We start from the raw sequence: 42,365 nt of genomic DNA on the forward strand, positions 1-42,365 counted from the left end.
ATGATCAGGTTACCGAGGTCGTCATTACCAGGATAGCCAAATACAAAGCTGACGCTGACTTCTTGGGGAACCTCAGCAGGATTGGTGATGTAGATGGAAGCAATTCCGTTATCATCCAAAAAAACGGAAGTAGGGGCAATGGAAATCTGGGAAAAAGCAGGAAAGGTCATTCCCAGCATCATCACGGCCAACAGGTTTTTAATGTGCTTTTTCATTGATCGAAGAGTTTTGATTGAAGGAGAAATAGGCCGACTGGAAATCCGTCGGCCTTAGGTTTTTGATGATTAGTTGTATTCAGCGCTGATATTGAAAGTACCGATATAAGTACCTACAGGCTGTGAAGTCAACTGAGGAATGGTACCACCTACCCAAAGGAAAAAGGCGTTGGAAGCCAAGGTTACAGTTGAACCGCTTGCTACCGGAGCAGCGATAGCCCTGTTTGCAGTAGATACGTTACCCACGACCAACGGCGTCATTACAAAGTTGTTTGCACCTGCAGTCATCGTAACAGATGCGTCATAGAATACCGTTACTCCACCGTTTGCACCACTCAGGTCAAATCTTGCTACATTGGTAACTGAACCTGTGTTGGCATCGTTTGCGCTTGTGTTTGGATCCAATCTGATAATCCCGGGAGTACTGGAAGATACACGACCAAAGTTGATAGCGTTCAAAGTTCCATCCAAAGTGATGGTCAAGTCCTGAAGGACTTCAGCGGTTGCAGTAGCAGATGAAGCTTTCTGAGCAGATGCTACTTGCGACAAGCCTACCATAAAGAAGGCCAAAGCGAGAATTTTTACTGTTGTTTTCATAATTTGTGTTGTTTTTAATTGTTTAGATTTTGTTTAGAATTTGTACTTGTTTGTTGTTTGCTTGAATTGTTTTTGAGAATAAACACTTTACTGAATTTGAGATAATTGGTGATCTTTTGATGTTTCATAAGCATTTGATTGAAGGGTGATTTTATCGTTTGATTAGAAATATTCAATTGTTGTGATCGTTCCGTTTTTTGCGGGTACACCTATCCAGGTACTTACTTGGTTGATTTTGGGCCTTATGTTGTGTACCAAAGTTCCATGTCGCATCATTGTGGTACTGACATAGCCTCTTGTAAACTGGTCGGCATTGGCAAAATCAGCGCTGCCGTCGTTTAGTATGTAAATCGGGTTCTTGGAAAAACTCCCCAACTCATCCCGCAGCGATACAAAGAGTTGGATGTTCTCCCGCGTCACCATCTCGATCCACATATAGGCCTCAAACCCGTCCTTTTCCGCAGCCTTCAGCACCCGCGATCCCAAACTAGCGCCTGCAGGAATCTCAAGCCGAAATGACAAGGCCTGCGCATTAGCCTGCGAAAACCCGCAAACTCCCAATAGAACCGCTATCGTCATCGCCTTAATCATTGGTGGTGAAGGATACATTGATGTTGATTTCCGCTTCGTAGCGACCCGTTGGTACATTGCCAATTGGGCCCAAGGAACCATAGAAGTAGACAAAAGCCTTGGTCTTTGGTCTGGTAAATCCTCCGTACTCTGGACTAGGTGGTGCAGCAGGCAAACCGCTACTGTTGCGGCTGACTGGAAATGTGATGCTGTTGAAACCAATCGGCATTTCGACGGCTTGTAATTTTCCCGACACCGGATCGATAGGGCTTTGGTTGTTGTAGGCCATTCGCATTTGAAAAGGAATGGTCTCGCTCGGATTATCCAACAAAGTGAATGCGATCGGCGCGCTTACCTCAACAGTCAAATCGTACCCTTCCGGCGCCTCCAATTCGAAGATTACCGCCAGGTTATCGTTTAAGTCAATCGAAACCGCCTCTGAATTGGGCAAAATCACCCGCTTCTTTTGGCTGAAATCCAAAGCTGGAAGGACACCCTGCGGAGAAGTGATATTGATCTCGTCACTACCGGTCCAAGTACTGAATGTGATCCGCTGAGCCAAGCACCAGCCATGGGTCTGCAACATCATGACTGCGATGACAGTCAAGATTTTGCCTTTGAGACGATATGGATGCATACTTTTCATCGATCAGATATATTCCAGTTCGAGGATAAATTCAGACAAATACAAGCCAGGACTCGATTTGGACAAGTCAAGATTGGCACCCAGCCATACATAGAGAAAGCCATCCGGTCCAATCCTGAAAATGCCTTCACCAACATCCAGCAGCACACTTTGAAACTGCAGGTCTTCGAAACCCGCACTCAACACGTATTTGGCCTCGACTTCACCGTGACCTTCATAGATTTCGCGCAGGACCTCCGATTGCAGATAGGTAATCCTGATCCTTGAACCGGGATTTCCGACGATTTTGAACATGCCGGCATGTTCACTCGTGATCGGTGACACCACGATGGCATCATTCTGCACGGGCGGGTTGACCAAATCCACGTTTCTGATCGTCAGCATTTGGAGGTTGTCCGTGACGGTAGCTGTTGCCTTCACGTTCAGCGTGGCAATCCTGCCGTTCTTCTGCGCCAACGAGACTGTACTCCAAAAACAGCCGATCAATAGAATCAACAATACTCTTCTCATGGATTAGCTCTTTATCAGTTTTTGGGTGAATCGATAATTTCCCGCCGTCATGCTGACGACATATAGGCCCGATCTAAGGGAATTTCCTTCAGCAGACCATTGGATTTCATGTGTTCCCGTTGGGTAGGTTTTGGCCGGAAATGAAGCAGCTACCTTTCCCATCAGGTCATAGATATTGATTTCGACCAAGGTCGTTTCAGGTACAAAAAACTTAATCGACGCCTCATTCCTGAATGGATTCGGATAGGGTGCAAACAGCTTTGGCAAATCCGGAAGGTACTCTTGGGATTCCCCTTGTATCGCCTTGCCGATGTAGATCGTAAATGGACGCTGTGGCGCGTCAGGACTTTTTCTTGCAGCCGCATCACCCGTTGCGAACGGTGATTGGAAAATCGGGTTCCCGGGCGTCTTGAAGGAATCTGATCCCAAGCGTGTATTTTTCGCTGGCCGTTCGGGACCTTGGAAGGAAAACGCGTAAACCGATTCCTCCTGCATGTTGACTGCCTTCTGATGGATATGGTCCATCAGCGTGACGGTCTTTTCTGAGGGCCAGCCCAGGGGCAATTCCCAGCTGAGTAGGTAATCTCCTGACACTGGTTTTCCATCTTTGGAAGCCGCCAGGTGCAGTGGAATAATGCGATCCTCATCTCCCAATTCTGGCAAATGATTGATCACCAGAGGCATATCAGTCCGCAGTGAACTGTAGGAGTAAAGGAAAAGCCAGTCATTTCCCAATGATTCCAATTGATATGCGTCATAGGTATCCGGGCCCTCGACTCCACCACGACCAAAACTGATATAGGAAGCGGCCTGCATGGTTTCACCATTTACTCTTAACCTAATGGCAAAAGGATCTTCTTCTTTTTTCCTGCCAAAAAATTCCTTCGAAATGATTGTCTTCGCGTCGTTGTTGGTCAGTTGAAGAACCGGATTGGATCCGTTCGCCTTTACCCAAAACGCCTGGTAAGGTGCGATACGACCATTTTCCAATGTTCCCAAAACCCCGTTATGGGTCAGGAAAGCGTTGGTTTCAGGATCCCAAACATAAATCGTGTTGTCGATATTGGTCTTGGTCCAACCTGAAGGAGAAAAGAAATCGATGAAGGAAGCCGTTGGATTTGCGAGCAGATTAAAACCTTCGTCTGCCAAACTCACCTCCGCATAGTCATTGCCGTTTTGAACGAGTTGGGTATTTCTCGGTGTAAATGTGACACCAAAATTAAATTGCCCTGTGTTCAGGTTAGGTTCTGTACCAGTCACATCGGTAGTCAAAGGCAAGAGGTCGGAATAATTTCCACCACCCGGCTTTTGTGCTCCATCAAAAACGAAGAGGTAATGCCCGCGCCCGGTTGGAACCACATCCGCAATTTGCGCTGGGCTTCTCCATCCTTGAAGACTTGTCCCGTTGTCAGTTTCATCAAACCACAGCACATTTGGCTGGAGCGTTGGATTGGTCGAGCCTGGAAACCCTTGGCTTTCCACACTTGAAAGCAGATCAGCATACGTCGAACCAACCGGCGTTCCCATCATGCGCCAACCACGCGATCCGTTGAATTCCTGCCTTACCTCCAGCGTCGGATTGCTGGCGGACAAATTCAAGTATCTGGCGCTGGGTTGCAGTATAATCTTTGCAGAACCCGCAGTCGTGACACTGACGTTGGCTGGAACCTGCATCAGGGCATTGGACGCCAAGAGCAAAGACGATCCATCCAATAACTCAATTGGACTATCAACCACAAAACCTTCCGTAATTGTGGCTGGGGCGCTGAATGTCTTCAGTCCAGAACCCTGTACCACCAACTCTCTGAATTCACCGCCCGGTATATTCAGTGGAGTCAAAGAATTGATCACTACGCGACTGCCCGCACTTTGAAGTTGTCCTTCAAGGTTCCAAGCTTGTGCCTGAAGTGTGAACTGTTGGGTTTGAAAGACCGCATCCGGCCCGAGTGAAAATTCCCCTCCGATCGAGAGGTCGTTTCCCGCTACAGCCGTGACGGTACCGGTAAGTGCCAAGTCACCGCAAATAGAGGTAGTACCTCCTTGGAAGGTCTTGGTCCCAGAACCACTCAATATGATGTTGCCATAGTTCGCCCCGCTATTGAGATCTGCGATGCTTTGGTTAGTTCCTGTGTAGGCTACGGTCGCGTCGCATCCCATGGAGTGGGTTTGAAAATTGGCAGGAAAAGTATTGGTTCCCCCTATTCTCAAGGAGGCACCATCTGCCATCAGGATCTGTCCACCAAAAATCGACCGATTAGCCAAAAATGTACTGATGTCAAAAGTCCCATCGGAAATGCTCAAATCACCCGTGATACTGGTATTTTGTGCAAGGCTGACGACATTGCTGCCTTCAGCCCCTGAATTGGACACCGTGAGGTTATTCACCGTGACGGGCAATCCGTTTCCGACAGTTTGGTTGGTATTACCATTAAAAATATAATTCGCTGCGGTATTGTAAGTTCTTGTTCCCGTGACCCTCACCAAGCCTGTGGCGCCGGACGTGGTGATCCCTTGAGGGGACCTGATTCCGAGGGTGGCTCCAGCCGAAAGTGTAAAGGTTCCTCCACCCAAGAAGGCTGTATTTGCATCTGCCGCCTGTACGACTGCCCCTGAGGCAATCGTGTAATTGATCGTATTGGAAACAGTACCGCCGGAAGTGAATGTCTGTGTCTGCAAGCCGTTGCCATTGAAGGTAATTCTACCCGAACCCGAGCTTGTTTCTGTGATGGTACCCGCGGTGTGGGTGAAATTTCCCGCGACATTGATGTTACCGATTGCAGCGCTGCTGACACTCATCAACAAGGTACCGCCCGTCATATTGACGTTTCCAGCTACAGAAAGAGATCGGTTTGAGTTGGTTCCGTTGCCGATGGCATACCTCCCACCGAGCATTTCGAAATTGCCCCCAATCGCAATGTTGTTCACTGTTTGGCTGATTTGACCAGTCGTGTTGGCATTGTTCATGATCAGATTACCTGCGATGGACAATGGGCCAAAGGACATATTGACCGTTTGGGCAGGAGATTGGAAAATCACGTTTCCAAAATTCTGGTTGGTGGACCCAACAGTCGAAGAGGTGATCGCCGTAAATCTCACCGTCGATGTAGCATTCCAAGTTGCCACAGGCAAGGAGCTTCCATTTCGGGCGTGATTGTATTCTGCGCTGGGGCCAAAGCGCATTTTCGCCACAGTGGTCGAAGAAAACGAGCCGTTGATATTTGTCAACTTGCCATTCACTGAAAACAAGACTCCGGAACTAGCCAAGTTGATGTTTCCTAGGTTACCCAAAATCAATTCTCCATTGATTTCCGCGGTGGCACTTGCCGCCAAGGTAATTCGAGATTGGGTTGTTGTGCTTGTTAGCGTTAGGGAAGAGTTCCCATCCACCACCAAGTCGGTACCAGTACCATTGTTGATAGTAAGTGTTGTACTAGCGGAAGACGAAAGGGTGATTCTGGATCCGTTGGTGATTAAAAGTCCGCGGATTGTCTGGGAAGGCACGCCTGTTACGGTCAACGTTTGGCCAGATGTGAATTGGAGAATATCAGTAGTCGCTACCGGCGTTCGGGTTGGAGACCAGTTGGTAGCAGTTGCCCAAGAGCCGTTGTTGGGACCTATCCAGGTGTAAGTAACCTGCGCAATGCTAACAAACGGCAACAACAAAAGCATCCACACCAATACTGCCGTGGCAGCTGGAAACTTTGGAAGCGATATGTTGAATTGCCTTGTCATTTTTTGTTCAAAATATTTTCTTCAGGATTGGGCATAGATATTCCAGGGAAGGGACTCACGTTTTCCTGAACTATAATCACAGGAATTTGAGTATCCAAGCCGGAAGCCTAGGCTTCAGTCAAATCTGTTTGATGAAATCGGTTTTGTTTTTTAAAAAGGATGATCTCGGTTTTAGGCTTTTACAAAAGCTCGGTCTGCTTTTGGGAAAAGTCAAAATTCAATCGATCACTAGGGCGAAAGGGTAAAATCAAAAAAGGTGAATCAGCCAGTGAAGTTTTTGCGACTTCTGTAACTTGTTTTAAAATATCGGTCGGTTAAAACAAATCGGGTGACGCTGGTGAATACGCTCCGTTGATTTTTTCGAAATATCGAGAAAAAAAAATCTACCAAACAAATGCAAACCCCTCAGAAGCTGCCCAGCGGGGGGATTTGGCAAGGAAATCGAAAAACCCAATTTTTTACAAAATTTCTATTTTGCATTATCCCTTGGACATTTTGTTTTTCATGTGGCATTTTTTCATGCGTTTGACTTTTGTCAAAATAATAACAGGAATCAATTATTTTTTACCAAAAAAAGGGATTTTGATCACCGATCAGGGAATTAATTGAACATTTCCCAGTGAATGGTATAATTCAGGATCACGTTCACATGAATCATGTTGACCTTATTGTATATCCACTGTGGCTTCATTTCCCCTGATTTCATATTGAATTTGCCCATGACCAGCGCATGGATATCGAGACCTCTCAGAAAATCCTTGGGCGCGTATTTCCATCCCAGGTTTACCTGTGCATAGGACGGAAAGGCATATTTGTTCACTTCAAAATCAGTCGGATCGGGAAGTCTCACCAATCCCCCATGGATATAGACCTGACCCTGATTTTCGCCATAGGATCTTTGAAGCAATCCGGTAATTGATTGGGCATAGCCGTAGCCCTCGGTCCTTTCCCTCGGAATAAATGTAAAAAACGGCTCCCTACCCCATTCCCTGGGACTCAGAAAACGACCATTTCCACTGATATTGGTATAGGCAAGCACCACTTGGGTTTGGCGATCTTTCCATCCAAGTCGACCACCAACGATGTAATTGATATCATCAGGGTTCTTGTATCGCTTGGCTGGGTCATCATTTCCACCGTTTCCAAGGCCCTGCTGCACGATGACTTGAAGGCCTGAAAGGATTTTGGATTGGGTTCCATTTACGGACCAATCTTTGGTAAACTGGGAAAACACCGTGCTGGAGATGTTTTGGACCAGGGTGTGGTTGAGGTTAAGCTCGGTCGAGCTATCCAACTTCCATTTCCAATCCAAAGAATGGATGAAATTACTCTCGGTGACTCCAAAATAAGCTCCGGGCTTTCCTGATTCACCCAAACCCATGGGATAGAGCCCCATCGATTCGCCAACGCCAAACCAACCCGAGGTCGACCGCGGACTTATCCTTGTGATCAAATCCCAGGAAAATTGGTGCTTTGGATTTGGACGAAAGCCAACCTTCAATCCCTCTGCAAAGGTCGGCCCGAGCCTGCCGTCCTGCGGATTGATGAAAGGCGTATTGACAGACATTTTGCCAATGGTCGCGGAGAGTTTTTTACTTTGGTAGGAAATCTGCAGCTCCTCGACTTTTCCATAGGCCCGACTTTCGGGATTTGCGATATCAAATAAGCCAACTTCATAGCGGTTTCCCGCGCCGGTCCTCGGATCGGGAGCGAGCAGGTCAGAACTCAATACGCGCCCATAAGCACCGAATCGGGCCTTTGCCGAAAAACCTTTGAAACGCTTCGTTGCAAGTTGAACATAAGCCCCTTGTCCAAGGGCGTAGTCATTTTTGAAATCCTCCCAATAGTTGGTCGACATCCAAAATGTCCTCAATCCAACGGTCGCCGCAACCGGCGCTTGGGATGGCGTCTTGGTCTTGATGGTATCCTGCGCAAAACCCTGAAAAACTACGCCTATCGCGAATAACAAAACCAGCAAACCTCTCATTTAGCGGCTACCTGTCTTGCTTCCTTGATGAGTTTGAAAGGTCCAAACTTGTGCTGCTCCTCTGTGAAGCCATCAGAAAATGGCCCAAATGGATGATCTATTGGTTTTTTGGAAATATCAGGCCAATCAGCACTCAGGTCTTTTTTGGGCCTAGGGAGCGAATTGACATAGGCAGCCACGTCCCAAGCCTGCTCGTCGGTGAGTAAGGGTCTTTCGAAAGTAGCTCCCAGCGGCATGTTGGTTTTTACATAGCCTGCGAATCTTGACATCCTGAAAAGGCCGGCACCTTCATTGTAACTGTTTTCTCCCCAAAGCGGCGGATAGATGTAGCCAGTCTTGTCGGGTTTCATCATGCCTTGTCCATCTTCCATGTGGCAACTTTGGCAGAGTTGGGCATAGGCAGTCTTGCCTTTGATGGGGTCGGCGGGTCGATCCAAATAGGCCAATTCGTATATTCCAGCACCCTGCGGAGTTTCTCCCTTTGGAACGTCTTTGCCCAGCCATTCCATATAGGCAACCATCGCCTGCATCTCTCGGCTGTTCCGTTCAAGCGGTTTGCCATTGAGGCTTCGTTCGAAGCAATCATTGATACGTTTTGGGATATCCTCCATTTGGCCGGAGCGGGCACGGACCTTTGGATAAGTAGATGCGACAGCACCATAGTTGTTACCCAAAGGAGCGGTACCGGCATTCAGGTGACAGTTTTGGCAATTCATCCCGTTGCTCATTTTGCGGACTTTCCCTTGTGGACCGAGGTATTCGGAGGTATTTGCGACCAATTCTTTACCATATTTGATCAAATCCGCATTGGGCTCGGCATCAACCGTCGTCCATTCAGGAGCCTGCCACATCCCTTCTTTCGGAGCAACGCCCCGATAGATTTCCTTCTCAACTGGGGCTGCTGCTGATTGTACTGCGACCCCAGCATCCTTGGATGCTCCCAATATATTTGGATTATGTGCCAAAAAGACCGTACCAATGATGATCACGACCAAAAGCGTGACCCCGACCATCAATCCCAGTATCAGGGTGAGTAATTTGACAAAAGCCTCTGAATTGTTTTTCATAGGAAATAATGTAAGCAAACACAAATTTGCCACATAAGCATGCTTGCTTGCAGTGATTTAAATCACAGTTGGGCTTATTCGATAGCTGCCGCAAATATCCCTTTGCCTTCGTGCATCCCGGAGATAAAGGTTTGGTTTCCGACTTTTGTAGCTGCGATGTCGATTGCCTCGCCACAAAGAGCTTCCGCCAAGTAATTGATTCTAAGCGAACTCATTGAAAATTCATTGCTCAGTGCTACGTCTTCGATCCAGCGGATATAGCTCACGTTATTGACATGGTTGTTCATGTCCAAGTCGGAAGGTAAGACCTTGATTCTTGTGTGATGATCTTGGATAAGAGGGATTTCGACCCTGGCTGGCACAATATTCTCATCCGCAATGGGATCAAAAAGTTCACTTGGCAACACCGCCGCGGGGCGTTGGGGTCGTTTGGAGTTGATATCCAACAGTAGCCAAGCGGACATGGCCCAGGCAAGTTGGTTTCCCGATGCATCTGAGACAGAAAATTCACGTAAGGCAAACAACTTAGATACCCCGCGCCCCGCGGTTTCGACTCTTATTTTGTCTCCCCAGCGCGGCATTTTCTTGACTTCGATATGGAATCTTGAGAGCACCCAGACCAGTCCTTTGTCAAAAAGTGCCTGTCCAAAGTCCCGGCTGTCGGCATGCTTCCAGGCCACTTCCTGCAATAAGTCCCCCAATGAAGCCCAACGCAAGTTTCCCTTCGGATCTACTTGAAAGGACAAAACTTCAAATTCCTTGGAGTATTGGAAGGGCTGATTGATGGGCATAATGAATACAATTGGAGCAACGGAAGGTACGAAAAATTGAGAAATTGACCGACCTAACCTAAGCATTAGGTAGGCAAATGGCAGTCCTGCGTACGGGTCATTTTCGCGTTACCTCCATCGACTCAAACACTGCAAGCCTGATACTGGTCAACAGCGCGATGCCCAAGCCTGCAATCCCGACCAGAACAAAAGAAGCCTTCAAACTCAGCAAATCGGCAATAAAACCAATCATCGGTGGCCCCAACAAAAATCCGAAGAATGAAATCGTAGAAATCAAAGCCAAAGCCACTCCGGGGGAGTAAAGCTTGGATCGCCCTGCAATACTGTAAGAAACAGGGATAATCGCCGCGACGCCCAAACCAACCAACAAAAACCCTATCGTCGCCAATACGGGCGTTGGGAAGAGCACTGAAAGCAACAAACCCGAAAAAATCAAAATGCCGGAAATCCTTAGGATCAAAATCCTTCCGAATCGATTGTTCAAACTGTCCGAGGCAAACCTTCCCGTCGCCATAGCTCCCATAAAAGAAACGTAACCCAAGGCCACCAAACCGGGGTCGATCTGCACCACTTTCTTGAAATACACCCCACTCCAGTCAAACATACAGCCTTCGCTCAACATGCCCAAAAAGGCAATAGCTCCAATCCGCAGCAACAAATCATCGGGTTTTCGCAGCACCAAGCCACCGCCGCCGCCATGGCTTTTCTCCTTGATGAGGTAAGATTGGGATAAAAGCAACATGAGCAATACGAGACCGGAGACAATCAGAAAGTGATACCTAGGCATCATGTCCAAATAAATCATCACCGCGCCAATCCCAGCACCGGTGAAACCCGCCAAACTCCAAAGCCCATGAAAAGAAGCCAAAATACTTCTGCCGTAGCTATCCTCGAGTGCCAAAGCTTGGGTGTTAAGGGATATGTTCATCATATTTCCCAACATGCCAAAAACCACCAGGACAGGTACCAGCATCCAAATCGACGTACTCCATCCGATCAAACTCAGAAAGCTCAGATAACAGAACGCACTGATGATAATCACGATCTTGCTGCCAAACCTATGTACGGCCCAACCCGCCAAGGGAAGCGCCACCAAAGAACCTAACGGTAATCCAAGTAGGAGGCTGCCTAATTGGGACTCCGAAAGGTTGAATCGAAGCTGGATATCCGGAATGCGGGAAGCCCAGGAAGAAAAACAAAGCCCCGCCAAAAAAAACAGGCTGCCGAGAGCGATTCTCCTTTTCTGCAACAAGGTCATGAAGTTCAATAGGTTTTGGCGCGCAAGTTAACTCAGAATGAGCCAATATTTTGACCGGTGGGAAAAAAATCGAGTTCGGACAAACCTATTCCCGCGGGCGTTGTTATTTCGGAAACATTGCACATGGAATTCGTCATCGTCGGCACCATCATCGTCGCCATCATCTTGATGATCAGGTTTATTTACAAGCGGGTATTTGAATAAAAAGGAAAAACCATCCAGCAATGGATGGTCCCGTTCTTTGTTCAACTTTGAAATGTATCATGTCAATTCGGCAGCCTGTCCGAAAACTTGCCATACACCCAAGTTCCCGCAATCGCGCTCAACAGCGTGACTGCTACCACCGTGAATCCACTTCCGATCTGTGCGAAAATTGGTCCCGGACAGGCACCCGTCAGCGCCCAACCCAATCCAAAGATGAATCCTCCAATGATTTGGCCTTTTCTGAATTCTTTTTTCTGAAAGTTGACCTTCTCGCCCTGGATAGTTTTGATGTTAAATTTTTTGATCAAAAACACTGAAATCATCCCCACGACGACAGCCGAACCAATCACACCATACATGAAGAATGATTGTAGTCTGAACATCTCCTGAATCCTAAACCAGGAAACGATCTCGGCCTTGACGAATACAATGCCGAAAATGATCCCAACGACGAGGTATTTCAACAATGCTGCACCACGTTCTTCTGATTTTTGAAGGTTAGGTGCCTCGCACTCGATGGGTTGACCATTGAGGGAGATATTTTTTTCGATTTCTTTAACTGCGCTCATGTTCCTGTTTATTTTAGAATCCTACCAATTTGACCAAAGGCTCAAAAAACACATGGGTCATCAGGAAACCACCGACCATAAAGAAGATGGTGGCTACAAGTGATGGCCACTGAAGCGTGCTAAGTCCCATGATCGCATGCCCTGACGTACAACCTCCGGCATATCTGGTTCCGAATCCGATCAAGAATCCACCAACCACAAAGAAGAGAAGTCCTTTTGCCGTAAAGACGTTTTCCCAAGTGAAGATATCTGATGGCATCAAGCTCGAGTAATCCGTAATCCCTAAGGCAGCCAAATCACGCTGCGTGCTCTCCGCAATCACAATCGCGTCTGGATTTGCAAGAAAAAACGTAGCGATCACGCCACCGATCAAGACACCCAATACAAACACCAGATTCCACAATTCCTTTTTCCAATTGTAGGTGAAGAAAGGGATCCCGGCAGGCATACATGCGGCACAGATGTGGCGGAGTGATGATGAAATCCCGAAGGATTTATTGCCCAATAGCAACAGCGCGGGCACCGTCAGACCAATGATTGGCCCTGCGACCCACCAAGGCCACGGCTGAGAAACCAATTCGATGAATTTTTCCATGTAATTTGATTTAGAATGATTTAGCGAAATCTATAACATTTGATAAACACAAAATTGTTCACAAATGTCAGGTTTGGCAGTGACATTTATCACGTTTTTGGCAGGAAATCAAAAGCCCATTCACAGGACTCTCGAATAATAAAAAAACAGGACCTTGGTCCTGTTTTTGGGGTAATGCAAACAACGTTGTTCTACCTAATTCTTACAATAGCGTCGTCGGGCACACATACTCGCTCACTGGGAACAGTCCGGAAGACTTCAGCGCGGTAAAGCCACCTTTTACGTCGATCAGGTTGTCATAGCCTCTGGCTTTGAGAATAGAAGCAAAGACCATGGATCTGTAACCACCCGCGCAATGCACATAGTAGGTCTTATTCTTGTCCACTTTGGTCATACTGTCATTGATATAATCCAAAGGTGCATTTTCTGCATCCATCACGTGTTCGCTCAGATACTCACTGTTTTTACGCACGTCCAGGATATTCACTTTTCCTTTTTCCTCGATGATTTCGGCCAATTGCTCGGCGGAAACTGACTCGATATGGTCAACTTCCCTTCCATCGGCCTTCCAAGCAGCAAAACCTCCCTTGAGGTACCCGATGCAGTAATCATAGCCTACCCTGGCCAATCTGGTAATTACCTCTTCTTCCCTTCCTTCTTCTGCCACTACCAATATCTCCTGTTTTAGATCAGGGATTAAAGCGCCTACCCACACAGCGAAGCTGCCATCGATGCCGATGTTGATTGAGTTAGGAATGAAACCTTTTGCAAATGTCTGAGCATCCCGCGTATCCAGGACAACCGCTCCAGTCTCATTTGCCGCAGCCTCAAATGCCGCAGGACTCAATGGATTGATGCCTCTGTGCAAAACCTCGTCGATTGAATCATATCCTTGGATATTCATCATCACATTTTGCGGAAAATAGGATGGCGGAGGTGTCAAACCTGTAGTCACTTCCTTGATAAATTGCTCCTTGGTCATGTCTTGGAGCGCATAGTTTGTCTTCTTTTGGTTACCCAAAGTATCGGAAGTCTCTTTACTCATGTTTTTGCCGCATGCACTGCCCGCACCATGTGCAGGGTAAACGATGATATCGTCGGCCAAAGGCATAATTTTATTTCGCAAAGAATCATAAAGATGTCCAGCCAATTTATCCTGGGTCAAATCCTTCACGACTTTTTGCGCCAAGTCAGGTCTACCGACATCACCGATAAACAAAGTGTCTCCGGTAAACAATGCTTCCTCTTTTCCTTCCTCGTTGATGAGCAAGTAGCAAGTACTTTCCATGGTATGTCCCGGAGTGTGAATGACCCTGATCTTTGCCTTTCCGATTGGGAATTCCTGGCCATCGGTAGCGACAATCGCATCAAAACCCATCTTCATGGAAGTAGGTCCAAACACGATGGGGGCGCCGGTTTTTGCGGAGAGATCCTTGTGACCGGACACGAAATCAGCGTGAAAGTGCGTCTCAAACACATATTTGATTTTGGCATTTCTTCTTTCGGCCTTTTCGATGTAAGGTTGTACTTCCCTCAATGGGTCAATGATAGCTGCTTCTCCATTAGATTCGATGTAGTAGGCACCTTGTGCAAGACATCCAGTGTATATTTGTTCTATCAACATATTTTTTAGATTTTCTAGTTTTTCCAAATTTATTGGTGACCAGTTTGGCACCAAATGACTTTTGTCACAATTTGAATTTACACGTTTTCGGTCACATTGTCCTCCACGACTTTGACCAAATGATGTGCAGGGACCACTCCGGATTGTCTCCAAAGTACCTTACCATTTTGGAACAAAATCAAGGTCGGAACGCCACGCACTTGGAATTTGCTGGCGGCCAAGGGGTTTTTGTCCACGTCGACTTTGATGATCTTGATCTTGTTACCTAGCTGCTGGGCAGTATCCTGGAGGATTGGCTGCATCATTTGACAAGGACCGCACCAAGTGGCGAAGAAATCCACCAATACGGCTTGGTCTGAATTGATCAACTCGCTGAATGTTTTTGGTTGTGCACTCATGGTTGTTTTGATTTTAATTTGTTTCAAAATTAACTGAATCCCTTCCGGTCAACAGTAATTTTTATCACAATGCCTTAAATGAGGTTAAATCCACCGTCATTCAGGATTAATTCTTTATTTTCGCCCGTCATTATTTCTTCAAAAACAATGCTTGAATATAGAAAAGTCAATAACCTGACAGGTTGGCTGGTATTCTTGGTTTCCACCATTGCCTACGTGCTTACCGTAGAAGAAACCGCCAGTTTCTGGGATCCGGGGGAATTTATAGCGGTATCCTATAAGTTGCAGGTGCCACATCCTCCAGGAGCTCCTTTTTTCCTGTTGATATACCGGATGTTTGGCTTTCTGGCTTTTGGCGACGGGCTTTCGGTAGCCTATTGGATGAACATCGGTAGTGCGCTGTTTTCAGGGTTTACCATCTTGTTTTTGTTTTGGACAATCACCCTATTTGGCAGAAAGCTGATGGGAATCGAATGGGGAAAAGAAACCAAAGGCCAAATCCTGACCCTGATGGGTGCAGGATTGGTCGGTTCACTAGCTTATGCCTTCACGGATAGTTTTTGGTTTTCCGCAGTAGAAGCAGAAGTATACGCCATGTCCTCATTCTTCACAGCGATTGTGATTTGGGCATTTTTGAAATGGGACGTAATCCAAAACCCAAGGGAGGAAAACCGCTGGATGATTTTCATCGCGTACCTGGTCGGACTTAGTATCGGCGTCCACTTGTTGAATTTGGTCACTTTGCCGGCTTTGGCTTTGATTTATTATTTTAAAAAATACCCAAACCCCAACATCAAAGGAGGAATCATCGCCTTGGCTTTGGGCGGTGTAGCATTGATTGTGATCAACAACATCATCATTCCAGGATTGCCGAGCATCGCCGGTTCGATGGAAATTTTCTTTGTCAATAACATCGGCCTGCCATTTGGATCGGGAATCGTCGTCTTCATTGCGCTATTCTTGGCTGTTCTGACATATTCAATCAGGTATTCGATCAAGCATCAGAAGGTGGTACTGAATACAATTTTGGTCTCTTTGATCTTCATTCTGATCGGATATGCCTCCTATACCTTGATCATTATCCGCTCCAACCAAGACCCCGTCATCAACGAAAATGCCCCTAAGGACATTATCAGCTACGTATCTTACCTGAAGCGGGAGCAATATGGCTACAGGCCATTGCTTCATGGACAATACTTCGATGCCGAACTGGTGGACCAAAAGGAAGGCGCGCCAATCTATCTCAAAGGGAAAGACAAATATGAGATAGTCGATTACGCGACTGTCAATGTCTATGACCCCGAGCGGACAACCATCCTTCCGAGGATCTATTCGACCCAAGATCGCCACAAGCAGATTTACAAATCCAAACTCGGCCTGCGGGAAAACCAAAAGCCGAAGTTCGGCGACAACTTGGCCTTTATGTTTTCGCACCAGCTTGGCCATATGTACTGGCGTTATTTCATGTGGAATTTCTCCGGTCGGGAAAGTGACTTCATGGATGCACCTTGGATGGGTATCACTGATTTCTTCTCAGACATTTATCCGGACTATATCAAATCCAACAAGGCGCACAACAACTACCTGATGCTCCCACTGCTGCTGGGGATCATCGGATTGGTCTATCAGGCACGTAAGGACCAAAAATCCTTCATCGTCAATACCATGCTCTTCCTCATGATGGGCGTGGTCCTGGTACTTTACCTAAATTCACCGCCGGTTGAGCCGCGCGAACGGGACTACATCTATGTGGGTTCCTTTTATGCCTTTGCCGTTTGGATGGGCTTGGGTGTGATCGCGTTGGCCAGTTGGATTGCAAGATTGACCAAAAATACGGTGACGGCCGGCGTGCTTGCAACGGCACTGACACTTGCCGTCCCAGGTATCCTTGTAGCCCAAAACTGGGACGACCACAACAGACAGGGTAGATTTTTCTCTGTCGATTCAGCAAGAAACTTCCTCGCCTCCTGCGCTCCAAACGCTATTTTGTTTACGGGCGGAGACAATGACACTTTCCCGCTTTGGTATGTCCAGGAAGTGGAAGGATTCAGGACGGATGTACGGGTAGTTGTGCTGAGCTATTTCGACACGGACTGGTACGTGGAGCAAATGACCAAAAAAGTCAATGATTCAGATCCGCTGCCTTTTTCCCTGGATTATGACAATTACAAGAAGGGCACCAACGACGTGCTCTATGTGATGGAGCGGGAAAACCTAAATGCGATTTCTTCCAGGGAATACCTGAAACTCCTGAAAAGTGGAAGTGACCTGCTGAAGCTGAATTCCTCAGGAAGAATGCGGTACAATATGGTACCCTCCAGAAACCTGATCTTGGACGTGGACATCCAAAAAGTCTATGACCAAGGTCTGATTCCTGCAGGAATGGAAAGCCTGATGACCGAGCAAATGAACCTCCGCATCAAGGGCAACTACCTGACAAAAGGCAACCTGATGTTGATCGACCTGATCACTTCCAACAATTGGGAGCGGCCGATCTATTTCAACAACACATCCATGGCAACGATTAGTCTGGATTTGGAAGAATACGTGGTCATGGAGGGATTGACTTATCGATTGCTTCCCGTGCGTAAACCACAAGGCATGCGCTCTGAACTGGTCAATAGCGACTTGGCATTTGAAAACATGAAGGAAAAATTCGCCTACCGTGGCATGGATGATCCGAGCAACTACTTCGACGACGAGTTCCGAAGGTTTACTTCCAACCACAGGTCCGCGATCAATTCCGTAGCAATCGCCCTTTTGGACGAAGACAAAATGGACAAGGCCGCAGAACTACTCAAGCACGGCCTCGAGGTAATGCCTGACAAAGCCGTAGCCTACGATCTTGCGAGTGGGCAATCCGTTCCTTTGTTGTTTGAGGTAGGTGAAGATGAATTGGCCCTGGATATTGTGGAAAAAATCTCCCACAAATCCGTGCAAATGCTGGATTTTTATTCAAAAACAAACCGGCCTTATGATCGGGAAGCGATGATTTCTGCAGAGATGCTGAAGTTTTTCGTGCCATTACTGGAGGAACGCGGATACGATGAACTTGCTTCCAAGTTGAAAAAAGATCTGGACAGAACCCTTGGGCCGGGCGCAAGCAGAGGCAGTCTTTTGGATCCGAGATAAAGAAAAAACCGGGAAACTAAGCCCGGTTTTTTTTATAAAGTATGAAGAACAAATCCAGTCCTTCTTCTGGATTATCCACCACCAAATAATCCTCATGGCTGATCGCCGTTACCGATTCGGCGTCTTGTTGATGGAGTTTGTTCCTGTTGATCCGGTTGAGAATTTCATAAGGCAAGCGGAGTACGGCGGCTGGAAGCCGATGCTGCAGATCCAGGATATCAAAGCGCATGATCTTATGGACGGATTTCCGATTGGCTGCATGGTAAGCCCAAACTTTGTCGTTTCCTCCAATGCCCTTGGCCTCGACAATATCAAATATCCGCCCGCAGATTGATTTCAATTCACCAGGCTTATATTCCCGGATATGCCAGGGATTGCGTGACAGCGTATGGTTGATATTTGGCGTTGATATGATAGCCTTTCCTCCGGGTTTCAAAACCCTGTAGATTTCCTCCAGAAACAGGCGGTCATTTTCGATATGCTCGATGACCTGAAGGCTAACCACGGTGTCGAAAGTATTGTCCTTCAAATTCGAAAACGGTGGTATGATTGCCTTTTCAAAAGACACAGCCGGATATTTTGCTTGCAGTTTCTCTACAACTTCGCCGATCTTATCTATTCCGAGATAGCTCGTCGCATGCTCCAACAAAACCTCCACGCCACGCCCTTCCCCACAGCCCACTTCCAACACATCTCCTCCCACAAGTGGCTTGGCGGCAATGTAGGCTTTCAGCAGCCGCATGTGGATAGGATTGTCAGAAACCAACTTGTCCGAAGCTATTTCCGTTGTATAGGTAGCCATTTAAAATTTCATTAATTTGGGCAAAATTAAGCTTAATTTTTAAAACCAAATGTTCAGAAAAAAAATCAACCCGGTGCGAATTTTCATCGCCATACTTTGTTTGACATTTTTCGCAACGCTGAATTTTTCTTTTGCACAGCAAACCTTGGAAACGATCAACCAAGCACTGCGGTATTCCCGATACGCAAGGGTGTCCCCAAAAATCATCCCCAGGCTGGAGTCCGAACGGACCTTCCTGCTGCAAATGCCGGTAGAAAAAATCGAGCCTGAAATCGAATTTGAGACCTATCAGTTTGCCTATGCGGTCCTCTCCAGTTTTAGCGAACCGATTTCCGCCCAGAACCTAGTCAATCTGGAAAAAAGCGATGTCATCCGGGAGACAGATTATCATTATTACTTTGAAAAAAGAGTTACAATACCTGAGGGACAGGAAATGGCCTTTGCCCTGATACAGGTAACTGACACAAGGCAGGGTGATGTTTACTATTTTCACGTCGATCTACTGAGTCCATACATCTTTGGGCATACGAGCTATTGGGCATATTATGCGGATGGGATACCTTTTGACCAGAGTTTCCTGAGCATCAAGGAACCACTTGAGTTCAAGGGCCGCTCGGTTTTTACCCTACATAGCTTTCATTATCCGGCCACTTTTGAGCCGCCTTTACCGCCGATGGAAATTCGTCCACCAGCGGTCCCAAAGGAAATCCAAGTCAATTATGAGGGTGGTTTTCTGCTCAATATCCCTAAGTCCTTTGACCAAGATGGTTATTATTTCATCCAATCGGATACCACATCGGCCGTAGGGATGATGGTCAAAACGGTGCACGAAGCTTTTCCTCGAATCAAAGACTACGACGAAATGGTAGACATGGTGGTGTATATTTCAACTAGAAAGGAACACGAAACCTTGATGGCTGCTGAAAACAAAAAGATCGCTTTGGATCAGTATTGGTACGGCTTGACCAAAGACGAGGAACTTGCGAAAAAAGTCATCAGGGAATATTTCAAGCAGATTGAGTTTGCCAATATCCTGTTCACGGACTTTAAAGAAGGCTGGAAGACCGACCGTGGCATGGTCTTCACCGTGATGGGACCTCCAAATGAAGTCGTCTTCCGGCTCAACGCCGAGATTTGGTCATATGTCAGCCCGGATGCCAATTCGAAAATTACCTTTACCTTTACGCGCGTCAAAAACATTTTGACCAATAGCTACTACACACTCAACCGATCCCGGGCCCTCCAGCCTGATTGGTTCAAAAGCATCACGACATGGAGAAACGGACAGATGGATTTCTGATCAACAAAGGCGCACAGGACAAGGACTTTATTTTTGGAACACGGGCCGTCATGGAAGCCATCCATGCTGGCAAGGAGATTGACAAAATCCTCGTTGAGAAAGAGACCGACAATGAGTTGATCAAGGAATTGCTGCATCTGGCCAAAACCGAAAGGATCCCCGTGGTCCGTGTGCCGGAAGCCAAACTCAACCGGATCACCCGTAAAAACCACCAGGGCGTGGTTGCCCATATGTCGGCGATAGAATACGCCTCCCTGGACAACGTCGTGGATGAATGCTATTCCAAGGGAGTTGCTCCATTGATCTTGGTTTTGGATAGAATCACCGATGTGCGCAACTTTGGGGCGATCGCCCGTACGGCCGAGTGTGCAGGAGTCCACGCGATTGTCATTCCTGAAAAAGGAAGTGCCCAAATCAACTCCGATGCAGTCAAAACTTCTGCCGGAGCCTTGAATCACTTGCCGGTGGCTAGGGTCAAAAACCTCTATTACATTGTCAAAGACTTAAAGAAAATGGGCCTCAACGTCGTAGCCGTGACCGAAAAAACAGAAAAGCTCATGTACGATACCGACTTCACAAGTCCGACCGTCTTGATTTTGGGATCGGAGGAAGATGGCATTTCGCCAGAACTCATGGGACTGAGTGACGAATCCATCAAGATTCCAATGGCCGGAAACATCGAAAGCCTCAACGTCTCGGTTTCGGCTGGAGTGGTGATCTATGAAGCCATTCGTCAAAGGAAATAAATCCGATTATTTATAGCCCGCCTGCATCAAGACGATCAACAATGCCTGTTGGGCTGCTTTGTATCCTTCCCTGTTGACAAACCATTCGTCCAGACTGTGGGCGCCGCCTCCTTCTCCCCCGCGGCCGATCGTCACAGCAGGTATCCCCATCGATAATGGGACATTGCTGTTGGTTGAAGCGGCGCTGAGCTCAGGGTTTTTTCCACCTGTCATAAAGTCTGCTGCAGCTATCACTTGCTGAATCAGCGGCGAGTCCGGAGATGCAAGGCCACTTGGCCTGTCACCTACTTTGTCTATTGACACTGTCAGTGGGTTTCCGCTTCTAACAATGCTGTTTTCTTTTCTCAGTCCCTCCTCTACAGATTCCAAAAAGAGCTTATTGATACCTTGAAGTCTTTCTTGGCTTTCGGAGCGCATATCTACCAGCATCCAAGATTCGAATGGGATAGAATTGACAGAGGTACCGCCGCCGAGAACAGACACGCTGTAGGTGGTTTTGGGGCCCTCTTTGGTGAATGCGTCAGCTTTTGGAATAAACGCGGCAACTGCTTGCGCCAAAGCGTTATGCGGATTACCGATTCCGAACGCGCCATAAGAATGTCCCCCAGGCCCATGAAATGTGATTTTGTAGCGCAGCGAACCTATGCCACCGTTGACAATGTCCTCTAATCCACCTCCATCGATCGCGATAAATGCATCGATTCCTTTTCCTCCGTCCCGGAAAAGATGCTTCATCCCCTTCAAGTCTCCCAAACCTTCCTCGCCGACCGTTCCGGTAAACCAAATATCCTTATCGGTACGGATGTTATTTTTATGCAGCGTTTTCACCAAAGCGACTACAAGGGAAAGCGAGCGATTGGCATCCGTAATTCCCGGAGCGAATAGGGTATCCCCACGCTGTTTGACGGTCACATCGGTCTCGAGTGGAAACACAGTATCCAGATGCGCATCGACGATGATTTTGCCTCCTTTGCTTTTTCCTTTTCTGAGCGCAATCACGTTGCCGACCTCATCCATCCAGACAGAATCCGCTCCAGCAGCCCGCAACATGTCGGCGTATACCTTGGCTTTATTGGCTTCCAAAAAAGTCGGAGCCGGAATCTCCGTCAGCATAATCATATCCCGAATCGTCTCGGAGTCGATAGTTTCGATGTAGTGAAATGCCTTTCTGATCTCAGGCTTTTGGGAAAGGGTACTGACTTGGGCCTTATAGGTGGGCTGGATGGACTGGGAAAGTGCAGCAAACTGAAAACCGAATGCAAGTGCTAACGTGAGGAGAAATCTCATTTTTTACTTTTTGCATGAAAATTGGACAAAACGTGACTATTTGGCAACACCGCCGGTAAATTAAAATTCCTGAAACAAAACCAGAGGATCTTGCCGAAGTAAAACGGCCAATGTCTCATAAAGATCCTTCCGTGCAGATTTCAGTTCGGCCGGCCTTTCAAAAAAGACTTCCACTGCCACAGCAAAGAACTCGTGGAGGTTTCTGGTGGCGGAATTCCTGAAAATCGATTCTCCGCCCTTGTCAATCAACGCTATTTCTTGATTTGCAAGGTCCTCAAAAGCCTTCCAAGTCCGAGGATTGAAAAAATTGCTCTCGTTGTTGTAATGGATCAGGTTTTCGAGCTTCAGCGCATGGGCCATCTCGTGAATACCGAGATTGATGCCGTCTTGGGCATGCCCCAGCCCGTGGACAAAATTGGACCAGGAAACCACAATAATCCCCAACTTCGGATTGACCTCGCCCTTGTGGTACTGTTTGGTGATGGTCGAATAGTAATTATCGGGATACACAAGGATTTTCTTGAAGTGCAGAAAATTGACCGAATCAAATCCATAAGCAACCATCACAGCCGTTGCACTGATCAAAACGATCATCTCCCTTGTGACACTTTCCAAGCCACCCCGAGGAATGAACTTCTTGATGGAAATAAAATAAGCAAGCTTCTTCCTGAACTCTTTCTGATTTTTTGGGGAGAGTTTGACGTAGTAAGGGAAATGCTTTGAGAGGATCTCAATGTCCTTGGAGGGCATCAATCTCTCCAGGAGGGAGTAGCGGATTTGCCTGTATTTCTGGTAAAGGATTTCACCAATCTCGAAAAAAGCTTCCTGACTCATTGGGTGATGGGTGGATTAAAAAAAATTCCGGGCCAAGCCGACCCGGAATTCGAATTGATTATTTCAAATTATTTTGCATAGCTGACTGCGCGCATCTCCCGAATGACGGTGATTTTGATCTGTCCGGGATACTGCATTTCCTTTTCAATTTTTTGGGAAATATCGAAAGAAAGCTTGTTGGCAGTTTGATCGTCCACGTTTTCGGCATCAACCATGACCCTCAGCTCACGTCCTGCCTGCATCGCAAAGCATTTGTTGACACCGTCGAAGCTCAAAGCCAAGTCCTCCAACTCTTTCAGCCGCTTGATGTAGCTGTCCATGATTTCACGTCTTGCGCCAGGCCTAGAGCCAGAAACGGCATCACAGGCTTGCACGATTGGGGAAATCATGGAAGTCATCTCGATCTCGTCATGGTGTGCACCGATGGCGTTGCAGACCTCGGGATGCTCTTTGTATTTTTTGGCGAGCTCCATGCCCAAGACCGCGTGTGGAAGCTCAGCTTCCTCGGGCCATACTTTTCCGATATCGTGAAGCAATCCGGCACGCTTGGCAAGCTTGGCGTTGAGTCCCATTTCAGCGGCCATTGTGGCGCACAGCTTGGCAACTTCCCGCGAGTGCTGCAAGAGGTTTTGACCGTAAGAAGACCTGAACCTCATCCTTCCGACCATTTTGATCAGCTCTGGGTGGAGTCCATGGATTCCCAAGTCGATGCAGGTACGCTCTCCGATTTCCACGATTTCCTCATCGATATTCTTTTCGGTCTTGGCAACCACCTCTTCGATACGGGCAGGGTGAATCCTACCGTCTTGGACCAATCTGTGGAGCGAAAGCCGCGCTATCTCTCTTCTTACAGGATCAAAACCAGATATGATGATGGCTTCGGGTGTATCGTCCACAATGATCTCCACACCTGTCGCCGCCTCCAGCGCACGGATATTACGTCCTTCGCGACCGATAATTTTCCCTTTCACATCATCCGATTCGATATTGAAGACAGAAACACAGTTTTCGATAGCGTGTTCTGTCGCGGTACGCTGGATTGTATCGAGAACGATTTTCTTGGCTTGCTTCGTCGCCGTCAATTTCGCCTGGTCAAGGATATCCTTGATTTGGGAGGATGCTTTTGTTTGGGCTTCGTCTTTGAGCATTTCCACCAACTGTTCCTTGGCTTCATCCTTTGTTAGACCCGCAATCTTTTCAAGATCCGCGATACGTTGATTGGTAACCCGATCGAGTTCTTCCTTCTTGACCTGAACTGAATGCAACTGGGCAGTGAGGTTCTCTTTCTTACTGTCGAGTTCTGCTTCTTTTCTCTTGATTTGCTCCAATTCCTTGGAAAGCACCTGCTCCCTTTGCTTCAGCTTGTTTTCATTGGTGATGATGATGGCCTTCTTTTTGTTGACATCCTCCTCAAACTCTGCCTTAAGTTTTAGATACTTTTCCTTTGCTTCAAGGATTCTGTCTTTTTTCAGGGCCTCTGCATTAATCTCAGCCTCACGTATGATACTTTTTGCTTTTTCTTTAGCTTCTTCCTCAAGCTTTTTGGCGTTGTTTTTCAGAAATAGGCTGGCAATAAAGCCGCCCAACCCTAGACCGACTAGGGCTGCGATGATAATATATGTTGTTCCCATAGGTATAAAATATGTAGTTTACCTACCGGGATCAGAAAAAAATCCACGAAAAAAGAGATTACTCTGGGTTATAAAAGGGAACTCAATTGGTCATTGACCTTGGACAGACTCGCTTCGATAAGTTGGCTGTCATCTGAATTGACCATATCCTGGTTCATGGACTCCACCATGCTATCAAACGCCACCATGGCCAGCAAATCCTGTCTATCATCGAGGCCAAATTCCTCTCGATACCTTTTGATTTTATCATTGATCAGTTTTCCTGCGTGCCTGATTTTGGCCTCATCCTCCGCCTTCACTTTCATGGGATATTCCCGATCACCGATTTTCAACCTGATTGAAAGTGTCTCCATAGTTACTCAGACAAGTAGGCAATGATATTATCGATTTCCTTTATATAATGATTGATCTTTTCTCTCAATTCGGCAGATTCCATTTCCTCCACCGGTATGCTATTCACAAGTTTAGCTATTTTAATTTGATTTTTAAAATCCTCCAACGCCAGTTCCCTTTCCTCGAGCTTTCTTCGGGTAGCCTGAATCTCTTCCCGAAGGGACTGATTGTCCTGCTCGAGTTGGGTTAATTTCCTACCGACCTGCAGGGTCAGTTTTTCCAATCGTTGAAGTTCTTCTTGAATCATTTTCTATTTTCTGATAAAGGCTCCTACCTCATTTTCAAAGCTTTGGATCAATCTGGACATGGTCCGCTCGATCACTTGGTCTGTCAAGGTCTGCTCGGAATCCTGCAGGAAAAAGCACAAAGCGTAGGCCTTTTTGCCTGCCTCAATCTTGTCTCCTTGATACACGTCAAAAACCCCGATACGCTGAAGCAATTTACCTCCGGCTTTGACCGCGACTTTCTTGATTTTGTCAAAACTCACCTGACGGTCGATTACCAAAGACAAATCCCTCCTAACCTCCGGGAATTTGGATATTTCCTGGTACTTTTTCAAGCCTTTGGCTTTTTTCGTCAACAAATCCCAACTCAGCTCTGCAAAAAACACCTCCTGCTTAACTTCCCCCAGCTTACATATCTCCTCTTGCAGCAAGCCGACAGTGCCCAGAACCTTGGTACCCAATGTCAACTTGAGCGCGTAATCATAGGGCGCTTCGTGGATGATTTCGACTTCCGCCCCTTCAGATCCAAGCTTTTCCAGGATCAAATCCACCACGCTGTACAAATCTGCAAAACCGACAGGCACAGATGGCATTTGCCAAGACTCGATATGCTTGTCACCTGTCAGGAAAATACCCAGTCGCTTCTCCTCTTGGTATCCATTTTCGGTTTTGGCATACACCGTACCAAACTCAAACATCTTGAGATCCGTCTGCCGACGGTTGATGTTGTATGCCAAGACCTCCAAACCTGAAAACAACAAACTCTGCCGCATCACTCCCAAGTCTTCGCTGAGTTTATTGAGTATCTCGACATTCCGTTCAGGATTCAGAAAGCCGGATTTTTCCGCATAAACAGGCTTGGTCAGGGAATTGGTAATGATCTCGTAAAAGCCGATCCCGGACAATATCTCGCTGAGTCTGTACTGAAGTTTGTTGAAGTCCTTAGCTGGATGTTCGGCCAAAGAATCCGCTTTCAGTGTCTCGGACAAAGGCACATTGTCAAACCCGTGGATTCTCAGGATTTCTTCTATGACATCGGCCTCGCGGGTCACATCGACGCGGTACGGTGGCACTGAAACTTTGAAACCATTTTCCTGCTCATCAAAAACCCGAATATCCAAAAGACCCAAAGTGGTCCTGATTTCGCTTTTCTCCGATTCCTTTCCAATGAGCCTGTTGATGTTTCGATAGGAAACTTCTATCTCAAGATTTTGGATTGGATTCGGATACACATCCACTACTTCTGAAGAAATCTCCCCTCCTGCGATCTCTTTGATCAAGAGCGCAGCGCGTTTCAATGCGTAGATAGGCATATTTGGATCGGTGCCCCTTTCAAATCGGAAGGAAGCATCGGTCTTCAATCCGTGATATTGGGACCCTCTCCTAATCACGTCTGGTGAGAAATAAGCAGATTCCAGGAAAATGTTTTGGGTCGTGTCGGAGACGCCGGAGCCTTTCCCTCCAAATATCCCGGCTATGCAAAGACCTCCTTTTTCATCACAAATCATCAATTCCCCTCCTGAAAGCTTTCTTTCCTTATCATCCAAAGTGACAAAAGTGGTGCCTTGCGGCAGTTTCTTCACGATGATTTTTCCGCCCTGAATTTTGTCTGCATCAAACGCATGCAACGGCTGACCCAAATCATGGAGAATAAAATTGGTCACGTCCACGATATTGTTGATGGGCTCGAGGTCCAAGGTACGAAGATAATTCTGCAGCCAAGCCGGAGAAGGTCCAACCTCTACATTTGAAATGGTCAAGCCTGAATATCTTGGGCAATCCGCCGCGTTTTCTACCACGACACTGATCGGTCGCTGATTGCTGTCCGACTGGAATGCATCCACGGAGGGAATGCAAATTTCCCTTTTCAAAAGCGCCTTGAGATCCCTAGCCACTCCCAAATGTGAAGCAGCATCGGACCTATTCGGCGTCAGGCCTATTTCCAGTACATGGTCTTTACTCACTTTGAAGTACTCGGCGGCGGGAGTCCCATTTGGCAAATCCGTATCCAAGACCATGATGCCGGCATGGCTTTCACCGATACCAACCTCATCCTCGGCACAGATCATACCTTGGGAAACCTCTCCCCGGATTTTTGCTTTCTTGATTTCAAAAGGTTCGCCCGAAATGGGGTAAAGCGTGCTACCTTCCGTGGCCACGACGACCTTCTGCCCTGCGGCGACATTGGGCGCACCGCAAACGATCGGCACAATGGCAGTCCCGATATCGACGGTGGTCACGCTCAGCTTGTCTGCATTGGGATGCTTGGCGCAAGTCATGACCTGTCCGATTACCACTCCATCCAGGCCGCCTTTGATAGATTCAAAGACCTCGATTCCTTCCACTTCCAATCCTGAACCCGTCAACAAAGCTGCTATTTCTTCCGGACTTTGATCCAGGGCAATGAAATCCTTTAATCTATTGATCGATATCTTCATGAAAATCCGCTTTTTTCAGAGCAAGGCACAAATTTAAGAGAATTGGTGGAGGGGGGAACCCCTTGCCAAAAAATTGTCCCAGCAATCTTGGCATTTACTTCTTGTAATCCTTCTCCCCTGCCAGGATACCCACTTCCATAATATTCTCCTTTGGCGGAAGCGGGCATGCAAAGTCCGGATTATAGGCACAGTAGGGGTTGTAAGCTAAGTTGAAATCAATCGTGATACTGTTTTTTCCATCTTGCCTGAGGTTCAGGTAGCGCCCACCGCCATAGGTCTCACTACCGCTCGTCGCATCAGCAAAGGCCAAAAAGAAATTCCGCTTGTCCTGCTCCTTTGCTGCTTGCAGCAGCAGCAAACGGACAGTTTTTCCTTCCCATTCGAATTCGGCCCAGGAATGCTTCAAATATTTTTCAATTGAACCGTCTGTCATCGGCAATTCCAGCATTCTGCGGTCCTCCACCGGCACCATCTTAGCCCTCACCTTGTATTTGGGGTCAATTGGATAATGTTCCAAAGCCCTCAACTCCTTTTTTTGTAACTCGGTCAGCGGGGATTCAATGTTGTATTTGAGGTACTTGAATTGGCGCTCACGCTCTTTTTCGACCTTTTCAAGGTAGGCTTCAGGAGACTCAGTGGCGGTCAGCGTGTAGCCGACAGCGATAGCAATCACGGCAAGAACGCCCAAAATCAGGATATTTCTACTTTTCATAATTCACATCAAACCTTCATCGGCGAAGCTAAAATAGCCAACATCCGTGAAAATGAGATGGTCGACGACGGGAACATCGAGATTTTTCCCGACCTCCTTGAGCTTTGTCGTCAGGCGGCGGTCTTGTTCGGAAGGCTTGGCACTGCCTGATGGGTGATTGTGGACCAGGATGATCGAATTGGCGAGGCTGTCCAAAGCATATCTGAAGATTATTTTGGGATCCGCCACCGTGCCGCTGGTGCCTCCTGAGCTTATCAACTGTTTTCTGATCACATAATTGGTCCGGTTGAGCAGCACGATATAAAAATGCTCTACAGGTTCGTCCAAAAGTTCTGTTTTCATCAGATTATATACATCCGCAGAGGATGTGATTTTTGGGCGCTTGGGGGAATCGGTGATCAATTTCCGCCTGCGGCCTAGTTCCAAAGCCGCCACGATACTTATCGCCTTGGCTTCGCCGATTCCTTTAAACTTTTGGAGGTCCGCCAGGCTCAACTTAGCCAATTCCGCCAAATCATAATTGACCTTGGAAAGGATATGCTTGGAAAGATCAACCGCGGAAAGGTTTTTGGACCCCGAGCCGATCAGGATCGCGATCAACTCCGCATCAGAAAGTGCCGCTTTTCCTTTTAATAAAAGTTTTTCCCTAGGTCTGTCCTCCTCCGCCAAAGCGGAAATCTTGATAGAATTGTATTCCTCCATAAAAATTCACCAATGATACTGTTGGAAAATTGTATCGACTAAAAATACCGAATGCACAAAAACAAAAAAAGCCCCAAGCTGCTGCAAGGGGCTATTTAAACGTTTAATTTCTTGTTTAGGAAAGCGAGCTAACGAATTTCGCCAATTTTGACTTCTTGTTAGCTGCGTTGTTTTTATGAATGATATTCTTCTTGGCGAGCTTATCAATCATAGAGGTAACTGTTTTGAACAGTTCGAGCGCTTCGACTTTATCGGTCACAGACTTCAACTTCTTGATAAAAGTCCTTGTCGTCTTGTGCTGATATTTGTTTCTCAAACGCTTGGCTTCGTTTGCACGGATTCTCTTAAGTGCCGATTTGTGATTTGCCATATCCTTAATTTACTTAATGTCGATTTACAACCCTTTTTCCCTAAAACGGAGTGCAAATGTAATTGATTAATTTTTAAACACAAAGGGAAATTCGAACAAAACCTGGTCAAGCCCGAAAATCAATGAATGTTGGTGATTACCGCCTACGGGCACAAAGGTAAATCAAAAAAAATTCAATTTTAATCACTAAAGAGTTATTTTTACACTATGCGACTGATCATCCTCTTTCTTTCCATTGTTATACTTTCTTCCCAAAAAAGCCAAGCCTGGGGATTCTATGCCCACCAGCGGATCAATCGGCTCTCAGTATTTTCCCTGCCGCCTGAAATGATCGGTTTTTTCAAATACCATATCGACTTTATGACCGAAAATGCCGTCAACCCCGACAAACGGCGCTACGCGGTCCTTGGCGAAGCCGAAAAGCACTTCATCGACCTGGACGCGTATGGGGATAGCGCAGTACACAAACTCCCACGCTATTGGCAGCAGGCCTTGGAACAATATTCCGAAGCCGAACTTCGCTCCAAAGGAATCGGCCCATGGAATGTCTACCATACCAAAATCCTGCTGACCGAGGCCATGAAGCGCAAAGACCCCAAAGCCATCCTTCGCCTCGCAGCGGATTTGGGACATTACATCGGCGACATGCATGTGCCCCTGCATACGACCAAAAACTACAACGGCCAACTGACCAACCAATACGGCATCCACGGTTTTTGGGAAAGCAGGATTCCGGAACTGCTATCGGAGGATTACGACTTCTTTGTGGGGAAAGCGGACTATCTCAGAAGCCCTCAAATCGAGATTTGGAACACGCTTGCGCATACACACGCGGCGCTGGATTCAGTACTTAGCTTTGAAAAAACCATCAGCACCCGCTTTCCCGAGGACAAAAAGTACACATTCGAAGAGCGCGGAGGCATCAATACACGACAGTACAGCCGTGAATTTACCTTGGCCTACCACCAAGCGCTCGGCGGACAGGTCGAGCGGCAAATGCGCAGGGCGGTCAAGATGGTGGCTGATTTCTGGTACACCGCTTGGATAGATGCAGGCCAACCCGATTTGGATGGTTTGATACAAAACAAGCTCGATTTCGATCCCGAAAAATTTGACCGGGACGAAAAGCTAAAAATCAGGGAACATGAGGATGGTACATTAGCCGAAGTATCAAACTTTTCAAAAAGGCAACGTTTATTGCGTATAGGCCACTATTTTGACTTTCGCTCGTTTGGGTTCTATTCCTCTTCTTCTATTGGTCTACCTGCGATTTCTCTAACTTTTGGATGCAGTATCCATAAACCAATCGGAAGGAAAACCAAAAGAAAAAATTCACCGGCGTAATCGGAAAACTTCGCTTCGCGATTCCTATCGGCTGATTTCAAAGTTTTGGCAGAAAAGTACAACATGTAGATATAAGCGAACAAAGCATACATGCCTGGAATTGCCCAAATTCCATTAAACGTTATGTCCACACCCCCGGACCATATCATTGCGAGCGCATAAAGAGTTATCCAGATAAATACGTTGACCAGGAAAAAAGAATGATACATTTCCACTTTTTTGGGTAGAGCATCCTGTAAAAAATGTCCGATACATATCGGATACAAGGAATATAATATCATTCCAAAAACCTTTGCCAACGCATTCATCATTGGCTCAGGAAGTGTAAATACTTGCAAAACGTAACCCGTAAGCACAATAAGAAAAATCTGCCACGGTTTTAACTTCATTAGCAATTTCATATCCGATCATTTTCGGAAAATTATCAAAAAAACACTTCACCCAAAACAATCGTCGGAATTTTTCTCTAATGGCAAAAAACGATCATTGAGGCTTTTGGAATGAAGACTATTTTGGCCATAAAATTCAATTCAAGCCAATTCCTTCTTGGTCGAATTCAAATAAGCTTGGATCGCCCTGCCCAATTTTTCGAAAGTCTGCCTGAACACGGCTTCGTCTTCTTCCAGAAGCGTCACGCGAAAGCCCCGCAAGTCTGAGCAAAAGGATGAAATCGGCACGACACAGATATTTGCCGAAGCCAATAGATAGTAGACAAACCGTTTGTCCAAAGGCATTTCCGGATCCTGTGCCAGCCAGCCGTCCAGCAGTTCCTTGAGCTTCGGATCTGTGATGGACAGAAATTGGTCTTTTTCCAAAAAGTTTTCATCGAAAACGACCGTATTGTAAAAGGCACCCTTGGTAGGGTTAAACTTTATCCCGGGAATATCGCCCAAAATCTCCGCCATGATACGGCTGCGTCTGCCAATCTTCTCGTTGGCGTCGGCACGATAGGCAGCGTATTGTGGATGGGACATGATCTTTGGAATGGAAAGCTGTGGCAGTATCGTCGAACAAACCTCGATCATTTTGGCATTTTCGAGCGTCTGGACTAGCTTGCTGAATTCCTTGGAAGCATTGCGGTTGTAAAACTCCATCCAGCCGCAGCGTGAACCCGGCCAGGGAAATTCCTTGGAAATTCCTTTCAGCGAAATCGCCGGCAGATCCCCAATCACTTCTGAAAGTGCGGTGGCCTTTACGCCGTTGTAAGTGATGTTTTGGTAGATCTCATCTGCTATCAGCAGCAAATTGAACTCCCGTGCAATGTCCACAAAGCCCTGCAGGACTTCCTTGGGATACACCATGCCCGTAGGATTGTCGGGGTTGATGATCAAAATGCCGACAATCGCTGGATTGTACTTGACCTTGTTGTACAGGTCCTGCATGTCGGGCAGCCATTGGTTGGCAGGGTCAAGGGTATAGGTGACCGGGGCGGTATTGGCATGCGCGGCCTCAGCGGAACTGTGTGTACTGTACGCAGGCGAAGGTCCGATAATGCGGGCAGTGGGTAACAAGAATTGATACAACTTGGCGATCGCATCGCCCAAACCATTGAAAAACAAAATATCCTCTGCAGAAATTTGGGCGCCACCTTTTTGGTTGTTGAGTCCCGCGAGGAATTTCCTTGTTTCCAATACGCCTTTGGAATCAGCATACCCATAGGAACGGTCTTCGTTGACAAGCTCAGAAACAATCTCTTTCATCCACGCCGGGACTTTGTTGTGTTTCTGGATTGGGTCGCCGATATTTTCCCAGGTAATCTCATAGCCCAAGGCCTCAATCTGACGGGCCTTTTTGACTATTCCCCTGATCTCGTAATTCAACTCCTCGGCGCCCGGCCGCAGCAAAATCGTCCTCATGGTGTGGGTATTTGGAAATTAGCAACAAATAAACAAAAAAGCGAAAGGAATATTCAAGATTCGACAGGAATTGTGGGGGAGCGATGCGAAATCGGCAACCCTAACCAGCGTTACCTAGAAAAAACGAACCAGAAAAATTTTCCTGAAATCAATCACATTTCCGGCGGCTAATGCGTCTAGGATTTTAAAAATAGAGGTAGCTTAACATCATGAAAAAGTACCCAAAAGTCAAAACCCTGATTCCTGTAGTTCTTCTGTTTGCTGTAGCCGGCATGATTGGCTGTTCCAAAGACTGCGAGCCCAACTTTGCAACTTGCAGCGAAGTCCCTCAGACCGGTGAAGACTGCTCAGCCTATTTCGAAAGGTGGTTTTACAACAAGCAGAAACTCAGGTGTGAGTTGGTCGGCCACAGCGGCTGCTCACCTAAAGGCTTCGAGACAGAGGAAGAATGTAAGGAATGCAAATGTTTGTGATTTGAGGTCCGTATTGCCCGGGAGGTTTGAAAAAAACTTCTACCGCACAACTCGATTCATACATGCTATAAGCAATCTGATGTTTTTGCCCAAAAGCGGATTGAGGTACCGCGATAGGCCTTTTTTGATGATTTTGCTCAGACATTCCCAAAACAGCGCTATTTTTATTTTTTTGGTAAATCCCTCAAAGGCATAAATCCCTATTTTTACAACAGACTGAAAAGCCGACCCAGACACCTTTCGACATCGGCTTTCTTCGAAAAAAATCCAAAATAACGAACCAACAGCCATGTCAGATAGCACCCGTTTTGCCGCATTTTTGTGGGAAGTTTTGAAGCAGCAAAGTGAAGCATCTTCAATGGATTGGCTGGGGCAACAAGGCGAAGAAATACAGAAAAGCCAAACTTCGATGAAGTTTTTCCTCGCCTTTGGCAAAGCCTCCCGGTACTTCAAGAAAGAACCTTTGATTCTCTCCGCCTCCAAAATCCATGAAGCAAAATCCCTTCGTCCGGGATTCATTCCCGAATCCTGGGACCAGTTGCAGGCGGCGCGGACTTATTTACTGTTGCAATACCCCAGCCCCGACGAAGCCGCTTGGATGAAAAGTGTGCGCCAGCTTTTCGAAACAGCCGACATGCATGAGTTGAAATCGCTTTATGCTGCCCTGCCGCTGATGCCGTTTCAGGAACACCTTGTGGCCAGGGCAGTAGAGGGCCTGCGGACAAATATTACGTTGGTGTTTGATGCTGTTGCGCTCAACAATCCCTTTCCGGCAGAGCATCTGGAAGAAGCTGCTTGGAACCAAATGGTTGTCAAAGCCATCTTCATGCAGCGTCCTTTGTTCCAAATCCTTGACTCAGACCGCCGCGCCAATGAAAACCTGGCGCATACCCTGGTCGATTTCGCCCACGAAAGATGGGCTGCGGGAAGGTCCGTGATGCCGGAAGCATGGCGGTTTGTGGCTCCGTTCCTGAATTCCCAGCGCTTGGGCGATATCCGGAAAGTGATTGCCACAAAAGACCCCTTGCAGGTAGAGGCAGCATTGTTGGCCTGTCACCAAAGTCCGCTGCCTGAGGCAAAAGTCTTGATGGACGAATTTCCAGAGCTCAAGAAAGAAATCGAAAGCGGTTCGATCAACTGGACCTCCATCGGGGAACGGTTCCGCGAGGCGAATCCATAATGCCCCAGAATCCTTGCCTGCATCCCAATTAACCGATTAAATTTACCATCCTTTAGATACCCTTACCCATGGAAATGTACATTGACCCACATATTCACGTCACTTCACGCACCACTGATGACTACGAAGCCATGCGCAAAGCAGGCGTAGTGGCCATCATCGAACCGGCATTTTGGCTGGGTCAGCCCCGCACAGAGGTGGGAACCTTCAAGGATTATTTCAGCAGCTTGGTAGGCTGGGAGAGGTTCCGCGCCAAAAACTTCGGGATCGTACACTACTGCACGATCGGCCTTAATTCCAAGGAAGCCAACAATGAAGCTTTGGCGGAGGAGGTGATGGAACTGCTGCCGCTTTTTGCAACCAAAGACGGCGTGGTGGCCGTCGGCGAAATCGGCTACGATGACCAAACGGCCGCGGAAGACAAGTATTACCGCCTGCAACTGGAGTTGGCAAAAGAAGTCGGATTGCCGGTTTTGATCCATACCCCACACAGGGACAAGAAGCGAGGTACTACCCGCAGCATGGACGTCAGCGACGAACATGGCCTCGATCCCAAAATGGTCATCGTCGACCACAACAATGAAGAAACAGTGAAAGAAGTCCTGGACAGGGGATTTTGGGCCGCGTTTACAATCTATCCCCATACCAAAATGGGCAGTGAGCGAATGGTGGAAATCGTCAAGCAATACGGACCCGAGCGCATCATTGTAGACTCTGCGGCTGATTGGGGCGTAAGCGATCCCTTGGCCGTGCCAAAAACAGCGGCGCTGATGCGCAAGCATGGAATCCCAGAGGAACACATTCGCATGACTTGTTACCAAAACGCCCTGATCGCCTACTCCCAAAGCGGACAAATGCACGAATCGGACTGGCTCAATGCCGCACCGATCGACCAAAGACAAAAACTATTTGGAAACACGGTCCTTCGTGGAGGGCAAGTGCCCCGCGTCGAAGGGCCTGCAGATAAAGTTGAGAATTAAACCATGACCTTGATTTCGAGATTCAAAGCTTACGCCCAGCTCCTCCGTCCTGCCAATATCGTGACCGCCATCGCGGACATATGGGCGGGATTTACCGTTTCCGGTGCGGCGGTTTTGCTTTTTCTCCCCCAAGTCCAAGATCCTAGCTATTGGTCAATTTTGGCCTGGTTGACGTTATCGACCATTGGTCTTTACGGTGGCGGAGTAGCCTTCAACGATATTTTTGATGCAAAGCTCGATGCTGTCGAAAGGCCAGAGCGGCCCATACCCAGCGGCCGAGCTTCCAAGTTGGGAGCGATATTCATGGCATCACTCTTTTTGATCGTGGGAATTTTGGCTGCTTTTCAGGTAGGAAAATTGAGCGGGTACATCGCCATGGCTGTGGCTGCCTGCGCCCTGCTTTATGACGCTTGGGGAAAGCACCAATCGATCTTTGGCCCAATCAATATGGGCCTTTGCAGGACAGGAAATTTGCTGCTTGGAATTTCTGCCATCCCTACCCAGGTGCCCGAATTATGGCCTTTGGGGCTGATTCCGCTAGCCTACGTATCCGGTATCACCATGGTCAGCCGCGGCGAAGTCCATGGGAAAAACAAAGGCGCCCTGTACGGGGGATTGGGCCTCTATGGTGGCATCATAGTGACTTTGGTGATTATCTCCTTCGGCAAAGGAAAAGCCGGCATACAGGCGTTTCCTTTCATTGGCCTTTTGGCCTACATGGTTTTTCCGCCATTGATCAAGGCGATTCAGAAACAAGAACCCAAATTGATTGGAAAATCTGTGAAAGCTGCCGTTATTTCCCTCATCATTCTCAATGCGTCCTTGGCAGCGGGTTTTGGGGGCTGGTTGTACGGTTTGGTGATCTTGTTGCTGTTGCCAATATCCCTCCGGTTAGCCAAGATTTTTGCTGTAACCTGAGGATTTTTTGGGAACGATGCGCCGATCATTTTGAAAAGAAGGTCCCATGAATACGATTTTGAAGCAAAGTTTTACAGTTCCTTATCAATACAATGTCTGTTTTTCGGAAGATATTTTCGATCCGAAAAACACTTTGCTGGCGGAAACCTTGGGAAAGGGAAAGGCTTCAAAAACATTTTTTGTCATCGACAGCGGCGTGGCGGGACACCATCCGAATTTGGTTGAGCAAGTAAAATCCTATGCGAAAGCACATTCAGACAAGCTGTTTCTCTGCGCTGAGCCTTTGATCGTACCGGGAGGTGAGTCGAGCAAAAACGACCGCGCCATCATGGAACAAATCATGGAAGCCACGCACCTTTATGGGATTGACCGACATTCGTACATCGTCGCGATTGGTGGCGGGGCGGTACTCGACATGTCGGGTTTTGCAGCCGCTATCTCCCATCGAGGCATCCGGCACATCCGTATCCCAACCACCGTGCTTTCCCAAAACGACTCGGGTGTGGGCGTCAAAAACGGCATCAATGCCTACGGCAAGAAAAACTACCTCGGCAGCTTTGCACCACCATTCGCAGTCATCAACGATTTCAATTTCCTCAAGACGCTCGACGACCGGGATTGGCGCTCGGGTTTGGCGGAAGCGATCAAGGTGGCTTTGATCAAGGACGGATCGTTTTTCGACTGGCTGGAGCGGCATGCCGCAGCACTTGCCAAGCGGGATATGGAACCGATGAAAACCTCCATCATCCGCTGCGCGCAGATGCACTTGGGCCATATTGCAGGCAAAGATCCCTTCGAAATGGGTTCATCGCGACCATTGGATTTTGGGCATTGGGCGGCACACAAATTGGAGCATTTGACCAATTATTCGATTCGCCATGGTGAAGCGGTCGCTATCGGCATCGCGCTCGACAGCACCTATTCGCACCTCAAGGGCTGGCTCAAGGCCGAAGAATTGCAACGGATTCTAGCGCTGATCTCAGCTTTGGGATTTGATCTTTTTGATCCTGCACTTACAGGAGAAAACCTCCTCAAAGGCCTCCAGGAGTTCCAAGAGCATCTTGGCGGCCAATTGACCATCATGCTGCTGCGCGGCATCGGCATTGGGGAAGAAGTGCACGAGATGGATGGGGATTTGGTCAGGAAAGCGGTAGCCTATCTGGAACAAATTTCCCTGAAAAAGGAACCAGTTTGACCATGTTGATCGCCAACCACCTCCTCACCTACTGCAGCAATATCCACCCCGGCGAAACCTGGCGGGACACGTTCAACAGCCTGAAAGTCCATATCCCCAATGTCAAAAAGGCTGTCAGTCCTACGCAATCATTCGGCATCGGCCTGCGACTTTCCAATCGGGCTAGTATCGAATTGGATCAGGGCAATAACTTGACGGAATTCAAGACTTGGCTCCAAAGTGAAAATTGCTACGTCTTTACGATGAACGGCTTTCCCTACGGTGATTTTCATGAGACGGTCGTCAAAGACCAGGTCCATAGCCCCGACTGGTCCACTGCCGAAAGACTTGACTATACACTCAGGCTTTTCAGGATTTTGGCGGAAATCATACCCAGCGGCATGGAAGGCGGGATTTCTACCTCACCGATTTCTTACCGCTTTTGGCAAAAGACTGCGGAAGAACGAAACAGAGTCTTGGAGCGCGCCGCGGTGAATCTAGCCGAAGTCGCTGCAAATCTGCACTTTCTTGAAAACCAGACCGGCAATTTCCTTCACCTCGATATCGAACCCGAACCGGATGGCATCTTGGAAAATTCAGACGAAACAATTGCCTTCTTCCAAGATTACTTGCTGCCTATCGGCACCAAATACCTGACTGAAAAACACCATATCCCAAGCGGAGATGCGACGCAAATCATCCTCAGGCATATCCAAGTCTGCTACGACGTTTGCCACTTTGCGATCGTGTACGAAAAGCCGACAGCTACCTTCGCCAAATTTGAAAAAGCGGGCATCAACATCGGCAAAATACAAATCAGCGCTGCGTTGAAAGTGGATGTTCCTGCTGCGCAGCAGGAACGGGACAAGCTCAAAGAAAAACTCAGCCAACTGTCTGAATCTACCTACCTCCACCAAGTAGTGGGAAAAACGGCTTCCGGGAATACGGAATCCTACCCCGACCTGCCCGAAGCGGTACGCTTACTTCCCAATTCGAAGGCGGAGGAATTCAGGATCCATTTCCACGTACCTTTGTTTCTCAAACACTACGGCTATTTCTCCTCGACCCAAGACGCGATTGTGGAGGTCCTCGATGCGATCGCGCACAAGCCCGTCTGCAAGCACCTGGAAGTGGAAACCTACACTTGGGGTGTACTCGAGCCAGCCTTGCGAATCGACCTTTCCCAGTCCATCATCCGAGAATTAGAATGGGTCATCCAACACATGAAAGCATGAAAAAAACCGTTGTCCTTGATGTCGTGGCCCTTTCTTCCCGCGTGATTGGGAAGCATACCCCATTTTTGAAACATTGGATCGAAAAACGCAGCAAAACCTTCATCCACCCGGTCCTTCCGGCAGTGACTTGCTCGGCACAATCGGTGTACCTGACGGGAAAATCCCCAGCAGAAAACGGCATCGTCGGCAACGGCTGGTATTTCAGGGACGAGTGTGAAGTGAAGCTTTGGCGCCAATCCAACAAACTCGTGCAGTCACCCAAAATCTGGGACAAACTCAAAGAACTGGACCCGAATTTCACCTGTGCCAATATGTTTTGGTGGTACAACATGTACTCCTCCGTCGATATTGCCGTGACACCGCGCCCGCTTTACCCAGCCGATGGCCGAAAACTCCCCGACATCCACAGCCAACCGATGGAACTTCGGGACCGGCTGCAGCAGGAACTCGGCCAATTTCCGCTGTTCTCCTTTTGGGGGCCAAATGCCAACATAGAATCCACCGCTTGGATCGCAAAAGCCGCCAAGAAAATCGATGAATGGTACAACCCAACCCTCAATTTGATCTATCTCCCCCACCTCGATTACGGACTGCAGCGCTATGGCCTCGATTTTTCCAAAATTGGAAAAGACTTGGAAGAGATCGATGCGGTTTGCAAGGACCTGATCGAGTATTTTGAGGCCCAAGGCACGGAAATCATCCTGCTCTCCGAGTACGGCATCACGACCGTCAACCGACCCGTGCACATCAATCGGATTCTCCGGGAAAAAGGCTATATCGCCGTAAAAAATGAATTGGGCCGGGAAACCCTTGATGCTGGAACCTGCCGGGCTTTCGCAGTTGCCGACCACCAATTGGCGCATGTGTACGTGGCAAATCCGACCGACATTCCTACCGTCAAAAAACTGCTCGAAAACACGCCAGGGATTGAGAAGGTGTTGGACAATGAAGGTAAAAAAGCGTATCAAATCGACCACGAACGGGCAGGGGAATTGGTGGCCGTAGCGGATAAGGACGCATGGTTTACCTACTATTTTTGGCTGGACGATGCCAAGGCGCCTGACTACGCCCGCTGTGTGGATATCCATAGAAAGCCGGGCTACGATCCCGTGGAAACCCTCGCCGACCCCAATATCAAGTTCCTCAAGGGTAAAATCGGCCTCAAACTCCTCAAAAAGAAACTCGGCTTCCGCTATCTGATGGACGTGATTTCCCTGGACGCCACGTTGGTCAAAGGCTCCCACGGCCGAATCCCCGAAGACAAGCAGGACTGGCCGATTCTGGTGACTAACAAGCAAGTGAAACCAAATGTCGAAGGAAAAGAAGTGTTTGATATCATCTTCGAAACGGTGGCCGGACATTAGGAAGCGCTCCTGTTTCCACAAACTTTCGAATTGAAATATCCCGCCGAAGGAAATCGATTTTTATCAATAGCCTCTTTATCAGATATTTGCAAAAGTTTGTATTATAAATACAAGATATTTTGTAGTCATAATACAAGGTTTATCAAGTTCATTGATAAACTATAAATGCACTATTTAGAAAATCGACGACCAATTGCTGCGAGCCAAATATTTTATTTTCCAAGTATCGCAGAATCTGGATCATTGGCAGTCCAATGGATATTTAGTGGGAATACAAGTTGGAGATCGGCCATAAAAAAACCCGGTCTCCCGGGTCTTTTTCTTTTCCAAGATGTCCTTATTTCGATATCCGCTTGGCGGTCGAGCTCATTTGGCCCATTACCATGCCCTGCAGGTTATCATTGTCCACTTTGGTGAGCTTCAGGTCGATATCGGTTCCTTCGGCATAAAAATAAATGGTGATGCTATCACCGTTTTCTTCGACACGGTCAATGGGGACTTTGCCGGGAGAAGGTTCCATGACAGGTTCCAAGTCGCCGGACAATTTGCCGTCTACACGCGACAGCTGGGCAATCATCTTGACATCGCCATAGGGGGTACCGAGGATCACTACTTCCCAAGAACCGACAAAGAAGTCTTCGGAAGGCTCAGACTGGGCAAAACCATTGGATACCAGCATCGTGGACACCAACAGCATGAGAAACAACACTTTTTTCATAAAGGGAATTGGTTAAGATGAATTAGAGGGATTATTGTAGGTTGAATTCAAAGGATTCTTTTTTCAAGCAAAAATGAGAAACGATACATCCGATTTGACCAAAAAAAGAAACCACTCGAATGCCGAAATATATACTTTTTCCTCCAATATCAATCAAGTCGTTCCTTGCAAATGAGCCTCGGGTTCGGGCTCCGAATTGAGGCCGGACGCCAGAATCTCCGCGAGGTTATAGAGCAGCATGGTAGAGATGAATATAACGTCCACTTAATCAGCGCTTGCGGTAGGATTACTACAATCTTCTTACAACATGTCTTTGATTCAAATCAAGGTCTTCACAAGATACTTACTACTAGAGGGGGATCAGTCCCCCTCAACCAATTCCCAACATTCACCGTCCGTTTTCTCATAACGAACCAACCCTTTCGACTTGCTCCAATACAAATTGGAAATAAATCTTTCTCGGTTGGAAAAGTACGGGTCGCTGGAGAATACCAAGACATCTTCATATTCTGCCTGTGTTGTAACTAATGTGATAAAGCCATCGGCTAAAAGATCCTCGATAAGAAGTTCATGACGATAGCCATAAAATGCTGCCTTCTTTGTCCTTAATTGAACATCAATCGATGTCTTATTCTGTTTATTTCTAAAAACCGAAAAAAATTCTCCAGTCAAGTATCTATGACCGCCCTTTATCGGACTTGTATGCCTACAATAAATTACCACGTGTTGTGTCACGATTCCATTGAACTTTTGTGCCTCCGGGTACCCAAAAATTGTATCCTTTTTCAAAAGAAATATGGTGTCAATTTCTCCAAAATTTGATTTGAATACGAGCGTCTGGTTTTCACCATATGGCATCCAAGCGTAATCCTCCGCAGTTAGCCTATTTACCCTATCGCAGGAAAAAGTGGCCAACAATAAAACTGAAACAATAAGTTTATTCTTCATGTACGATTCAATCCTCTAACGTTTCAAAGACGTTCACCTGTATCCCGAAGCTTCGCCAGTAACCAACCATATGATCCAACCAAGTGTCAACCATATGTCCGCCTAATCCCCCATCATATTTTTCTCTTTCAATCCCCCGAGTGTAGTATAGACTTCCGGTGGTGGCTGGGTGGATCCCGATATTCATCGTGGATGTAATTCCACCCTATTATCAACCCAATTTGTAATTGGAAATCAAAACCGAACAATACAGCTGAATATAGTTTGAGATCAGGTGAAAAACAAATCCCAGTGCTGGACGGGAGTAATTGCATCCGCCGCTGATAACCCAAAAAAAACAAAAAAGCAGGCCACCAGCCTGCTTTATATAATCAAGTGATCCCGCTGGGATTCGAACCCAGGACCCATACATTAAAAGTGTATTGCTCTACCAGCTGAGCTACGGAATCAAAACAAAAAGCGGAACTTGATTCCGCTTTGATACCCTAAGTGATCCTGTCAGGACTCGAACCTGAAACCTACTGCTTAGAAGGCAGTTGCTCTATCCAGTTGAGCTACAGGACCCGGATGACTATCACTAGTCAGATTAAGTCGGGGTGGCAGGATTCGAACCTACGACCTCCACATCCCAAATGTGGCGCGATACCGGGCTACGCTACACCCCGAAACTTTTTACTACATCTAGACTCCTTTTGAATCTATTTTGTGATCCCGCTGGGATTCGTCCCGATAGCCATCGTGGACCAGGCCCATACATTAAATCAACAAAACCATCCAAGTCAGATTCAAAATTTATCACCATAGCTTAGATTCCTTTTGAATCTATTTTGTGATCCCGCTG

Annotated in this window: 39 protein-coding genes and 3 tRNA genes (1 of these 42 only partly in view); 12 read left to right on the plus strand and 30 right to left on the minus strand. The window is 47.3% G+C overall.

Translation table 11 applies throughout. The features are described 5' to 3' along the window. The 10 genes from C943_RS16485 to C943_RS16550 form a co-directional block, all read right to left on the minus strand. Positions 1-215, minus strand: partial view of a fimbrial biogenesis chaperone gene (locus C943_RS16485; protein ID WP_008630085.1) — the beginning only. The gene continues 616 nt to the left of window position 1, outside the view; the window shows 215 of its 831 coding nt (coding positions 1-215); it begins with the start codon at positions 213-215; its stop codon lies off the left edge, out of view. Positions 216-284: 69 nt separating this feature from the next. Beyond that, complete coding sequence (locus C943_RS16490) at positions 285-812, minus strand: DUF4402 domain-containing protein (RefSeq protein ID WP_040481091.1); 528 nt, start codon at positions 810-812, stop codon at positions 285-287. Positions 813-974: 162 nt separating this feature from the next. Further along, positions 975-1,421, minus strand: a complete 447-nt coding sequence (locus tag C943_RS16495; RefSeq protein ID WP_169334633.1) for an ADP-ribosyltransferase family protein — start codon at positions 1,419-1,421, stop codon at positions 975-977. Continuing rightward, positions 1,396-2,019, minus strand: coding sequence for a hypothetical protein (locus C943_RS16500; protein ID WP_157198587.1), 624 nt, complete (start codon positions 2,017-2,019; stop codon positions 1,396-1,398). Before C943_RS16500 ends, C943_RS16495 begins: the two co-directional genes overlap by 26 nt. Positions 2,020-2,031: 12 nt before the next feature. Continuing rightward, positions 2,032-2,538 carry a hypothetical protein gene (locus tag C943_RS16505; protein ID WP_008630094.1) on the minus strand — a complete coding sequence of 169 codons (507 nt, stop codon included), beginning with the start codon at positions 2,536-2,538 and terminating at the stop codon, positions 2,032-2,034. A gap of 3 nt (positions 2,539-2,541) precedes the next feature. Then, positions 2,542-6,270 carry a T9SS type A sorting domain-containing protein gene (locus C943_RS16510; RefSeq protein ID WP_081610501.1) on the minus strand — a complete coding sequence of 1,243 codons (3,729 nt, stop codon included), beginning with the start codon at positions 6,268-6,270 and terminating at the stop codon, positions 2,542-2,544. Positions 6,271-6,871: 601 nt separating this feature from the next. After that, positions 6,872-8,257, minus strand: coding sequence for a hypothetical protein (locus C943_RS16535; RefSeq protein WP_008630102.1), 1,386 nt, complete (start codon positions 8,255-8,257; stop codon positions 6,872-6,874). Then, positions 8,254-9,324: a c-type cytochrome gene (locus tag C943_RS16540; protein WP_040481103.1), complete on the minus strand. Its 1,071-nt coding sequence runs from the start codon at positions 9,322-9,324 to the stop codon at positions 8,254-8,256. The genes C943_RS16535 and C943_RS16540 overlap by 4 nt, the downstream gene beginning before the upstream one ends. Positions 9,325-9,398: 74 nt before the next feature. Further along, positions 9,399-10,115 carry an acyl-[acyl-carrier-protein] thioesterase gene (locus C943_RS16545; protein WP_008630106.1) on the minus strand — a complete coding sequence of 239 codons (717 nt, stop codon included), beginning with the start codon at positions 10,113-10,115 and terminating at the stop codon, positions 9,399-9,401. A gap of 97 nt (positions 10,116-10,212) precedes the next feature. Continuing rightward, the gene (locus tag C943_RS16550) at positions 10,213-11,373 is read right to left on the minus strand and encodes an MFS transporter (RefSeq protein WP_040481105.1); all 1,161 of its coding nucleotides are present in this window, start codon (positions 11,371-11,373) and stop codon (positions 10,213-10,215) included. 57 nt (positions 11,374-11,430) lie between these two features. Between C943_RS16550 and C943_RS22105 the strand changes: the two genes are divergently transcribed. Continuing rightward, positions 11,431-11,577 (plus strand): hypothetical protein, encoded by a 147-nt coding sequence (locus C943_RS22105; RefSeq protein ID WP_008630112.1) that lies wholly within the window; start codon positions 11,431-11,433, stop codon positions 11,575-11,577. Positions 11,578-11,639: 62 nt separating this feature from the next. Here the strand turns inward: C943_RS22105 and C943_RS16555 are convergent, their stop codons facing one another. The 4 genes from C943_RS16555 to trxA all read right to left on the minus strand — a co-directional run bounded on the left by C943_RS16555 (position 11,640) and on the right by trxA (position 14,763). Next, positions 11,640-12,146 carry a YeeE/YedE family protein gene (locus C943_RS16555; RefSeq protein ID WP_008630114.1) on the minus strand — a complete coding sequence of 169 codons (507 nt, stop codon included), beginning with the start codon at positions 12,144-12,146 and terminating at the stop codon, positions 11,640-11,642. A gap of 13 nt (positions 12,147-12,159) precedes the next feature. Continuing rightward, positions 12,160-12,741 (minus strand): YeeE/YedE family protein, encoded by a 582-nt coding sequence (locus C943_RS16560; protein WP_008630116.1) that lies wholly within the window; start codon positions 12,739-12,741, stop codon positions 12,160-12,162. A 202-nt stretch (positions 12,742-12,943) separates the two neighbouring features. Further along, positions 12,944-14,365 (minus strand): MBL fold metallo-hydrolase, encoded by a 1,422-nt coding sequence (locus C943_RS16565; RefSeq protein ID WP_040481107.1) that lies wholly within the window; start codon positions 14,363-14,365, stop codon positions 12,944-12,946. Positions 14,366-14,442: 77 nt separating this feature from the next. Next, positions 14,443-14,763 (minus strand): thioredoxin, encoded by a 321-nt coding sequence (gene trxA / locus C943_RS16570; protein ID WP_008630120.1) that lies wholly within the window; start codon positions 14,761-14,763, stop codon positions 14,443-14,445. A 147-nt stretch (positions 14,764-14,910) separates the two neighbouring features. Here trxA and C943_RS16575 point away from each other — a divergent pair, with 147 nt between their 5' ends. Continuing rightward, positions 14,911-17,895 (plus strand): glycosyltransferase family 117 protein, encoded by a 2,985-nt coding sequence (locus C943_RS16575; protein WP_008630121.1) that lies wholly within the window; start codon positions 14,911-14,913, stop codon positions 17,893-17,895. Between the two features lie 16 nt (positions 17,896-17,911). On the opposite strand, the gene C943_RS16580 is transcribed toward C943_RS16575, so the two are convergent. Beyond that, the gene (locus C943_RS16580; RefSeq protein WP_008630122.1) at positions 17,912-18,697 is read right to left on the minus strand and encodes a class I SAM-dependent methyltransferase; all 786 of its coding nucleotides are present in this window, start codon (positions 18,695-18,697) and stop codon (positions 17,912-17,914) included. Positions 18,698-18,746: 49 nt separating this feature from the next. On the opposite strand from C943_RS16580, the gene C943_RS16585 reads away from it, so the two are divergent. Together C943_RS16585 and rlmB are read left to right on the plus strand one after the other, a co-directional pair. Beyond that, on the plus strand, positions 18,747-19,997 hold the full coding sequence (locus tag C943_RS16585; protein WP_008630123.1) for a GWxTD domain-containing protein: 1,251 nt from the start codon (positions 18,747-18,749) through the stop codon (positions 19,995-19,997). After that, positions 19,970-20,743 carry a 23S rRNA (guanosine(2251)-2'-O)-methyltransferase RlmB gene (gene rlmB, locus C943_RS16590; protein ID WP_008630124.1) on the plus strand — a complete coding sequence of 258 codons (774 nt, stop codon included), beginning with the start codon at positions 19,970-19,972 and terminating at the stop codon, positions 20,741-20,743. Before C943_RS16585 ends, rlmB begins: the two co-directional genes overlap by 28 nt. 6 nt (positions 20,744-20,749) lie before the next feature. On the opposite strand, the gene C943_RS16595 is transcribed toward rlmB, so the two are convergent. The 9 genes from C943_RS16595 to rpsT form a co-directional block, all read right to left on the minus strand. After that, a complete protein-coding gene (locus C943_RS16595) occupies positions 20,750-22,030 on the minus strand; it encodes a M20/M25/M40 family metallo-hydrolase (RefSeq protein WP_008630125.1) in 1,281 nt (426 codons plus the stop codon). 60 nt (positions 22,031-22,090) lie between these two features. Beyond that, a complete protein-coding gene (locus C943_RS16600) occupies positions 22,091-22,864 on the minus strand; it encodes a zinc-dependent peptidase (RefSeq protein WP_040481109.1) in 774 nt (257 codons plus the stop codon). 68 nt (positions 22,865-22,932) lie between these two features. Continuing rightward, positions 22,933-24,495, minus strand: coding sequence for a ribonuclease Y (rny, locus tag C943_RS16605; RefSeq protein ID WP_040481111.1), 1,563 nt, complete (start codon positions 24,493-24,495; stop codon positions 22,933-22,935). A gap of 68 nt (positions 24,496-24,563) precedes the next feature. Next, positions 24,564-24,848: a cell division protein ZapA gene (locus C943_RS16610; protein WP_008630135.1), complete on the minus strand. Its 285-nt coding sequence runs from the start codon at positions 24,846-24,848 to the stop codon at positions 24,564-24,566. A 2-nt stretch (positions 24,849-24,850) separates the two neighbouring features. Further along, positions 24,851-25,135, minus strand: coding sequence for a hypothetical protein (locus tag C943_RS16615; RefSeq protein WP_008630137.1), 285 nt, complete (start codon positions 25,133-25,135; stop codon positions 24,851-24,853). A gap of 3 nt (positions 25,136-25,138) precedes the next feature. Next, complete coding sequence (pheT, locus tag C943_RS16620; RefSeq protein ID WP_008630139.1) at positions 25,139-27,550, minus strand: phenylalanine--tRNA ligase subunit beta; 2,412 nt, start codon at positions 27,548-27,550, stop codon at positions 25,139-25,141. A gap of 94 nt (positions 27,551-27,644) precedes the next feature. Further along, on the minus strand, positions 27,645-28,262 hold the full coding sequence (locus C943_RS16625; protein WP_008630141.1) for a DUF1684 domain-containing protein: 618 nt from the start codon (positions 28,260-28,262) through the stop codon (positions 27,645-27,647). A gap of 3 nt (positions 28,263-28,265) precedes the next feature. Continuing rightward, the gene (radC, locus tag C943_RS16630; protein WP_008630143.1) at positions 28,266-28,964 is read right to left on the minus strand and encodes a RadC family protein; all 699 of its coding nucleotides are present in this window, start codon (positions 28,962-28,964) and stop codon (positions 28,266-28,268) included. A 115-nt stretch (positions 28,965-29,079) separates the two neighbouring features. After that, a complete protein-coding gene (gene rpsT / locus C943_RS16635; protein WP_008630145.1) occupies positions 29,080-29,334 on the minus strand; it encodes a 30S ribosomal protein S20 in 255 nt (84 codons plus the stop codon). Between the two features lie 207 nt (positions 29,335-29,541). Here rpsT and C943_RS16640 point away from each other — a divergent pair, with 207 nt between their 5' ends. Beyond that, the gene (locus tag C943_RS16640) at positions 29,542-30,678 is read left to right on the plus strand and encodes a zinc dependent phospholipase C family protein (protein WP_008630148.1); all 1,137 of its coding nucleotides are present in this window, start codon (positions 29,542-29,544) and stop codon (positions 30,676-30,678) included. A gap of 530 nt (positions 30,679-31,208) precedes the next feature. Here the strand turns inward: C943_RS16640 and C943_RS16645 are convergent. Further along, positions 31,209-32,534, minus strand: coding sequence for a pyridoxal phosphate-dependent aminotransferase (locus C943_RS16645; protein WP_008630151.1), 1,326 nt, complete (start codon positions 32,532-32,534; stop codon positions 31,209-31,211). Between the two features lie 209 nt (positions 32,535-32,743). On the opposite strand from C943_RS16645, the gene C943_RS16650 reads away from it, so the two are divergent. The 7 genes from C943_RS16650 (at position 32,744) to C943_RS16685 (ending at position 39,858) form a co-directional block, all read left to right on the plus strand. Next, positions 32,744-33,007 (plus strand): BPTI/Kunitz-type proteinase inhibitor domain-containing protein, encoded by a 264-nt coding sequence (locus tag C943_RS16650; RefSeq protein ID WP_040481114.1) that lies wholly within the window; start codon positions 32,744-32,746, stop codon positions 33,005-33,007. A gap of 289 nt (positions 33,008-33,296) precedes the next feature. Beyond that, the gene (locus C943_RS16660) at positions 33,297-34,187 is read left to right on the plus strand and encodes an EboA domain-containing protein (protein ID WP_008630161.1); all 891 of its coding nucleotides are present in this window, start codon (positions 33,297-33,299) and stop codon (positions 34,185-34,187) included. Positions 34,188-34,255: 68 nt separating this feature from the next. Continuing rightward, positions 34,256-35,167, plus strand: coding sequence for a TatD family hydrolase (locus C943_RS16665; RefSeq protein ID WP_008630163.1), 912 nt, complete (start codon positions 34,256-34,258; stop codon positions 35,165-35,167). 3 nt (positions 35,168-35,170) lie between these two features. Further along, complete coding sequence (gene eboC, locus C943_RS16670) at positions 35,171-36,085, plus strand: UbiA-like protein EboC (RefSeq protein ID WP_008630165.1); 915 nt, start codon at positions 35,171-35,173, stop codon at positions 36,083-36,085. Positions 36,086-36,131: 46 nt separating this feature from the next. Further along, entirely contained in the window at positions 36,132-37,280 is a 1,149-nt protein-coding gene (locus C943_RS16675; protein ID WP_008630167.1) for a 3-dehydroquinate synthase, read from the plus strand. A gap of 2 nt (positions 37,281-37,282) precedes the next feature. Further along, complete coding sequence (eboE, locus tag C943_RS16680) at positions 37,283-38,494, plus strand: metabolite traffic protein EboE (RefSeq protein WP_040481118.1); 1,212 nt, start codon at positions 37,283-37,285, stop codon at positions 38,492-38,494. Continuing rightward, positions 38,491-39,858 carry an alkaline phosphatase family protein gene (locus tag C943_RS16685; RefSeq protein WP_008630171.1) on the plus strand — a complete coding sequence of 456 codons (1,368 nt, stop codon included), beginning with the start codon at positions 38,491-38,493 and terminating at the stop codon, positions 39,856-39,858. The genes eboE and C943_RS16685 overlap by 4 nt, the downstream gene beginning before the upstream one ends. Positions 39,859-40,195: 337 nt before the next feature. Here the strand turns inward: C943_RS16685 and C943_RS16690 are convergent, their stop codons facing one another. The 5 genes from C943_RS16690 to C943_RS16715 form a co-directional block, all read right to left on the minus strand. Next, positions 40,196-40,576 carry a hypothetical protein gene (locus C943_RS16690; RefSeq protein WP_008630172.1) on the minus strand — a complete coding sequence of 127 codons (381 nt, stop codon included), beginning with the start codon at positions 40,574-40,576 and terminating at the stop codon, positions 40,196-40,198. Between the two features lie 360 nt (positions 40,577-40,936). Beyond that, entirely contained in the window at positions 40,937-41,524 is a 588-nt protein-coding gene (locus C943_RS16695) for a hypothetical protein (protein WP_040481119.1), read from the minus strand. A 376-nt stretch (positions 41,525-41,900) separates the two neighbouring features. Then, positions 41,901-41,973 (minus strand) — tRNA-Lys (locus C943_RS16705). A 41-nt stretch (positions 41,974-42,014) separates the two neighbouring features. Continuing rightward, a tRNA-Arg gene (locus C943_RS16710) sits at positions 42,015-42,088 on the minus strand. A 27-nt stretch (positions 42,089-42,115) separates the two neighbouring features. Beyond that, positions 42,116-42,189: transfer RNA gene (locus C943_RS16715), tRNA-Pro, on the minus strand. Positions 42,190-42,365 lie beyond the last annotated feature (176 nt).

It is taken from the genome of Mariniradius saccharolyticus AK6, assembly GCF_000330725.2.
Lineage (GTDB): Bacteria > Bacteroidota > Bacteroidia > Cytophagales > Cyclobacteriaceae > Mariniradius > Mariniradius saccharolyticus.

Bases quoted from the DNA above. Each gene is read 5' to 3' on its own strand.
- C943_RS16575 (WP_008630121.1), top strand. From the start codon at position 14,911: ATGCTTGAATATAGAAAAGTCAATAACCTGACAGGTTGGCTGGTATTC.
- C943_RS16690 (WP_008630172.1), bottom strand. From the start codon at position 40,576: ATGAAAAAAGTGTTGTTTCTCATGCTGTTGGTGTCCACGATGCTGGTA.
- rpsT (WP_008630145.1), bottom strand. From the start codon at position 29,334: ATGGCAAATCACAAATCGGCACTTAAGAGAATCCGTGCAAACGAAGCC.
- eboC (WP_008630165.1), top strand. From the start codon at position 35,171: ATGACCTTGATTTCGAGATTCAAAGCTTACGCCCAGCTCCTCCGTCCT.
- C943_RS16685 (WP_008630171.1), top strand. From the start codon at position 38,491: ATGAAAAAAACCGTTGTCCTTGATGTCGTGGCCCTTTCTTCCCGCGTG.
- C943_RS16490 (WP_040481091.1), bottom strand. From the start codon at position 812: ATGAAAACAACAGTAAAAATTCTCGCTTTGGCCTTCTTTATGGTAGGC.
- C943_RS16615 (WP_008630137.1), bottom strand. From the start codon at position 25,135: ATGATTCAAGAAGAACTTCAACGATTGGAAAAACTGACCCTGCAGGTC.
- C943_RS16565 (WP_040481107.1), bottom strand. From the start codon at position 14,365: ATGTTGATAGAACAAATATACACTGGATGTCTTGCACAAGGTGCCTAC.
- C943_RS16640 (WP_008630148.1), top strand. From the start codon at position 29,542: ATGCGACTGATCATCCTCTTTCTTTCCATTGTTATACTTTCTTCCCAA.
- C943_RS16510 (WP_081610501.1), bottom strand. From the start codon at position 6,270: ATGACAAGGCAATTCAACATATCGCTTCCAAAGTTTCCAGCTGCCACG.
- C943_RS16495 (WP_169334633.1), bottom strand. From the start codon at position 1,421: ATGTATCCTTCACCACCAATGATTAAGGCGATGACGATAGCGGTTCTA.
- C943_RS16540 (WP_040481103.1), bottom strand. From the start codon at position 9,324: ATGAAAAACAATTCAGAGGCTTTTGTCAAATTACTCACCCTGATACTG.
- C943_RS16660 (WP_008630161.1), top strand. From the start codon at position 33,297: ATGTCAGATAGCACCCGTTTTGCCGCATTTTTGTGGGAAGTTTTGAAG.
- C943_RS16695 (WP_040481119.1), bottom strand. From the start codon at position 41,524: ATGAAGAATAAACTTATTGTTTCAGTTTTATTGTTGGCCACTTTTTCC.
- C943_RS16610 (WP_008630135.1), bottom strand. From the start codon at position 24,848: ATGGAGACACTTTCAATCAGGTTGAAAATCGGTGATCGGGAATATCCC.
- rlmB (WP_008630124.1), top strand. From the start codon at position 19,970: ATGGAGAAACGGACAGATGGATTTCTGATCAACAAAGGCGCACAGGAC.
- C943_RS16645 (WP_008630151.1), bottom strand. From the start codon at position 32,534: ATGAGGACGATTTTGCTGCGGCCGGGCGCCGAGGAGTTGAATTACGAG.
- C943_RS16560 (WP_008630116.1), bottom strand. From the start codon at position 12,741: ATGGAAAAATTCATCGAATTGGTTTCTCAGCCGTGGCCTTGGTGGGTC.
- C943_RS16500 (WP_157198587.1), bottom strand. From the start codon at position 2,019: ATGCATCCATATCGTCTCAAAGGCAAAATCTTGACTGTCATCGCAGTC.
- C943_RS16550 (WP_040481105.1), bottom strand. From the start codon at position 11,373: ATGACCTTGTTGCAGAAAAGGAGAATCGCTCTCGGCAGCCTGTTTTTT.
- C943_RS16665 (WP_008630163.1), top strand. From the start codon at position 34,256: ATGGAAATGTACATTGACCCACATATTCACGTCACTTCACGCACCACT.
- C943_RS16505 (WP_008630094.1), bottom strand. From the start codon at position 2,538: ATGAGAAGAGTATTGTTGATTCTATTGATCGGCTGTTTTTGGAGTACA.
- eboE (WP_040481118.1), top strand. From the start codon at position 37,283: ATGTTGATCGCCAACCACCTCCTCACCTACTGCAGCAATATCCACCCC.
- C943_RS16555 (WP_008630114.1), bottom strand. From the start codon at position 12,146: ATGAGCGCAGTTAAAGAAATCGAAAAAAATATCTCCCTCAATGGTCAA.
- C943_RS16535 (WP_008630102.1), bottom strand. From the start codon at position 8,257: ATGAGAGGTTTGCTGGTTTTGTTATTCGCGATAGGCGTAGTTTTTCAG.
- C943_RS16675 (WP_008630167.1), top strand. From the start codon at position 36,132: ATGAATACGATTTTGAAGCAAAGTTTTACAGTTCCTTATCAATACAAT.
- C943_RS16585 (WP_008630123.1), top strand. From the start codon at position 18,747: ATGTTCAGAAAAAAAATCAACCCGGTGCGAATTTTCATCGCCATACTT.
- C943_RS16625 (WP_008630141.1), bottom strand. From the start codon at position 28,262: ATGAAAAGTAGAAATATCCTGATTTTGGGCGTTCTTGCCGTGATTGCT.
- C943_RS16600 (WP_040481109.1), bottom strand. From the start codon at position 22,864: ATGAGTCAGGAAGCTTTTTTCGAGATTGGTGAAATCCTTTACCAGAAA.
- radC (WP_008630143.1), bottom strand. From the start codon at position 28,964: ATGGAGGAATACAATTCTATCAAGATTTCCGCTTTGGCGGAGGAGGAC.
- C943_RS16580 (WP_008630122.1), bottom strand. From the start codon at position 18,697: ATGGCTACCTATACAACGGAAATAGCTTCGGACAAGTTGGTTTCTGAC.
- C943_RS16595 (WP_008630125.1), bottom strand. From the start codon at position 22,030: ATGAGATTTCTCCTCACGTTAGCACTTGCATTCGGTTTTCAGTTTGCT.
- C943_RS16545 (WP_008630106.1), bottom strand. From the start codon at position 10,115: ATGCCCATCAATCAGCCCTTCCAATACTCCAAGGAATTTGAAGTTTTG.
- trxA (WP_008630120.1), bottom strand. From the start codon at position 14,763: ATGAGTGCACAACCAAAAACATTCAGCGAGTTGATCAATTCAGACCAA.
- rny (WP_040481111.1), bottom strand. From the start codon at position 24,495: ATGGGAACAACATATATTATCATCGCAGCCCTAGTCGGTCTAGGGTTG.
- C943_RS16650 (WP_040481114.1), top strand. From the start codon at position 32,744: ATGAAAAAGTACCCAAAAGTCAAAACCCTGATTCCTGTAGTTCTTCTG.
- pheT (WP_008630139.1), bottom strand. From the start codon at position 27,550: ATGAAGATATCGATCAATAGATTAAAGGATTTCATTGCCCTGGATCAA.